A 57,671-nucleotide genomic window follows, 5' to 3' on the forward strand; every position below is an offset into this window, starting at 1 on the left:
ATACACCATAAAGCCCAGACTGCGGTAAAAATGTGCCGCCACCTCTTCCTCAGTTTCCGCGATGACATACCGGGGCTGGCGGTCGGCCAGCAGCTCCAGAATCATGCCGCGGGCGTAGCCTTTTCCGCGATTTTCCGGAAGCACGGCGATATGGCGGATGTCGATCGAACCGTCCTCGGTCTCTTCAAAGCCGATCAGGCCGACCAGCAGCTCCTCTTCCTCCCAGCCGTAAAGCTTAAGGGGAGCTTCCTCCTTATATTCCGCGCGGACTCTTTCAAGTTCGCCGGGATCGGAGATAACCGCATAAGACAGCAATTCCTCAACATCGTGAGAATCGATTTTGGATTTAATATCAGTAAGCATTGTATCACAATCTCCTTATTCTCGTTATGCCGTACAGCCGCAGCAGCCCGAAGCCGGTCCACACTCCCAGCAGGTTGAGCAGAATGTCGTCGACATCAAAGCTCCCGACTCGCAGCACCATTTGCAGGATCTCAAGCGCCGCAATGCACGGGATAAACAGGACCGCCAGTCGAATCGGCGACAGCAGGCGGCCGGTTGCCAAAGGCACCAACATGCCGAAAGGAACAAAGACGGCCACGTTGCCCAGCAAGTTGACCAGCCTCGCGGCCAAAGACGGCCCGCCGCCCGCCGAAAGATAATACCACACCGTTCGAAGCGGAACAAGATTATATCTCATCGGGAGGTCATGCCGGACGGTCCGTCCGAAGCCGAGAAACATCCAATAGAGCAGACAGCCCGAATATGCTAAGAGACAAAAGATTGCCGCTCTCCTTATCCAAATCTTGCGGCGAGCGTCCCGTGTCAAGCTTTCGCTTTACTATGGATCACTTCAAGGCTGCCGTCGCTTTTTCCCACGATCGCCATATCCGCTATCCCAATAAACAGTCCGTGTTCAACAACACCCGGAATGGAATGGAGAGCCAGCGCCAACTTGGGCGCAGATTCAATGATTTCAAACCGGCAGTCCGCTATGTAATTTCCGTTGTCGCTTTTATATAAGTCTCCCCCGGCGCGCCGAAGCTCCGGAACGCAGCCGAGTTTGGCCAGATCCGCCAATGTCCATTCCCAGGCAAACGGGACGATTTCCACAGGCAGCGGAAATTTGCCGAGCGTCCGGACCGCCTTGCTCTCATCGGCGATTACGATCATCCGGTCGCTGCCTTTTGCGACAATCTTCTCACGCAGAAGGGCTCCGCCTCCGCCTTTGATGAGCTGAAGCTCTCCGTCCAGCTCGTCCGCTCCGTCGATCGTCAGGTCAAGACGGTCGATCTCCCCGAAAGATACGAGCGGAATTCCAAGCTCTCTCGCCTGCTGTTCTGAAGCTCTTGAGGTCGCGACTGCCGTAATGTTCAGGCCTTCGGCGACCCGCTCTCCCAGCTTGCGGATGGCCCAGTAGGCCGTGGACCCCGTCCCGAGACCGACCTTCATTCCTTCTTTTACATAATCAACCGCCGCTTCCGCTGCCAACTGCTTCGCGTTCATTTGGTTACACCCCTATTTGCCGTTATAATAGTCTAGTATTCAGTATTTCCCAATTTCATTTCTTTCAGGAGGACTTTCGGATGAGAACCGAAAATCAGATCAAATCCAAAATCAACGAGATGACTCTCCAGCGCAGGTCTTTGGAAACGCGCCTCGCCCCATTACCGGAAGACGATCCGGGCCGCCCGGCTCTTGCGTCGCAGCTTGCCCGGTTGGACGACATGATCATCATACTGGAATGGGTGCTGAACGAGCCGGTCGGCAAATATCACGCCTGACGGCCATCATCAGTCCAGGCTTTTGCCATAGCAGAGACATTGCGGATTATCCGTATAAATGCCGAAACGTTCAATCGGCCGGTAGCCATGCTTCATATAGAGCGCTATCGCTTCCGGCTGCTCTCCGCCCGTCTCCAGCCTCATCTCGCGGAATCCGCGCCCGCGCGCCTGGTCTTCCAGGTACTTCAGCATGCCTGAAGCAATACCCATCTTGCGGCTCCCTCGGTCCACGAAGAACCGCTTCAGTTCAGCCGTTGGCTGCTCGGCGCCGTTCTCCGTTAAGGGACGGATTCCTCCGCAGCCGAGCGCATCCCCCCGGTGACGGGCGATTACAAAGATGATCTTGCGCACGTCGGGATGATCGAAATCGACTCCGTAAATCCGCTCCTGCGGATACCGTTCCAGAAGCTCTTCATCAAGCTTGGCGATCAGGCGCCGCAGGTCGGAATTCCCGGAATCCACAACCACATATTCCACATTGGAATTGCTCACTTTCCTATTCCTTTCCTCAAGGGGTCTTGATCGTAATTCGCTAACGGATTTGCCCATATTTGTCAGCGCTTCTTGGTACAACCTTGCGTTATCGTCTTCATAGCAAATAAAATCGATTCTTTCCGGGAAGCCGTCTTCCTGCTCCAGCCGACTGACGTATTCCGCAACCGCATTCAAAGCGACGCTGCAAGCCAGCGGCTTCGGAAATCCGTAGATGCCCGTCGAGATGTTCGGAAAAGCGACGCTGCGCGCGCTTATGGCAGCAGCCAACGCCAGGCTGTTAATATAGCATTTCGCCAGTATATCGGCTTCGCCCGCCGTGCCGCCTTTCCAAATCGGTCCCACCGTATGAATGACGGCCCGAAACGGCAGATTGCCTGCACCCGTGGCGACCGCTTCACCCGGAAGACAGCCGCCCTGCCTGCTGCGAATCAAAGCGCATTCTTCGGCAATCTTGGGCCCTCCGGCGCGGTGAATCGCCCCGTCTACTCCTCCACCGCCAAACAGTCCGGTATTGGCGGCGTTTACGATGCAATCGCCGCTCCAAGATGTAATGTCTCCCTGCTCCGCCGATATCACGGTCTGATTTAGTGTAACCTTCATGCCCTCGCTCCTTCCTCTGCTGACTGTTCCAGCTCCAGAATCGCCGTCCTTTCGTCTTCATGAACCGTATTCTCTACGTACGATTTGTACAGCAAGCTGCCTCCGGCGGCCAAATCCGCCATTCTCCGCAGCATCCAGTCTATCGCATGCTCCAATGTCATTTCGCCTTTGCCTACGGCCGTTCTGACCAAAGAGTGCATCTCCCCTGCTTCGTTACCAGTTCCGCCTTCAACCGCAGTTTCATAACCGGACCAAATCCGAAACAAAGGAACAGGCTCAGTTAAATTGTCTGGACAAACGGAAGCGCCGACTACCGAATAAGCCACGGCACCCGGCTTCGCGGCCGGGTGCCGTTCGCGTCCGCGAAGCAGTCTGCTGTTTGCCGAGGCGATAATACCTGCCAATATCATCAGAAAGAGCGCCAATGCCAGAACCGCGTAGATCATCCTCTTCCCCGCCTTGTCACGGAAATCGACATGCCGAGTTTATCTTATCACGGGCAGGCCCGGGCGAAAATGCCCTTTGTGCAATCTGCCGATATTTTCTGCCGAAGGAAGTTCTATTTGCCGGGACGCATCGTCGTAAGCTGGCGCAGAAAGACATCAAGGCCGGGCATTCCTTCCTGCTCCGCTTTCTTTCGCGCTATAGCGGCCGCCTCTTCGATGTTGTAAGGCACCCGTATAAATTGAATGGACAAAGGCGCGGGGTTCTTTCCCTGCCATACCCCCTCCATAATGCAGAAGCATGCCGTCGGTTCATCCCTAGGCGTTCCCACGCTGCCCGCGTTGAACAGCATGCGGCGGTGCAGATACTGGAGATAAGCGTGATGTATGTCTCCATAGCCTACTATGTCCGGCTTGCCGGAAGCGCCCGAGCCAGCGGTCGCCTCCGTATTGAGGAACAGGCCGAGCCTTTCCTTCTCCGAAGCCCACGGCTGCACGCGCACGTACACGCTTTCGGGAGAAGCATGGAAGAGCCTTACCTTCCTGCCGCTCATCTCCCACTCCAGCCCAAAGGGCAGGCTGCGGATATAATTCAGCCGGGCGCCGCCAAGCCGGTCCCGGTGCCAGCGTGCGGCCGGATCCCCTTCGACGTTCTCTTCGTCGATCACCATCGATTCCCAATTGCCTATGACAACCGATTCGCACGACTCGCGGACAAGATCAAGCGCTTCCGCGGGTTCCGGACCTTTGCCTACCATATCGCCCAAACACTGAATTCTGGTAATCCCCCTCCCCGCAATGTCCTTAAGAACCGCCCTTAACGCGGGCATATTGCCATGGATGTCGGAAATAATCGCAATTCTCTCCATTTCAATCACCTGCCCGTCGTATTTACTTATTAATTCATACCCGGACAAGGAAGCCGCCAATCCGCAATAAGGGAGAAACAAAATGAAAGCGATGCACATAATATAATAGTTATTTTGAGATAATCAAAATAACAGTTGAATCTTTTCTCACAATGACCCATAATGTAGTTATCACTATAGCTTTATAATCTATCTGGAAACCAGAGGAGGATACAGGAATGAAATTTTTCTTGGATACCGGAAATATTGAAGAAATAAAGCGGATTACACGCCTTGGATTGGTAGATGGCGTGACGACGAATCCATCGCTGATCGCCAAAGAAGGTAGACTTTTTAAAGATGTTATCAAAGAGATTGTTGAAATCGTTCCCGGGCCTGTCAGCGCCGAAGTGATCGGTCTGAAAGCCGCGGAAATGCTTGAAGAGGCTTACGAAATCGCTGAATGGGGTTCCAATGTCGTAATCAAGCTGCCTATGACGGAAGACGGCCTGGAAGCCTGCTATGAACTGACGAAAAAAGGCATCAAAACGAACGTCACCCTGATCTTCTCCGCCGCCCAGGGCCTCATGGCCGCCAAGGCCGGCGCGACCTATATCAGCCCGTTCGTCGGCCGTCTCGATGACATCGGGGTGGACGGCATGAAGCTGATCAAAGACCTGAAGACGATTCTTACCAACTATGGTCTTTCCTCCGAAATCATTGCCGCCAGCATTCGGAATATCGCCCACGTTGAGCAGGCCGCCATCGCCGGATCGCACATTGCGACGATTCCGGGTTCTCTGCTGCCGTCGCTGTGGAAGCATCCGCTGACCGACAACGGGATTGAACGCTTCCTCAAAGACTGGGCGACGGTTCCTCAGGTTGCCAAGCAGCCGCAATAATCCTGAGCCATTGCAAAAAGCTCTTGCCCGGCAGACGGGCAAGAGCTTTTTTATCGGCTTGCTTGTATTCCCAAAATAATTGTCATACCATGTAAATGTACAAACGAATACGTAAAGGAGAACAACGATGACCCTGCCCAATCTGCAGCACTCTCCAGGCTTTCTGCTCGGTTCCGCATACCGGCGGATCTCCATTATTTTCTCCCGTGCCCTGAAACCCTTTGATATTACTCCGGAACAGTGGACAGTCCTTTATACAATAGCAAGCCATGACAACGTCAACCAGAAGGCGGTTGCCGCTTCCGTTGACAAAGACCAGCCCACCACCGCCCGTATCGTCGAGCTGCTGGGTAAGAAAGGCCTTATCACAAAGACGGTCTCCGATATCGACCGCAGAGCCTATCTTTTGAACGCTACCGCAGAAGGGAAAGCGCTGATCGACTCTACCCGGGCCCTTGAGCAGCAAAACCTTGATTCCGCCTTTGCCGGCCTGTCTCCGTCACAGATCGAGGAGCTTCGCCTTATTCTGAAAACAATCTGCCGCAATACCGGCAATATATACGAAGATTAGACCGGCGACCTGCCCCTGCGCCCGAATGTCCCGTCCGGTCCGGTTTGTTCCGGCTTGTAACGGGAGATGTTTTCTACTCCCTTCTTTCCCCCTTTTTCCCCTTCGCTCGGTTTGATGGCAAGCAGGGTCAGCAGTCCTCCGACAGCCCCAACCGCCGCCATAGTGCCAAACAACGCCCAGTGGCCGGCATTCATCAGCAAGGATACGGCCGGCGGACCCAGCGACACTCCGATAAACCGCATACTGCTGTACAAGGAGGTGATCGTACCGCGGTTTTCTTTTTCAATCCCTTCCGTGATCAAGGCGTCCAGACAGGGCAGCGAGGCGCCGATCCCGATTCCGCCAAGTCCCAGAAAGCCCACCATAAAATAGATTCCGCTGTAAAAACCGGTAATAACCATGGATGCCGTGAGCAGCGCCATTCCGCCGAACCCGATCCATTTCATCCGCTTTTTATTTTGGCCTATTATTTTTCCGGCTCCGTACGAGGACAGGCAGAGCAGCGCGAGCGGTATGGCAAGCACAAGGCCTTTCATCGAACCGTGCAGGTTGTAAGCAGATTCCAGCGTTTCCGACAGATAGAACAGTACGCCGAACGTAACGAACATACAGATGCAGCCGACGGCGAATATGGCATACAGCCAGCGTCCCTTTTCATGCAGCACATCACGAATACCCGAAAGAAACTGCCTCACAGTCGATGATTCGCGCTCTTTCTTCTTCGGACTCTTGACCAGGAACATAACCAGCAAAAATGAAACCAGACACAAAGCCGGAATAGCGATAAATGGAAGATACCACAGCAGCGTTCCCAGATAAGCGCCGAGAATCGGACTGAGCACTTTGCCGAAGGTGTTGGAGGTCTCGATCAGGCCAAGACTTCTGCTGACCTCCTTTTCATCCCGGAACATATCGCCGACAAAAGGCAGAACGATGGGAAAAGCGCCCGCCGCCCCGATTCCCTGCAAAAAACGCCCGCCCAGAATCACCCAGTAAGCGGACGTTCCTGCCATTAACCATGCCGCGGCCGCGGACACGCCCCCGCCGAGAGCCGCGATGATAAGGCTTGGAAGAATGACAACTTTACGTCCGAACCGGTCGGAAAAATATCCGGCAATGGGAATCATTACAATCGCGACAACACCGTATACCGTTATGATCATACTTACCTGAAAGGAGCTGATCGCCAGCTTTCGGGAAATTTGAGGCAGCACCGGCAGCAGCATGGAATTTCCAAGCGTCATGATAAAAGGGATGGACGCCAATGCCAGCAAATCCCACTTTTTATCTTTCATGTACGGACCACCTTTGTTCTTCGTTCACAACACCTTTTATTGTGGTTTGTTCTGCGCCGATTATTCATTCACGACAAAAAGTCGTCCCCGAATGGTCACAGGAACGGCCTTTTGCAATTATGGATTTATTGGACGCGGCTGCCGGTGTCCACCGATTGGACGGGAATGAACCGGCTCGGTTCACCGAGGCAAAAAATATGCAGCACATGCATGGCCCTCGTGCAGGCCGTGTAGAACAGCTTCCGTTCGCTTTCTCTCCCGTAGCTTTTCGCGGAACCGTCATAGATGATTACCGCGTCGAATTCGACCCCTTTGGCCAAATAAGCGGGTAGAACGAGCGTCCCCTTCTGGAAATTCGTCGTCTCCTTAGTCACGAGCTGAACCGCTAGCTTATCTTTGAGACCGGCATAAACCCCTGAGCTCTCCCCGGCTGTCTTGCAGATGACCGCGACATAGTGATAGCCCCGAGCATGCAGGCTCAGGATATCTTCTTCCACCTTGGACAAAAGCTCCTCGCTTCCTGAGACCTCACGGATCACCGGTTCTTCCCCTCTGCGGTTAAAAGGAACGATCCTTTCTCCGCCGGGAATCATCGACCGCGTAAACTCGACAATCTCGTACGTGGAACGGTAACTTCGGGTGAGCGATACGACTTCCGTGTTCTCTTTCCCATAGATGCTCTCCAGTCCCGCCAATTCACCAAGCGCCTCTCCCTGGGCATAAATGGCCTGGTTGAGATCGCCCAATACGGTCATTTTGGCCCTGGGGAACAGACGGCGCAGAAACTCGAGTTGGAACGGCGAGTAATCCTGCACCTCGTCCACGAAAACATAACGAATGCCAGTGTTGGTATGAAAGCCCTGGCTGAGCTCCTTCAAATAAAGGAACGGCGTGGCATCTTCATATGCAAGCTCACCAGCCGCAAGCGCATCCAGCGTCTGAAGGCTGACGCTGTCCCAACTCGCTGGCAGCGCGGCGCCTTCGCTCAGGATCTCCAGCAGCTCCCTGTCCTGGAACAGCCTGGAATAGAGCCCATTCGCGTCTACAAAGCGGCTGCGTTTGACCCACCCCCGCAGCGGCTTGAGACGCTGGCTGACCACATAGCGGGCGAGCATCTCCTTCTCCGTGTCGTAATCGTCGAACGTTTCCTCCTTGCCCCGCTTCTTGCGCCGCATCATCTGGTAGGCGCGGTGGTACTCACCGGAGTCCAGCAGCTCGATCTGGTCCTCCACCCAGTCCGCGCTCCTCTCCTCATGGCTGAATACGGCGATTTTCTTCAGCAGCCAGCCTGTCATGAGGTCGATCCGGTTCGCCAGCCTGATGGATGGATCATATCCGTAAAATTTACGCTCCATTTCTTCTTTGCACACAATTGCCCGACCCTGAAACATAAGAGGCTTAAAGAGCATTCCTTCACGCTCCAGCCTGGTTGCATAGCGGCGGATGGCATCGAGGAACGCGACCGACGACTTGTAGGCAATTCCGTCTCTCCTGGCATCCGTCTCAGGGCCGTCGGGACTGTTCAGCAGCGTTTCCGTCTGGCTGAATACATCCTCGAGCTGAAATTCCTGGCCCAGGCGGTGCTCCAAATACATCTGGAAGGTCGTCTGCTGCATGTTATCTTCACCCAGCTCTGGAAGCACGGTAGATACATAGCTGTTGAACAGCGGATTGGGGGAGAACAGGAGAACCTGGTCGGCCTGGAGACTGTCGCGGTACTTGTAGAGCAAGTAGGCCACGCGCTGGAGCGCCGCGGATGTCTTGCCGCTTCCGGCCGCCCCCTGAACGACGAGCATCCGGCTGCGGTCGTTGCGGATGATTGCGTTCTGCTCTTTTTGAATGGTAGCCACGATGCTCTTCATCCGGTCGTCGGCACTGTGGCTAAGCACCTGTTGAAGCAGTTCATCGCCGATTGTAACGCCGGTGTCGAACATTACCTCGATTGTTCCATTGTCGATAACAAACTGCCGTTTCAGGCTCATTTCTCCGCTCACCGTGCCTGCGGGAGTTTCAAAGGATGTTGGCCCCGGCGCTCCGTCATAATACAGACTGGAAATGGGAGCCCGCCAGTCATAAATCAGAAAAGTGCCGTCGTCCTCCATCAGCGAGCCGATGCCGAGATAGATGCGCTCGGATTCTCCATCCGGCGTTTCTGTGAAATCAATGCGTCCGAAGTAAGGGGACACCACAAGCTTTTTATATTTTTTCAGCGCTTTGCTGGATTGAAGATGATGGCGTTCCCGCTCAGACAATACCTGGGCCTGCTGCCGCAGACTGGTTGAGGTTTCGCCGAGATCGTCGGGACTGCTGAAATTCACGGTTACCTCTTCCCAAAAATCTTTGCGCAGCTCCACCACATCGCTGCGATGCAGCCCAAGCTCTTCGGAAAGGGCCCGAATACGGCTTTTCAGAAGACCGGTTATGCGGTCTACTCGGACCTGCTCATCTTTCCATTCATTTTCATTGATGGACACTGCCATTCATCCCCTTTTATAGGTTGACATCACACTTAAAGCATGCTATAATTGAATAGAATAGCTGTGTTTACTTAACCTATTATCGTTGTGTCATTTTTTCATTTTAACAATTTTCACCTGTGTTATCAAGCCGTAACCTCGAAATCAACACTCTTACATAATAAACCAAGACATCCGGTTCCCCAAGGGAGCCGGATTTTTTTTAAATATAAGACTTTATAAGCTTCGCCCCTATCGTTTGGTCTTATATTTCTACGAGAAACGGATGCCCTCCTCCTGCGAGGACGGCGCAGCCGTTTCTTCTTGTGAAAATATATTCCTTGGCTGTTTCCTTTGCTGCGTTGTTTCCTTCCTACCCGCTAGTCCATATCTTCCGATGCCCGGTTAATCTGGTCGGCGACTCTGTCGAGACGTTCCAGCTGATAACCATAATCGTAGATCGCTCCGGCGACGACGGCAAGTCTAAGGCGGTTCGTGTTTCCTTGTCTATAGCCTTGAACCACCGACTCCAGGAAGCCGTCATTGTCATCGCCAAGGGGCTCCGTCTCCGATATCCCCGGTTTAATCTTATCCTGAAACTTCAGCAAAATATGCTCATGATATTTGATCAGCAGCTCCAGATGGCGGTCGAACACTACGTCGGTCTCCTCGCTCCTCATGGCCTGAAAATAATGCCGGTCTACCGCATCCAGCACTTCATAGCCTTTTTGCAGAGAGGAAAGCAAATTTTTATACACCACCATCTGTCTGGTCTGGCTGTATTTCGGTTTCCGAAGCTGCTTCTGTTCCTCTTCGAACAAGGCGTATTTGTCCGCCAGCGAGCGTATCGAACCTTCGAGCGCGTTCTTCTCGTCCCGGAACACACTTTCTTTCATTTCATGCGAGACGGCGGTGCGCATCAGCAGAGAAAGGCTGTTAAAGACACGCTCGATCTGGTTGATATACTGCTTCCTTGGTTTCGGCGGAAAAACAAAAATGTTAATGACAAAAGCCGAGACGATCCCCGTCATCAGCACCAGAAACCGGGTAAGCGCAAACTGCCACTCTCCCGATCCCTCCATCACGGATATGACCGTAACGAGCGTCAGGCCGATCGTATCCGAGCGGTTCATCTTCATGCTGAGCATAATGACCAGGATGCAGACAATGCCTACGGCGATGGGCTGGTTGGACAGCAGCATGCCGCCAAGCAGCGCAATGACCGCTCCGGCCGTACTGGTCTGAATCTGGTCCAGAAAGTGCCGCCAGGACCGGTAGATGGACGGCTGCATTGCAAATATGGCCGCAATTCCCGCGCCTGTGGGCGAAGAGAACTTCAGCAGCGTGGCGAGATATAGGGCAAGCGTTACCGCCAGTCCCGTCTTAAGTACGCGGGCGCCAAAATTCACGGTCCATCCCTCCTCTTGTTTCTTCTGTCAGTTTGTTCGAACATAATTTTATTATTATTACCCATGAGGCGGAGCAGCGAAATTTAACGGGATTTAAGTCTTTTTTCAGCGTTCTTTCAGGTTTCTGGAAATACTGGATACTGCAGTTCATTTTCAAGGAAAAGAGGTGAAACTATTGAGCGCGTATATCAAAAGAACGCTGGCGCTGGCCGCAGCCCTTCTGATCGGTCTGTCTTACGGCGTTTCGGCAAGCGGCACCGCTGGAGCCGAAGGCGTCTCCGACAACGGCCGGACCGCCGTTTCCCCTTCCAACCCGGACTCCGGGTCGAACGGAGAACATAAAGCCAAGCGCCACGGCAGAGGACATTTCATCTTTATGGAAAGCGCGAAGCTGTTCGGCATGGACTGCTCCGCTCTATCTGAAAGCCTGAAATCCGGCAAAAGTCTGGCCGATATTGCCAGGGAGGAAAAAGGCTGGACGGAAGAGCAATATGTGCAAAAGCTCGCGGACGCAGCCGGCAGCCGTATAGACAAGGGCGTCGCCGAGGGGCGCTTCACGCAGGAGCAGGCCAAACAGCTTAAGTCGGGACTGCCCGCCATGCTGAAAGCCCGGGTCAGCGAAAAGGAACCGTTCTCGGGACGGCATCATTACCCGTACCGGAAACCGGTCGATCACAACGAATAGCCGTTCCCGCTCATTCACACCGCCGGACACCCTTAAGGGGCGTCCGGTTTTTTTCATGCGATGCGCCGTTATCCCTTTCGCTTCTTCAGGAAGGAGCGGAGAGCTTCGAACAGGACGATGGAGAGCATAAGCCAGGCGCAGCTGGCAGCATACCCGCCGATCACATCGCTCGGATAATGCACGCCGAGATAGATCCGGCTCCAGCCAATTGCAGCTGTAAGGATGAAGCAGATGACGACCAGCAGGACCCGTGCGCTTCCGGAGCGCAAATGGCGCCACAGCAAAAAGGTCAGCACGCCGTATACCGAAAAGGCGGCCATCGAATGGCCGCTTGGAAAACTGAAGCCGGGTTCTTCGATAATCCGGTGGATGTTCGGCCGCTCCCTGTGAAACCAATTCTTGAGAATCGAATTCAGGATATTTGACGTAACGCCCACCCATAGAAACAGCAGCAGCTCCAAGCGGTGCTTTAGAAACAGAAACAGGGCAGCCATAATTACAAGCGACAGGCTGATGACGATTTTGGATGATCCGACAAGCGATAGAGATTTGGCCGCAGAGGTAAGCGCCGGCGATTCGGGAGACTGTACGAGATGAATAATCCGATCGTCAAACCATGCCGTGTGGTTGTAAGTGACCAGGACGGAAATAAGCCCGAAAATCACCGCAAACAGAAGAAAAAGCTTGAAACCTCTGGACCAATGCCTAGCAGTCAATATCTTTTCCTCCTTATGAACATCCGACGGATAGAGTTTGTTTCCAGAGGATACCTTTTCCATGCTATACTTGGTTAAGTAATCAATCATAAAAAGATGGAGTGCTGCCAAAGTGGAAATTCAAAAGCTTCAGGAACGCATGCTGAGCCAGTTTGTTCAGACAAAGGTTCCGCTGACGATCTTTACGACCAATGGAGTGAAAATCCAGGGCATTATGACTTCGTATGACGCCTACACGATAACTTTGCAGGGTCAAAGCGACGGCAGGCAAAGCGTATTGTTCAAATCCGCCGTATCCACAATTGTGCCGTTAAGGCCAGTCTCTCTCCGATAATTTAAAAGCAGTTCATGCAGGAAACGCCGGTCTTTGCAGTCCGGCGTTTTTGGCGTTTCGTTGATTGATGCCGCCCTTTCCGATCTCCGTCTCTATAAGAATACCGGCTTGACGCAGACGGGCTTCGCTACCTGCGCTTCACTCCCTGTAAAGGTCAGCTGTCCGCTTGCGCCATCCCTTGCAAAGACCACCAGGTTGTTGGAGTCCCGGTTGGCGACGATTAGATAATCTCCGTCCGGCGTCAGCGCAAAATGGCGCGGGTGGCCGCCGCGGGTGGACACATGCTCTACAAAAGTCAGTTCGGCCGTCGCCGGATCGACCGCATAGATGACGATGCTGTCATGTCCGCGGTTTGACCCGTAGAGATAACGTCCGTCAGGGGACACCGCGATTTCCGCGCAGGTATTTTCCCCGGCGTAGTCTTCCGGAAGCGTGGGAACGGTAACAACCGTTTCAAGCACGCCCGCCTCAGCCTCATATGTAAAGGAAGTAATAGTGGAATCCACTTCGTTAATGACATAAGCGGAACGTCCGTCCGGATGAAAAGTGAAATGACGCGGACCCGCCCCCGGATGAAGCGGAGTGTCTCCGTGCAGCTCCAGCGTTTCTTTTTCCCCATTAATCCGGTATGACCTGATCACATCAATTCCCAAATCGCAGACAAACAGAAAACGTTCATCCGGACTAAACGAAGCCGAATGCGGATGAGGACGGTCCTGGCGATCAGGGTGGGCTCCATGCCCCGTATGTGCTGCGGAATCGGTCAGACGCACCGTCTTGCCTTCACTGTCAAGGGAGACGAGTCCGATCTTGCCGCCGTGATAGCTTGAGACTACGACGAATCGGCTGTCCGAGTCTCTGGAAATATGACAGGTACTCATCGCCGTTGCGCCTTCGGCGGGCATCGTGTCCGTCCGGCTGATCTCCGTTAAAGTTCCGGCTTCCGGTTCAATGGAGTACGCAACCACTTCTCCTTCCTTGACGCCTTCCGCATTCGTCTTATCGCCGATGGAATACAAGCGGTGTCCCTGCGCGTCCACATTGACGAAAGTCGGATTCGCAATCCCCTTCACTCCGCCGAGCAAGGTTAGAGCGCCTCCCCGTTCCGGTTCAAACCGGAACACATGAATGCCGTTCGCATCGGCTCCCGAATAAGAACCTACATATACTAGAAGTGTGGACGTTTGATTCATTATGATAATTCCTCCTTTATAATCGCATTGCTTTTTATAATTTACATTTTTTCTCCGCCTATGACAAATCGCAAGTAATACGGACTTAATTATTTTAAAAATAAGCTTTCCAAGGATAAATGAGCATGTTATAATGGAAGCGCTAACATTCAAGAATATGAATAAGGGGGAACAGGAATGAACAGCATTCTACTGGAGGCCAGAAATGTATACGAGGACTTCGAGGTGGAAACGGACGTTCTGTTCTTTAAGGTCGGAGACCATGATCTGGTCATCTTTCACGGCAGAAACTATAATATTAAAAAAAGAATGTCTGCCGAGCAATTGAATCGTCTGCTTAAATCGTCAAGCTATTTTCATGTTCAGGGCGGCGTTTATGTTAATCTGAACAAAATTGGTTCCATCGAGGATGACTGCATCTATTTCGGTGAAAAAGGCGGTTACGCAAAGCGGATACGCATTCCGAGAAGGAAGCAGGAGCATATCCGCCAGCTGCTCCGCAGCCGGATATCCTAAGGAAGCCAGCACATAGCCGTCAAGAAGCCGGAGAACAACGGGCGACCGTGTTTTCCGGCTTTTTCCGTATATTAATGCATTCTTAAAAAGAAAATCCGTTTTTTTATGCTTTCTTAAGGTTTGAACCTTTGTATTCTGGTAAAGTTGGTAGAGAGAAAAGCAACACCTATTAACGAAGGGAGTCATTGCTACAATGGATGAAAAGAATTTGGACCAGAACGAACACCAGGATAACACCACGGCTGCGGAAAAAGCCGCCGTCGACAACACGAATCCGGAAATCCCGGTTATGGACAAGATTGGCGAACCGCCTGCAGGCGTTCCCTCTTCCTCCAAGGGGGGCAAAGGCTGGATGATCGCCTCGATCATACTGGCGGCTGCGCTTATTATTGTATTGATTAGACCGCCGTTCCAGAAGGCCGACGGACAATCCGCCGTCGCAACCGTAAACGGCAACGATATTACCAAGAACGAGCTATATGATAAATTGGTGCAAGCCGGCGGTGAATCTACGCTTCAATCCATGATCACCCAGGAGCTTGTCGATCAGGAAGCCAAGAAAGCGAACATCACGGTCACCGATGCCGATATCAACACAGAGATCGAAGATCTCAAGAAGCAGTTCGGCGGCGAAGAGGGACTGAACTCCGCTCTTTCCCAAAGCGGCATGACCCTGGACGATCTGAAGAAGCAAATGCCGCTTCAAGTCGAAATCCGCAAGCTGCTGGAGCCTAAAGTTACGGTTACCGACGACGACATCAAAAAGTATTTTGATGAAAATAAAGCAACTCTCGGCTCGGAAGAAGAAGTCCGCGCTTCCCATATCCTCGTGAAGACGAAAGAGGAAGCCGATGCGATTGTCAAGCAGCTTAAATCCGGCGCAGACTTCGCGGCTTTGGCCAAAGAGAAATCGGGAGATACCGGCTCCAAGGACAAAGGCGGCGATCTTGGATTCTTCAAGCGCGGCGACATGGTTGCCGCATTCTCCGACGCAGCCTTCAAGATGAAGGTCGGCGAAACAAGCGATCCGGTCAAGAGCGAGTATGGCTACCATATTATCAAAGTAACGGAACACAAAGATGCCGTTACTCCAACGCTGGAGAACTCGAAGGAAGAAATCCGCAAGACGCTGGTTTCACAAAAAGTTTCCGAGATGTCCTCCACTTGGCTGCAAACTTTGACTTCCGGAGCGAAGATTACGAACACGCTGACCGATGCCAAGAAGGCGGAAGCCTCTGCAGCGCCGGGAGCCTCCGCAGCGCCCGAAGCAAGTCCAAGCGCCGCTGCCAAATAAGCAAGCCTATTACACAAAAAGGACAAGCGACTCTGTAGCTTGTTCTTTTTTGCGTAATAAACAGTGTAAAAAACAACTCGTGGGAGCGCTTTAATCAATGTTTCTCTTTCCGGATCTTCTTGTCGTGGTTCTCTCCCCACTCCTTGGCCTGCGCGGTGGCGATTGAAATCGCCCGCCCTTCTTCCTTCACAAGGGCTTTACAACTTCTTAGCCATTCCGGAAGAGATGAAACAGCCTTATTTAAATACTTTTACGCGCTTGTCGATCGGTTCGAATTCTTTCTCGCCAGGAGCGGTCACGATGCCGCCGAACGGCATTTGAGCGATCAGTTTCCACTCGGCAGGCAGTCCCCAAGTCGACTTCACTTCTTCGTCGATCAGCGGGTTGTAGTGCTGAAGGGAAGCCCCTACGCCGGCTTCTGCCAGAGCAGTCCACACTACGTGCTGTAGCATACCGGAAGATTGGTTGGACCAGATCGGGAAATTATCCGCATACAATGCGAAATTCTCCTGCAGGTGCTTGACGACGGCTTGATCTTCAAAAAAGAGAACCGTACCCGCGCCGGCTTTAAAGGCTGCCATCTTTTGGGCGGTGCCTTCGAACTGATCGGCAGCCACGATTTTACGAAGCGTTTCAGATGTCAGATCCCACAGTTTATCATGCTGTTCTCCGAACAGAACAACGGCTCTGGAGCTTTGGGAGTTAAAAGAAGTCGGGCTGTGCAGAACAGCCTGCTCCACGATTTCCTGTACTTGACCCTGCGGCACCGGCAGCTCTTTGCTAATTGCGTATACCGAGCGTCTTTTTTTCACTGCATCAAAGTAATCATTGGACATATTATTATTACCTCCTATTTATTTAGTTTCTTACTTTTTTATATCTTAATACATTTTTTCGGAATTTTCAACTCTTCCATTAAATTTTTATCCATAGAAAAAGCCCAGCCGCTTCAACGCATTTGCGTTAAATAAGCGGCTGGGCTTGACTGCAGCGGTAAAGGTTAATCGCGGGTAATGTAAATCAGGCCTTCATCGTCCACCTTCACTTCGGCGTGAAGAGCCTCGGCTACAATACGCAGTGGCACATAGCCTCTGCCGTATTTGTCAAAGATGACCGGCTCAGGCAGCTTAACCTTCGTACCGTCGATAACGGCATTCGCGGAACCCGCCTTCAGTACAATCGTGGTTCCGTAGACATCATCGATAACGGTAATCTTCTTGGATGCCGCGTCCCATTTCACCTGGGCATCCAACAGGCCGGCCAAGTAACGGAGGGGAATCATCGTCGTTTTCCCTTTGACTACGGTATCGTACAATTTAGGATCGATGACAGCCGATTTTTTTGTAATGCCGAGATCGTCCTTGAGCACACGGTAAACCGTTGAACTGGCGTCAAAATTGCTCAATATGGAGCCGGGTGTAAACCGCATCTCCGTGATGTTAAGAGCGCCGTCCACAGCAATCGGGTCGGCTTTGACCGGTCCGTTGATGTTCCAAATCTGTGACTCTGATTTAAAGGATATACTCCGGATCGGAATGCTTCCGTCATTCGGCAGGGCCACGTTGAGACTCACGTTCTGTTTGCGGACATGCAGCGCGCTGTCCACGAACAAATCGACTTGAAGCTTCGTATCCTTACTCAGAACGGTTTTGATTTCCGGGGTCGATTGGTACAGCTTATCCAGCTGTTTGTCATACACCAGAAGAGCCGCATCGACTGCCAGTTTGGCCGCATCATGCAGAACAGGTACGACATCTTCTTTGTTATCCAGCGGAATATCGGAAAGGCCATACTGTTCCAGCAAAGCCGACGTCGATTCCTGCTTCAGCACCGGCAGCAAGTAATCGTACAAACCGTCGATCAATTGGGTAAAGCCCTCGGTATCCTTGGAGATCGACTTTAGAAAGGCTTTGAGCAGCGACGGAAGCTCATCCCCTGTCACTTCGGCATGCAGCTTCATCAGGTTCAACTGCTCCCCATAAACAGCTTCATTAACAGGAGTCACACTGATTGCCGACGGGTTCGGAAGGTTCTTGACGACAAACTGGCTCACCAGCTTGCCGACGCTTTCGGCCTTGTCCTTATCGAGCCCAACCGCGGACAGCTCTTGATCGTAACCCTGCAGCGGGAAGTAGAACGGCTTCTTGGCGCCTTCGACATTCAAGGCCAGCACCGTCTTGTTCATGTAGAAGGCGAACGGTATGCTTGCCTGCTTGAAGCCCAGCGTCCCTTCTGCTGAAATGTCTCCGTTGTCCTGAAGCTTCAGATGGCTTACATTCAAGGTTAAAGAATTGATAAGATCGATGGTTTTCTGATCCTCGGCGCTGATTCCCGAAGCGGGAACGGCATTCAGAGAGAAAGACACGCTTTCCTCAGCCGATTTCACGTCAAGATTGCCTAGCAGCGCCTTGTTCACATCATAACCGCTTACCGCCTGACAACCCGCAAGCACCAGCAGCAGCGCCAAGATAGGAAGCAGCCATCTCGCTCTTTTTTTCACATGTTCCATTGAATCCCTCTTCTCTATTGTATTGGCATTCAACGCTATTATCTCAGGAAAGGGATATTCTGTAAACCGAGAGAGACCTTTAACCATTCTTCCGGGGGCTTATTCACAAAGAGAGCCTGTTTAACCACTCGATCTCCGGCAAATATCCAAAATGCTGTATTCGTATTACGGCAAGAAGCGCCAGATGTCCCGGATAAAAAGACCACCAGACCCATCTCGGAACCCGACGTTTCCGCAGTTGCTCCCATACCGAGGGTCCGTAAGCGATCATCAGAGTCGGCAGCAGACTCAGCATTTGGACGATCCAGCCGTAATAGAACATATATATAATATTTAGCGTCAAATGAGCAATGACAAGCCCGTACGAACGGATATAGCGGAAGATCAGCACCAGAAGCAGCCCGTACGCATTATAATCAAGGGGAAAATAGTCCATCACCCATATGGCCGGAACGACAACCGCTATGCCCAGCCATGGCTTGGGCAGCCTGTCCACCGCAATCAGCACAAGTTCGGAAAGCAGCAGAGTGAAGACGACATTCAGCCCTCCCGGGTCGAGCGCCAGATTGTAAGGAATTTGCGCTATCACGGCGATTGCCAGCAGACGCAGCAAATATCGGGGCTTTGAAGAGGTTTGGAGATGGCCCTGGACAAGCGCATAACAATAAATAGGGAACGCAATCCTCCCAATATACCTCCATTCCAAGTCCTGAGGAAAAAAGATATATCCGATGTGATCGATCAACATGGTAAGCATGGCAATAAACTGCATTTGAGTCCTCCTGTAGGTCTATGTAAAGAATCGGGATATTGCCTCTTATTATCCATGGCTTTTCCGGCCCTGTCCACCGTTCAGCAATCCGGTACCGCTCATATAAGCAAAAAGCGATCCGAATATCCGTCTTCGGGACACTCGAACCGCTCTCTTGTATGGCATTCTATTATTCCTTTATATAAAATCTCGCCGTTTCTTCCCAATACTCACCCGGCTTTAAACTGAACAGGCCTATTTCGTCGCCAGGCAGGTCCACATTCGGCGCATTTACCAGATTGACCTGAGGTTCGGGGCAGAAAAAGCCTTCCTTCGCTCCGTTGTTCCAAATCATCCACTGCTTGTAAGATGTGCCCACATCATAGACCAGCGTCACGCCGAGATTCATATCGGTAAGCTCCATCCGGTTTCTTCCGTTTTGAGGAACAGCCGTATAATGATTGTCCATCGGAGCGAAGAACGGATTCACTCCCTCCTCTCGCAGTTCGATCTCTTCGGGCTGGAGAGGCTGATAATTTCCCGTCGGCAGCATCCGTTCATTGAGTTCCCAGCGCTCGCCTATCGTTACCTTTACCCGGTAATCACTTGCAGCGCTCTCCTGAGCGAACGGGGCGTTAACCGCCGTATGGAAAGCCAATAGACAGGGCATGACTTCATCCCCGTCGTTATGGATCAGCAGCTGCTGGGACAGTCCCGCTTCCGACAGACCATAGCGCAGCTTCACGATATATTTATGGGGAAAATATTCATAGGAAGGATGATTCTCGTCCACTTTGATGGCCACGGTAACATAGCTCTCGTTCTTGCTGCTCCCGAAGTCTTCCACCTGCCAGACCGCCGTATGCAAAAAACCATGAATATGATTCCCGGTCGCCTCTTCGTTAATCGGCAATTGATAAACTTGCCCGTTCCAGGGAAATTTGCCGTCAGCGTACCGGTTAGGAGGGAACAGCACAGGAATACCATATACTCCGGGGCTTTGCTTAAAAGCCTCTATTCCGTCTTCTCCCGGTTCCCGCAGGAAGCGGTAGCCGTTCTCCGTATCGCGAAACGCGATCAAATTGCCGCCGGTTCCCGGCAGTACGGCCGCCTCAAAGCGTCCGGCTTTCAGCCATACCGCAGGTTCGCCCTCAAATTGTTCTTCGTATGCTTTGATATCCATGGTTTCTGCCTCTCCTCCCATTCATGTAACTGCTTTCACAAAGGATAGAGTATCATAAATCCGTATTTTCTTCTATAACTGTTCCACTTCGACGTTCATAATGTTTTCAATCCCCTTGAGATCATAATAAATTTCCGTGGCAAAATCGCGGTGGGGAGCGGACAGCACCATATCGATCATTTGTCTTCCGTCTTCCAGGTCCTTGATTTTTATCCGCCGGATAATGCGCTCGCGGAATTTTCGCTTGTGCTGGCCTTTTGCGTTGCCTGTCCGATTCTCGATTTTACAGATAACTTCCGGCATGCCGTCAATGTCTTCCATGACAATCTTGACGGATACGTCATGATTGTTAAGCTTCTGCGGACCTATCGCCCGAATAAGCCAAGGAACCGCGTTGACCGCAAAAATAAGCAGCACAACGGCGATAGCCGCTTCAATATAGAATCCGGCCCCCACCGCGATGCCGATGCCCGATGCCGTCCAGATCAGCGCCGCCGAAGTCAGGCCGGAGATTGCGTCGCCGCCTCTTCGCAGGATGACGCCCGCACCCAGGAAACCGATGCCGCTTACGATTTGCGCCGCAAGCCGCATCGGGTCCATATTGGGATGATCGGCACCGGAGAATTCATCAAAGGCCCGGATTGATACGATAGTCACGAGGCAGCTGGCTATACTGATAACCATACTGGTCCGAATTCCCAACGGTTTCTGCTTTAACTGGCGGTCTATACCGATGAACAGCCCGAACAGCATGGCTACAAGCAGTTTGATCATGGCTTCGATATGCAAATGCATCGTCTTCTCTCCTTTCAAGGGAATAAAGATAAATTATATCCTGATGCTTATTCATTCTTATACTAATGCAAAAAGCCCCACTGGCGTGGAGCCTTCAAATCACTTGCAGCGCAGCATCCCGCTTTAAACTATATGCCTTCCCGTTCCCGCTGAGACCGGTTACCATTATTTCCTTAACTTATACCCTCACTGCTAAAAATGAATCGACGGCGGAATATTCAACTATCCCGTAAAAAAGGCCGACAATTCCGTCCGGTGTTCGGACCTCATATCGGGCCTCTACTGTTCTTCCTTCAACGTAAACGATGAATACCGGCTAGCCCAGCACGATCCGGTCATCGGCAAGCTTATGGCCGCTGATGCTCTCAAATTCTCCGAGAAGCCGTTCCACCGTCAGATCCTTTTTACGAGTCTCATCGATATCGAGGATAATCCGTCCCTTGTCCATCATAATCAGGCGGTTGCCAAGCCGGATGGCCTGCTCCATGTTATGGGTTACCATCAAGGTGGTCAGCTTCATTTCGCGAACGATGGATTCGGTCAAGCGTGTAATCAGCTCCGCTCTTGCAGGATCGAGCGCTGCCGTATGTTCATCCAGAAGCAGAATTTGCGGCTTCGTAAACGTGGCCATTAGCAGACTGAGAGCCTGTCTTTCTCCGCCGGACAAGAGCCCGACCTTCGCCCTCAGGCGGTTCTCCAGGCCGATGCCAAGCCGCTCCAGCTCCTCACGGAACATTGCCCGTTTCGCGGATGAAACGCCGATGGACAGCCCTCTGCTTTTGCCGCGCTTGTAAGCCATCGCCAGATTCTCTTCAATCGTCATACGCGGCGATGTGCCGGCCATCGGGTCCTGAAAGACCCGGCCGATCCAATGGCTGCGCTGATGCTCGGCCAAATGGCTGATCGGGCTTGCTTCGATGAGGACTTCGCCGAGATCCGGCTTCATAACGCCGGAAATAATATTCATCAGCGTCGACTTTCCGGCCCCGTTGCTGCCGATGATTGTAACGAAATCTCCCGGATTCAGTTCCAGATCAATACCGAGCAAGGCAATCTTCTCGTCCGGCGTGCCCGGGTTAAACAGCTTGGACACGTTATCGAGCTTTAACATCGGCCGCGCCTCCTTTCTTGTCTTTCAAGGCTAGCTCGGCCAGCTCAGCAGTACGCTTGCGGGCGCTGTTCTTTTGCTTGAGGTAGCGCTGCACCGATGGGAACACGAGGGCGATAATAACAATAATCGCCGTAATTAATTTCAGGTCGGAGGCGTCGAGCCATTCCACCCTCAATGCCAGCGCGACAACGATCCGGTACACAATTGAGCCCAGAACAACCGCGAGCGTAGCGCGGAATACGCTGCCCGAGCCAAAAATCGCTTCCCCGATGATGACGGAAGCCAGACCGATAACGATCATCCCGATGCCCATCGAGGAATCGGCAAACGTCGAGTATTGAGTGATGAGCGCTCCCGAGAGCGCCACCAGTCCGTTCGACAGACTGATTCCGAGCATCGTCGTACTGTCCGTATTCACGCCGAAACTGCGGATCATCCGCGAATTGTCTCCGGTCGCCCGCAGGGCGAGCCCCAGGTCGGTTCGCAGGAACACATCCATGAGCAGCTTCACCGCTATAACCGCGATTGGCATTACATAGAGCGGATCAATTGAAGAAAAGAGCGTCTCATCGCCCATGAGCGACACATTGGGCTTGCCCATAATCCGCAAGTTGATCGAATAGAGCGCGATCATCATCAATATCCCCGACAGCAGCCCGTTGATCTTTCCTTTGGTGTGGAGCAGACCGGTGCACAGCCCGGCAATCATTCCCCCGGCAAGCGCACCGATCGTAGCCAGCCACGGCGCATAGCCGTGAGTGATCATAACGGCGGCAATGGCGCCGCCCGTCGTAAAGCTGCCGTCCACGGTTAAATCCGGAAAATCCAAAATCCGGAACGTTATATATACACCCAAGGCCATAAAAGCATAAAGCAATCCGAGCTCAATCGCCCCGTTCATTGATTCCAACATGATGTCTTACTTCTCCCTTCAAACGGCAAGGGGCGTCACTATGGATCGCCCCTGGACAAATCTTATTGAATAATGTCGTTAGTCTGATCGGCCACTTCTTTCTTCATGGCGTCCGTTACTTCAATGCCTTGAGCGGCGGCAGCCTTCAGATTCAGGATAACGTCCAGTTTCTGCTGCACGGTAACTGGTAGATCCCCGATCTTCTTACCGTTCTTCAGCACGTCAACCGCCATTTGCCCGACTTGATAGCCGTGGTCATAATATTTGAAGCCTACGGTAGCGAAAGCGCCTTTCTCAACTGTATCACGGTCACTTGAGAAGAACGGAAGCTTGTTCTCGTTGGCTACCTGGATAATGGAGTCAACGCCGCTGACAACCGAGTTGTCGAGAGTGATGTACAGCGCGTCGGCCCGTCCAACCAGGGACTCGGCGGCTTGTTTGACTTCGGAAGTGTTCGTAATCGGCGCTTTGATCAGCTCAATGCCATGCTTGTCCAGCGCAGCTTGGGCTTTGTCCGCCATTACGACAGCGTTCGGCTCGCCCTCGTTGATAATAAGGCCCAGCTTCTTCACATTTGGAAATTGAGCGGCGATGAAATCCATCAGTCTGGTAATCGCCTCGGGATTCGTATCGGATGCCCCCGATACATTTCCGCCCGGATGATCCAGATTGGATACCACCTTGGCGTCAAGCGGGTCCGTTACGGCCGCAAACAAGATCGGCGTATCGTTCTTGATGGCCTGCACAAGCGCCTGAGCGGGAGGCGTTGCGATTCCGATGACCAGATCATTGTCTTCGGACGCAATTTTTTGGGCTATGGATAGATTGTTCGCCTGATCCGCCTGCGCGTTCTCAAAATCGACGGTAAGGTTCTGTCCTTCGACAATCCCCGCATCCTTCAGTGCGGCTATAATGCCGTCGTAAGTGGCATCCAGCGACGGATGCTCAACATACTGCGATACGGCGATCTTGTAAGTTTTGGTGTCCGTGCTTCCCGCTCCCGCAGTGCTCTGTGCGGTGCTGCCGGGTACGGCTGTCGCACCGTTGCTTGCCGTTGTATTGTTGTTGCCGCAGCCTGCCGCCACGAGCATGAGACATAAACTGAGCCCCAGCCAGATTTTCTTTCTCTTCATGTAAAAATCCCCTCTTCTCGTAATATTATCAGCGCGTGCATCGAAACGTGCGCCGCAGCACTGTCGCTTCTATAGATCAAAGCGATAAAGTAAATGCTAGCGGCAACCCGCGTCCATACCGGCATTCTATGAAACTATATTATATGTGGGTTCCTATTTTCGTCAATCTGAAATAATAACCGAATGTTCTACATTATCCGCGCAAACCGGTTCTTCAAACCATTCATCCGGATCATTCCTTACAACCATTTCCTTTTGCCCGAGCTACATAAAAAAAAGAGCGCTGAGCATACTGAGTCTACAATTTTGAATATGGAGCGTGTGATATGAACGCAACCCCAAAAAAACTGCTGCTCCTGAGCTCAGTGCTGTCTGCCGCCGTACTTGCAACAGCCTGCGGAAACACCAATAACACCGGTCAGCCCCGTACCAATGCCGTCAATCCTTCCGTCCAGCCGCAAGGTTACATCGAGAAGCAGTCAGATACCGACTCTTCGGGCAAAACGTGGATTCCCCTTGAACCTGCAGCTAAATCATTAGGCTATCGGGTAGAAGAGGAACCCGGAGGAGGCGGTTATGCCAAGATCGGTTACAGCGACGTGATGTACAAAGTGCGACCGGGCTCCGCAGAGGCCTTCTCCCTCGGTAAAACCTGCACTCTGCCAGAAGCGCCTATCCGGCGAGACGGAAAAATCTATATAACGACGGGTTCGCTGTCGAAATTATTTCAATCGAAGGTCAGCTTGAACCCCGGCAGCAGCGAAATCTCCATTGACACCCCGAGAGAACGTATCGCCGACGATAAGCAAAATGCGGCTGCACCAGGCAAGCCTTTCCGCATTCAAAGTATGTCTTCGGATCAAGCCGGCGAGCTGATTTCCTATGCCAAAAAATATCTGGGCGTTCCTTATGATTTCGGGGCGGCGCCTTACGAGGAATCGAAAAAATTCGACTGTTCTTCCTTTACCCGCCATGTCTTTAAGAAGTTTGGCGTGGATTTGCCGCGGCTCGCCAAAGATCAGGACAATCTCGGCAGATCCGTCAGCCGTCAGCAGCTTCAGCCCGGAGATCTTATTTTCTTCACTGTCCCCGGACGGTTCGATAGAGACACCATTCCCGGCCATGTCGGCATTTATATCGGAGGCGGAGAATTTATACACACCTGGGGCTCCCCCGGAGTTCAGATCAGTAATCTGGACAGCGGGTATTGGAACAACGTCATTCTGCATATGCGGCGCGTCCTGTAGGGCGCGTTGCTTTTTTTCCGATAATCTTCAGTTCTTGCCCCCAGCTTATCCCTCAGCATTCCCTGCTGCCCGATCGACTGCCCGGTTAAAGCCTTTGAATCTCGTACCTTGATAAGTCAGCTCTCCCCGGTCTCCTTCCACTACCAGTCCGTACATATTGTCAGGCACTTCGAGTTCAATCCTGGCACCATTCTGAAACTCATAGGTTACATACTGTTTAATTCCTTTGAATAAGGCGTAGAAAATTGCGGAAAGAATGCCAACGGCGACAACTGCGAAAATAATCATGAAAATTCGGAAGAAAGTCGGCGTATCCTGCCAAAACAATTCAAATCCGCTTGGCGGCTCTGTCGGGAATTGCCCGCTCCATAGTTTCATTTATTACTCCCCCGTTCTGTTGGCTCCGCCTTGCTATTTGGCTCCAAGGTGAAGGCTATGTTATGATTTTTACACTAGATCGGCCAAGGAGGTGCCCTTTTGACTCAATATATAGATCGAAATGCGCGGAATGGACTAATCCGGCTCGCTTTGGCAATTCTCCTTGCGCTGGTCCTTCCAGCATTCGCTGTCGTCGATTGGAACAGCCCATCGGCTCAGGACAACGCGGCAAAAGGTATCGAAAAGCAGGCTCACCATTTTGCGGTGACTTCGGCCCGCCAGCATCCGCAGCCGCATTTTCCAGGCGCCTTATCCCGTCTTCCTATTGAACAGAGCTATCCTGCCGAGTTGAAGCCCTACGCATTGCCTTTGCTATTCGGGTTATTTTATCCGCTTATCTATAATCTGTTGAAGCGCCTGCTTCTGTATCCGCTTAAATACACCTCGAATTATGTGGCTTACTCCCGTGCGGCTGAAGTCATAGGTGGACGATACTGCAAATATACGACTTTTACTTATTGGAGGCTGGTTTGATTATGAATTTTAGAGAATGCGATTTGCCCGGAATCGGGAAAAAATTTGTTCTAAATACCCGCAGCGGCGATAAGCTCGCTATCATTGTACATGATGACGGACGGCGGGAGCTGTATCATTTTGAATATGATGATCCGGATCAAAGTATTTCCATGGTTACACTCGACGATGACGAAGCCAGATATATTTCAGCTATCATTGGTGGCGTCACTTACAAGCCCCGGTCGCTGGAATCCATCGAGGTGGCGCTGGACGACCTGATTATTGAATGGTACCGTCTGGAGCCGGGGTTCGGCTGTATCGGCCATACGATTGGCGAACTCGATATCCGCGCCCGTTCCGGTGTTACCGTAATAGCGGTCATCGAAAAAAATCACACTAAGCATATCAGCCCCGGACCCGAACTGGAACTGACGCCGGACTGCATCGTCGTTGCCGCGGGGGAGAGAGAACAGCATAAACAATTCAGGCATATTTTGCGGAATGGATGTGGTTGATTGATGAACCATATCGTATTTGAAATCGGATTGGCCATAGCGCTTGTGGCGCTGTCCGGATTATTAGCAGCGAAATTCCGATTCTCCGTCATCCCTTTTTATATTTTGGTTGGAATGGCGGTCGGACCGCATGCTTTTCATATTTGGCATCTGGACTTCCGGTTTATCGAAAGCGCCGCTCTGATTGAATTTATGGGCCGGATCGGCGTTCTGTTCCTGTTGTTCTATCTGGGGCTGGAGTTCTCCGTAGGCAGGCTGGTCAAAGCGGGAAAATCGATTGCTGCTGGCGGAACCATCTACATTCTGATCAACTTCTCCCTCGGTCTGCTGCTCGGCTGGGGACTTGGATTCCCGCTCGAGGAAGTGCTGGTGGTCGCCGGAATTACAACGATTTCCTCCAGTGCCATCGTCGCCAAGGTTCTGGTCGATCTGAAGCGCACCGCCAATCCGGAGACCGAAATGATTCTCGGCATCATCATGTTCGAGGACGTATTTCTGGCCGTCTACATTTCGACTCTTTCAGGTCTGGTGCTCAGCGGTTCCTCCTCTCTTGGCGGAGTGCTGCTGTCGGCGCTCATTGCCCTCGTTTACATGGTGGGACTGCTTGTCGTCGGCCGCAAACTGGTCCCCCTGCTTAACAAGGCGCTTAATATCCGCTCCGGCGAATTGTTCGCCCTGGTCATTTTCGCCATTCTATTCCTCGTGGCGGGCTTTTCCGAGACCATTCATGTCGCGGAAGCGATCGGAGCGCTGCTCGTCGGCCTCGTTCTCGCGGAAACGGAGCATGTCAAACGGATCGAGAAGCTGATCATTCCGTTCCGCGATTTTTTCGGAGCCATCTTCTTCTTCAGCTTCGGTCTCACAATCGATCCGCTCTCCCTTGGCGGAGAAGCCTTATGGTATTCACTGGCGGCAGTGGCCGTCACGCTGCTCGGCAATTTCGCCGCCGGCTTGCTTGCCGGGCGCAGCGCGGGTTTAAGCCCGCGCGCTTCGTCCAACATCGGCCTGACCATCGTATCGCGCGGCGAATTCTCCATCATCATGGCCAATCTCGGCAAAGCGGGCGGACTGCTCGCCATTTTGCAGCCGTTCGCAGCCATGTATGTACTGATTCTGGCGATTCTCGGCCCACTGCTGACCAAAGAATCCAAAGTGATCTACAAGGCTTTGGATAAGCTGTTCAAGTGGGAAAGCAGACATATCAAGCGGAAGGCGCAGACGCAGAAGCGCACTCCCGCCTCCGAGGAAAGATAACCGGGAGAGCGACGCTTGCGTTTTCTTCCTTACAACATAAAAAAGCGTTCCCGGCCCTTAAAGCCGGAACGCTTTTTTATTTCCTCCGCTGTACATCAGCCGCTTGCTTACACGGCCCGTCGTCCTTGACTAACGGAACATTCCCCATAAACGAATCAAATGGAACGTATTGTTCGGATCGATTTTCTGGGCGATAACGAATCTCACTATGCTGTCCTCCTGGACGGAGGTGAGTCTTTCCCCCAGAATCCCCGAAGCATTGTGCACCAGTCTGCGCACCACGCCGGGGTCCTGCAGTTGCTGCTTGCTTACACCATTTATTAGATTTTTAATCCGATCCTTGACCGCCGGGTTTTTCATCTTCAACTTGATCCGCTCCACCAGCTGCGGGCTGATTCCATATTGTTGATAACTCATCTTGCCCCACCTCCCGTCATATCCAATCTTTCTCAGTATATGACGGGACGTGTCTTCAATTGACTCAATCGATCAGATCGCCCTGAAAAATGTGTTCCTTCTGGAGAAAGCTTCGCAGCGGAGCATATTCGGCGGATGTCCAAAAGGTGCCGTCCCGCAGCAATTCGGCGGCATCGCCGCGAGCCTGCTCAAGGACGGCAAAATCGGCCGTCATATCCGCGAGGCGGAATTCCGGCAGACCGCTCTGCTTCGTGCCGAAGAAATCCCCGGGCCCCCGAAGCTCGAGATCACGCCGAGAGACTTCGAATCCGTCGTCCGTTTCGGTCATCGCGGCCATCCGCTCGCGTCCGACCTCCGATTTCGGATCAGCCACCAGTACGCAGAAGGAAGCGTGCTCTCCCCGCCCGACCCGTCCGCGAAGCTGATGGAGCTGGGACAGTCCAAACCGGTCGGCGTCCATAATAATCATCAGCGTGGCATTCGGCACATCGACGCCGACCTCTACGACAGTCGTGGAGACGAGCACCTGTACTTCATTATCGTAAAAAGCGCGCATGACTTCATCCTTCTCGCCGGGAGTCATACGGCCATGCAGCAGACCTACCCGGTAATCAGGAAAAGCCTGCGACAGCTGAATATGCAGATCAATGGCGTTCTGCACATCCAACTTGTCCGATTCCTCGATTAACGGACAGATCAAGTACGCCTGACGGCCCTGAACTACCTCTCGGCGGATCAGATTCAACACCCTGTCCATTTTGTCCGGCTTCACCCAGTAGGTCGAAATCGGGATGCGGCCCTTCGGACGTTCGGACAAAGTGGAGACATCCATGTCCCCGAAGACTGTAATCGCCAGCGTCCGCGGAATCGGTGTCGCGGTCATCGTAAGCACATCCGGGTTATAACCTTTGCGCCGTAAAACGCTGCGCTGGTTCACACCGAACCGGTGCTGCTCATCCGTTACAACAAGGCCGAGTTCCCTGAAGAACACGTCTTCCTGAATCAAGGCATGGGTTCCGACAACAATATCTATGAGGCCCATTTGCAGCGAGGCGAGCAGATCCTTTCGCTTTCGGCCGTTCACACTGCCTGTCAGCAGAGCTACCGTGATACCGAAAGGCTCAAACATCGCCTGAAGCGACCGGCTGTGCTGTTCGGCCAAAATTTCCGTCGGCACCATCAGCGCTCCCTGAAAGCCCGAGCGGACCGTCGCGAACAGTGCGATTGCCGCGAGCGCCGTTTTGCCGGAACCCACATCGCCCTGAAGCAGACGGTTCATGCAATAAGAGGATCGCATATCCTGCAAAATTTCAAGCTCCGCTGTCTTTTGGGCATTGGTCAGCTCGAACGGAAGGCTGCGCACGAACTGGCGGACGGTCGCATTATCGACCGTATGAACCATGCCGTCCATTCTTCCCCGGTTCAGCGTGCGGAAGGCTTGAACCTTAAGCTGAAACAGAAACAGCTCTTCGTATACCATCCGCCTGCGTCCCTGCTGCCCTTCCCGTGAATCCTCTGGCTGATGGATCGTGGTAATCGCCCGCTTGCGGGGCATGAACTCATATTTACGCATAATCGGCTGAGGTAAAATCTCGGGAATCAAATCCCCGAATTGCAGCAGCGCCTGGGAAATCGTCTTGCGAAGCCAGCTCTGCGTAATTTTGCCGCTGACGGAATACACCGGCTGCAGTGTCCCGGTCTTCCCTTCCCCACGGTCCGGAAATTCATAATCGGTCACCGTAATTTGCGACCGTTTCTGATCCCATTTTCCGCTGATAACAACCTGACGGCCCGCGGTCAGCTGCTCGCGGACATAGTGCCGGTTAAACCAAGTCGCCGTAAACATCCACGGCTCCGCCATCATTTTGCAGCTGAGACGGGACTTTCCTCCAAAACGCTGAAGCACCGGAATACCAATCACCTTGGCCTCAACCGTCACTTTGTCCCCGTGCTTCACCTCGCTGAGCGATTTCGGACGGTAATCCTCATAACGGAAAGGATAATACTCCAGCAAATCCTTTACCGTAAATATGCCAAGGGCGTGAAGCTCAGCCTGCTTTTGAGCGCTCACGCCACTAATTTGCTTAACTTCGATTGTATCCAAAGACAGAGTCATATTCATCCCTCACCTACGCGGGCCAAATAAATACGGCAAGCGTGCCGTTGCCGACATGACTGCCTACAACAGGCCCTACGTTTGTCAGCACTTGTTCCTCTAAGGTGAAATGCTGAGAAAGTTCCCGTATAAATTCTTCACCGGCCTCAGGCTGAGCCGTATGCCCGACGGCCACGTTGATTTTGTCGATCCCTTGCAGATCGGCTTTGAACAGCTCGATCATCCGGGCCACCGCTTTTTTTCGTCCTCTGACTTTCTCTACCGCATAAATGATGCCTTCCTGATCGATGGACAGAATCGGCTTGATATTGAGCAATGTGCCGAGCACAGCCGACGCTTTGCCGATCCGTCCTCCCTTTTGCAGATATTCAAGCGTGTCCACCAGAAAATACAGCTTACGCGAGCGGCGCAGTCGTTCGACCGAATCCAAAATCTCCTCCGGGCCTTTCCCTTCCGCGGATAATCTGGCCGCATGGACCACCAGCAAGCCGAATCCGTAAGAAGCCGACAGGGAATCGAATACAGTTATCCGCTCGCCTTCTTCCTCCAGCATCGACTTGGCGAGCAGAGCGGACTGATAGGTTCCGCTTAGTCCGGAAGAGATATGGAAAGACAATATCGGACTCTCCGGATAACGCTCCATAATATTTCGGTATACGTTCAAATATTCAACCGGCGACGGCTGGGACGTGGTTGGCAGCTGCGACGATCGGGGAAGGCGCTCATAGAACTGTTCCGGCGTCATATCGATTCCGTCGCGGTAAGATTCCTCGCCGAACATGAGTGTAAGCGGCACGACTTCGATGCCATACGCTTCCGCCAGGGACGGTGGAATATCGGATGTGCTGTCGGTAACGATAACGGTTTTATTCATGGTAAACCTCCCCTTGACTAGTGAAAAAGGCTTAAGCTTCTACCGAGAGTAAATAATAATAGATGGGCTGACCGCCTTCATGGACCTCGACTTCGGCATCTGGATAATTAGCTTGAAGCCAGCTCTCCAAGGCAGCCGTCGTCTCCGGATCGGCATCTTGTCCTGTCAGGATGGTCACGATTTCGTCCCCGCTCTCCAGCATGCCTGCCAGCAGGGCCTGGCTCGCACCCAGCAGATTCTCGGCGGCAGTGACTATCTTTGAATTGGAGATCCCGATGTACTGGCCCGATTTAATGTCCATTCCCTCGTATTTCGTATCCCTCACCGCATGCGTGACCTGCCCGGATGTAACCCGACTCAGAGCCTCCAGCATACCGGAAGTGTTAGTTTCCACGGATTCTTCCTCCTGGAAGGCAAAAGCCGCCGCAATGCCCTGCGGAATACTCTTGGTCGGAATTACCGTAATCTCACGCTCGCCTTCGAGCAGTTCCTTCGCTTGCTGAGCGGCGAGGACAATATTCGAGTTATTAGGCAGGAGGTAGACATGCTTCGCCGAGATAGACGATATCGCGTTAACGAAATCTTCCGTGCTCGGATTCATCGTCTGACCGCCCGCCAGCACAACATCGATGCCCAGGCTCTTGAAGATCTCGGCGATTCCGTCGCCTGACGACACGGCGATGAATCCGTATGGCGCCAGATCATCCGCCGGAGGAACGGCAGGCGACTCGACACTGCTCTTCTCCTCCGGAATATCCGCAAATACATCGGGACTTGGAGCGATATCCATTCCCGCTGTCAGCAGCTCGCGATGCTGCTCACGCATATTCAAAATATGAATCTGTGTAATCTCCCCGTAAAGCAGCGCAAGATTCAAAACTTCGCCCGGTGCCTTGGAGTGAACGTGCACCTTGATCGTCTCGTCGTCAGAAATTACAATGATGGAATCTCCATTCACCGATAACGCTTTCCGAAATTGATCCTCATCGAAATCAGCCGCTTGGGTGCCGCCCAGCTGACGGTTGATAAAGAATTCCATATCGTAAAAGAACTCGATATCCTCTGTCGAAAGCTGCGACTGGGCCGAAGAATGGATGGGCGTCGGCTTCGTTTCCGGCTTGGCGAGCGCAATTGCGGGAGCGGCTGTGCTGGCGGCTTGTCCCTTTACGGATTCCGCCGACTGTCCGTTCAATAGATACTCAAAAAAACCTTCATATATATAGACCAAACCTTGACCGCCCGAGTCCACGACACCCACTTGTTTGAGTACCGGCAGAAGCTCCGGCGTTCCCGCAAGTGCTTCTTTGGCCTTGACCAGCACTTCAGTCATCAGTTCATTAATATCGGTAGTCCGTCTTGCCAAATAAACAGCATGTCTGGCAGCTTCCTTGGCAACGGTCAATATGGTTCCTTCCACTGGCTTGACCACCGCTTTGTATGCGGTATCCACTCCGGTTTGAAGCGCTGCCGCGAACTGCTGCGAATTCAGCTCTTCGTATTGCGCGGCATAGCGGCTGAATCCACGGAACAACTGGGATAAAATAACGCCGGAATTCCCCCGCGCACCCATCAACAGGCCTTTGGACAGCACACCTGCGCATTGCCCGATGGAAGCGGAATTATTTTTCCGCAGTTCACCTGCGCCTGCCGTCATCGTTAGATTCATATTGGTCCCCGTATCTCCGTCCGGAACCGGAAAAACATTCAGGGAATTGACGTGCTCCGCATGCTGCTGCAGCTTCTCCGCGCCGGCTAGTACCATCGCGGTAAAATCAATTCCATTAATAGAACGCTTACTCAATGAGAATTCCCCTTCCTAGCCTTTCATGCCTCTTCATACCTGACATCAAATAGACATAATGCACTAATCTATATTGTACTATAAGCGAACTAAGAAATAAATGTTTTTGAATCGGTTGACGAAGCAATTTTTACTGTGATATTATATTTAAGTATTGTTTTAATGCAGGTGATCGCAACAAGGAGGTGTAATGATGTCCCGTAAATGTGCTGTAACTGGCAAAAAGCCGAGCAGCGGCAACCACGTATCCCATGCCAACAACCGTAACCGCCGCTCCTGGGGAGTTAACGTTCAGAAGGTTCGCATTCTGGTGAACGGTAAACCGAAGCGTGTATACGTTAGCACCCGCGCCCTGAAATCCGGTAAAGTCGAGCGCGTCTAGTTTTTAAAATAAACCGCTCACAATAATTGATACTTAGAAGAAATGGCAGCGCCGTCCTATACGGATGGCAACCGTTTCTCGAAAATATAAGACAAATTATAAGCTCACAGCTTATAATGCTTATATTTCAAGCAAAAAGCACCCTTTACATATGTAAGGTGCTTTTTTTCATGTACCTCTATTCCGTTGACGGCCCTCAGCTCTTCTGAAATGTATTCAAAATCGCCTTCACAAATCCTCCCAAAAACTTCGGCAGCTTAAATGTATAAAATTTCATGTTTCACCCTCCGATCGGTCCTGCAGCCCAGTTAAGACACAAAAAAGGCTACATGAGATTTCTGCTCATGTAACCATATTTATGCGAAAGGAACTTGGCCTATACCTTGGCCTTTAGCCCAACTTAACGGCCCGCGGCCGCGGCCCGGATCGCCGAGATGGCCGCTGCCCGGTCGCTCCGGCCGAAGACGGCATTGCCGGCGACCAGGACATCCGCCCCGGCTTCACAGACGATAGGCGCCGTCGCTTCAGTGATACCTCCGTCCACTTCGATGCGTAGATCATGGCCGATCTCGCTGGCCCACTCCCGAATTTCCCTGATTTTATGCACGGTCCCAGGGATGAATGCCTGTCCGCCGAAGCCGGGGTTCACGGTCATGACCAACACCAAATCGAGATCCGCTAATATTTCTCTCACAGCGGAAGCGGGCGTCGCCGGATTGATGGCCACACCGGCAAGCAGCCCCAGTTCCTTGATCTGATGAACGACCCGATGCAGATGCACACACGCTTCGGCATGCACGGTAATAACGGCGGCTCCGGCCGCCGCAAAATCGGCAATGTAGCGCTCCGGACTCTCGATCATGAGATGAACATCCAGCGGAAGGGAGGTATGGGTGGATACCGCCTTGACGATCGGAGGACCGAGTGTAATATTGGGCACGAATCGCCCGTCCATCACGTCTACATGAATCCAGTCCGCTCCGGATCTTTCAGCTTCGGCAACCTCGGCGCCGAGTGCGGCGAAATCCGCCGAGAGCAGGGATGGTGCAATTTTGATCATAGGTCAATACCTCCGCTTCTTGTCTTTCATTTCATTAAAAAACAGCTTGTAGTGGTCGTAGCGGCTGTCAGCGATCACTCCGGCTTCCCAGGCTTCGATTACGCGGCAGCCCGGTTCATGCAGATGGCTGCATCCACGGAATTTACATTCCGCCGCATAGGGGGTAAACTCGCGGAAACAGGATGACAACTCCTCCACGCCAAGCTCCAGAAAATCCAGTTGGCTGAAGCCCGGCGTATCCGCCACATAGCCCCCCTCCCCGATATCCATCAGCTCGACATGCCGCGTTGTATGGCGTCCGCGTCCCAGCCGCATGCTGATCTCGCTGGTTTCCAGGGAAAGGCCGGGAACGATCCGGTTAAGCAGCGACGATTTGCCGACACCGGACTGGCCGGCGAACACGCTGATTATGCCAGCCAGCCGCTTCCGCACCTCTTCACTGCCTGAACCCGTCCGCGAGCTTGTTACTATCACTTCGTAACCGATATGCTCGTACAATTGTTTCACATGAGCAATACCTTCTCCGTCCCCTTCAGCCAGATCCCGTTTGGTCAGCACGATGATCGTATCCAATCCGGCATGCTCGATATGTACAAGGAACTTGTCGAGCAGCTGTAAATTTAGATCCGGTTCACGTACGGAGAACAGCAGAACGGCAAGCGACACATTGGCGACAGGCGGCCGGATCAGCTCAGAATCCCGGGGATTGATTTCATCAACCATCCCCTCTCCGTTCTCGGTCAAGGAATAAATGACATTGTCTCCGACAAGCGGAGATAAACCTTTTTTCTTAAAGATACCGCGGGCTCTGCACTGAATGATTTCATCCTCAGGGGAGATTTTCCCTTCCCGGAGCGGTTTTACATAATAATAACCGCTTAAAGCCTTGACGATTATTCCTTCAGGCATACTATAAAGCCTTCCTCTCTTGGATTTGGCTTACATCCTGGTGAATCTCTAGCTCTGTTTGCTGCAAGAGCGGCTGATAACGGCCGCTCTTGTTCATGGACTTATCCTGCGATATTTAGTTGTTTTTATCTTTTCCTTTGCCTTTTTTATCCTTGGCTACTATCTGAGAAGCGCTGACATTGCTTCCCGTCTGGTCGACTGTGGAGCCATCCCCTGTATCAGGCGGGTTGCTCTCCGTACCGGGTGCTACGGCCGGATCGGCTGACGGCTCCACGCTCGCAGGCGTCTCGGTAGGAGATGGCGACGGCTCTACGGGCGAAGCCTCTGGAATCTGTACCGTACCGTTCTTCGCATCCATGTACGAAACGGGATACGTATCGAAGAACTCCCCGTCCCGGTACAAGATGACAGCCCCATCCTTGTTCGGTGCTAGAACAAGATTCACCGACAGCACTTGGGTTCTGCTGATCGTGCGGGTTCCCCAATCCTGGTTCTCGCCATTGTTGCGCGCATCAGCGTACTCGATCCGGATCTTTGTCTTCTTGCCTTCCTGTACCGGTGAAACCGGCAGGTTGAACGTGTATTCCAGCGCCTCCGGCGGATAGCCGTTGCTGATGTAAATGGTGATTTTCTCGCCCGGCGGCGCCGAGGCGCCTCTTTCATAAGGCCACTGTTTGGTTACTTTGCCCTTTTCAACGGAAAAGCTGGATTCCGTCTTCACATCGCCGAGAACGAGGCCCGCCTCTTCCAGCTTGGCTTTCGCGTCCCCTTCGGTAAGACCTGCCAGGTCCGGTGTCGTGACGCTCTCTTGCCCCTTGCTGACTATAATAGAGACGGTCGCCGTATCCGGATCGTATTCACTGCCAGAGATCGGGTTCTGCCGGAGAACCTGGCCTTCCGGGACCTCCGTACTGAATTCGCTGTCCTGGGTAATTCTGCTCTGATCCATTCCCTGAGCCAACAGAGCGCTCACCGCTTCGTCATAAGTTATTCCGGATAAATCCGGCATTACCGAGAGCGGTTTGGCGATGCTTACCTTAAGCGCGATAGTCGTTCCTTCTTTAACCGTTGTATCCGGCTCCTTGCTCTGCTCGAAGACGATGCCTTCGGCAAAGTTAGGGTTGTACTGAGTCGTAACCGGCTCTTCCAGAACGAGTCCGACTTCGGACAGCTTGGCTTTGGCATCGTCCAGTGAAAGATTGACCAGCTTCGGGACCGTAACTTCCGGTACGACCAGTTTGGCGTTTACATACCATACCACCCCAAGCATCGCGAGCAGCAGTAAAAGCGTCAGCCCGATCCAAAGTACGGGTTTCCCCCAGCCTTTTCTCTTCTTGGGAGAAGGAGCATCTTCATCACGGATCATTCGGTCTTCGGCATGCCCTCGCGTACCGATGCCCTTGGGAATCGGCTTGATGGCGGGCATGACTCTGGTCCTGTCCTCATCGTCATCGACGAAGGACACCTTCGGCTCGCTTCGGCGCTCCGGCAGCAGGCAGGTTTCCAGATCCTGAAGCATCTCCTTCGCCGATTGGTAACGCTCTTCGGGGTTTTTGCGCATCGATTTAAGGATAATGTTCTCCACGCTCTGGGGAATCATCGGATTCAGCTTGCGAGGCTCCTCGAACTCCTCCTGAAGATGCTTCAGTGCTACGCTGATCGGACTCTCGCCCAGAAAGGGCAGACTGCCGGTCAGCATCTGATAGATCACAATGCCCAGCGAGTACAGGTCCGATTTTTCGCCGGTGGTTACGCCCTTAGCATGCTCCGGGGAAAAATAATGCACCGAACCGACAACCGATCCGGTCTGGGTAATGGTTGTCGACGTCACCGCGCGGGCGATGCCGAAATCCGTCACCTTGACCCGGCCGTTTCGGCCGATAAGGATGTTATGTGGTTTGATATCCCGGTGGATAATCTGGTTCTGATGGGCATGATCCAGTGCGTCGCAGATTTGGGTAGCGATTCTTACCGCTTCATCCACCTGCAGCGGAGCCCTTTCCTTGATGATTTCGTTCAGATTATAGCCTTCAACGTATTCCATGACTATATAATGAATTTCATCTTCCTGCCCCACGTCATAGATGCTGACCACATTGGGATGAGAGAGCGAAGCGGCGGATTGCGCCTCCCGCCGGAACCGGCGAATAAATTCCTCATCATGTACAAATTGGTTGCGCAACACTTTAATAGCGACATTTCGGTTGAGCAGAATATCGTGTGCCCTGTATACAAGGGCCATTCCGCCTCCACCGATTCGCTCGATGACTTGGTAACGGCCTCCCAACTCGTGACCGATCATCTATCCCACTCCTTTGATTCGGGCACAGCGGCCTCCTCTTGATGTTCTAACATAGCGACGCTTATGTTGTCGCCGCCGCCGGCAAGCAGTGCCAGCTGAAGCAATCGGTCCGCTCTTTCCTTAAGCGATATTTCCTGCAGGCCGGCAACCTTCCCCAGATGCTCGGCGCTGACAAAATTGCTTAAACCGTCGCTGCACAGCAGCAGCACTTCACCCGGTTCAAGCGTTATTGGAAGCAGATCCGTCTTGATTTCCTCATCCGTACCAAGAGCACGTATAAGGACGTTGCGGCGCGGATGGGTATCCAGCTCTTCAAGACTGATCTGGCCGTTTTTGAACAGCTCGTTTACCAGCGTATGATCCTCGGTCAATTGCTTCGCGTTACCGTCCCGGATTATGTAAGCTCTGCTGTCGCCGATGTGGCCGATGTACCCTGAACGTCCGGCAAGCAGCACGGAAACGACGGTCGTCCCCATATTATGGTAACGTTCGTCGCTTGCCGCCTGCTTGAAGACGGTGTCATTGGCCTCTATTATCGCGTTCGACAGGGCGGTGCTTATAGCTTCTCCCGTAAGACCTGGGGCGAGGCCGTCCAGTTTGTCGCGGATGGACTCCAGCGCTAGACGGCTTGCGGTGTCTCCCGCCAAATGTCCGCCCATTCCGTCGGCGATAATGCCAAGCGTATACCCATGGCCCGTCACACCGGTCCAAACCGAATCTTCATTGACGGAGCGCACCCGTCCAATATCGCTGGCATGAACTGTTCTGATCAAAAGATCTCACCTCAACTCCATATGTTTGGCGCGCAGCTGTCCGCATGCGGCCGCGATATCATGGCCCTGTTCACGGCGTATCGTCACATTGACGCCCTGATCGGCCAGAATCCGCTGAAATTGAAAAATATCGTTGCGGGAAGTGCGGACATATTTGCGTTCCGGCACATAGTTGACCGGAATCAGATTGACATGGCACAGCATGTGCTTCAGCACTCCGGCAAGCTCCTCCGCATGCTCCGGCTGGTCGTTGACACCGCCGATCAGCGCATATTCAAAGCTGATGCGCCGTCCCGTCTTGGCCTGGTAATAGCGGAGCGATTCCATCACTTCATTGAAAGGATAACGGCGATTGACAGGCATCAGCTTTGAGCGAAGACTGTCGTTCGGGGCATGGATGGAGATTGCCAGATTGATCTGGGTATCCTCCTCGGCGAATTTGTAAATGCTGGGGACAATTCCGCTGGTTGATACCGTTATATGCCGCTGACCGATATTCAATCCCTTTTCATGGATCATCAGGCGTAAAAATCTCATCGTGGCGTCGTAGTTCTCAAACGGTTCTCCCGTTCCCATAATGACAATACTGCTGACGCGTTCGCCCCGGGCATCCAAAATCTGCTGGGAACGCACAACCTGGGCTACAATTTCTCCTGCCGTCAAATCCCGCTTCAGCCCGCCGAGCGTGGAAGCGCAAAAGGTACAGCCGATTCTGCAGCCCACTTGAGTCGTTACGCATACGCTGTTGCCGTAGTTATGCTTCATGATAACAGTCTCAATCGCATGGTCGTCATGCAGGCCGAACAGAAATTTCACCGTTCCGTCCTTCGACTCCAGCCTGGTGATTTCTGAAAGCGCGTCAATAGAGAACTGCTCATTCAGTTTAGTCCGCAGCGCCTTCGACAGATTACTCATCGACTCGAAGTCGCTTACACGCTTCACGTACAGCCAATCAAAAATCTGTCCTCCGCGAAAAGCCGGTTCTCCATTGTCTTTGGCCCACTGCGCCAACTCTTCAAGAGTAAAATCATATATTAAAGGTTTCATTATCGTTATCGCACCTGTACTTTCTTCTGGATAGTCATACTGCTTTCTCATCCTGCCTATTTTAACATAAATCTCACAAAGGGTAAAAGAAAACGCATGGACAGCGCATATCAAGAAGAAATTGGGCCTGCTGCGGCAGTTATCTCTCCCCCGTTCCGCCCGATCAAGCGTGAGGTCATCTTTACACCCCGTCAAAGAGTTCTTCCCGGATTTAAATTAGTGGAAATCCCTCTAAACGCAAAAAAATCCTGCGCGGCGGGAGTGGCCCAAGCGCAGGATTTAAGAAGATCAAGACAACCGTTGCAGAGCAGCGATATAAAATCCGTCGCTGCCGAAATAGTGGGGAAGAATTTGCATACCGGCAGCATCGGGTGAAAGAAGATTGCCAAGGCGCTCGCCAAGTGGAGTACCACGGTCAGCGGCTGCAAACTGCGGATTCCGCCGCAGAAAATCGTTGACCGTCTCCTCATTCTCGAAGCTCTCCATCGTGCAGGTGCTGTAAACCAGGACGCCGCCCGGTTTCAGAAGCCCTGACACGGATTGGAGAAGTTCTCTTTGCAAAGCGCCAATGCTTGCCACATCCTCAGGCGTCTTGCTCCATTTCAGATCGGGCTTTCTCCGGATCACGCCGAGTCCCGAGCAAGGCGCGTCCAGCAAGATCCGGTCAAAGGTCATCGGAGAATAACGCTCCGCCAGAAGCAGGGCGTCCGTGGCTATGGCTTCGACGGATTCCAGACCAAGCCTTCGAGCCTGTTCCTGCACAAGCGAGACTTTGTGCTCATGCAGATCGCTCGCGATTATCGTGCCCCGGTCCTTCATCAGCTCGGCCATATGCGAAGTCTTTCCGCCCGGCGCCGAACAGCAGTCCAGTACTGTCATCCCCGGCTCAGGCGCCACTGCTTCGGCGACGAGCATCGAGCTCTCGTCTTGAATGGACAGGATGCCATCGCGGTACCAGGATGACAAGGCAAGGTTTCCGCCGCCCTTGACAACAATCCCGTAGGGACTCAGCTGAGAAGGAGCCGCGTCCAGCCCCTGGCTCAGCATCTCCTCAAGCAGCTTGTCCCGTGTCGTCATCGTGGTGTTAACACGCACGCTGACGGACGGGGGCTCATTATTGGCCCGGCAAATGTCTTCAGCTGTCGCCTGCCCATAACGCCGAATCCAATCCTTGACCATCCACAGGGGATGCGAATGCTCCAGGGCGATGCGCTCCGCATCACCGAGACCGTCCGGCAGCGCCGGAAGCTCTCCGGCCCGCAGCGCGCTGCGGAGGACCCCGTTGACCATGCCCGAAATGCCCTGATGTCCCCGTTTCTTGGCCAGATTCACCGCCTCGTTTACAGCGGCATGGGGCGGAATCCGGTCAAGGTAAACAATCTGATATAGACTCATGCGAAGCAGACAGCGGACCCATGGCTGCAGCTTGTTCGTTCCTTTGCTCACGAAACCGTCCAGCATGAAGTCCAGCGTGTTCAGCCGGGAAATCGTACCGTATACCAGCTCCGTCGCAAGTCCCGCGTCTTCACGGGACAGCCCCGCCTTTTGCAGGCTGGTATTAAGCAGGAGGTTGCTGTATGCCGCTTCCTGCTCGACACGCACCAGGACATCAAGAGCAGTTTCCCTGGCCGTAGCGGGGCGGGAACTGCGGGCCGGCCCTCCGCCTTGGCCGTTGCCGCCTCGGCGGTTTCCGGGCGGCCTCATTCCAGCACCGTGCCGGGCTTCATAGTTCCGCCCCGCGCGAAATCAGCCGCGCTCATCGCCTTCTTGCCGGCTGGCTGAACGGTAAGCAGCAGCAGACTTCCGTCTCCGGTCTTCACCTCGACGCCGGCAGTGCTGGCAGCCAGCACCGTTCCGGGCACGGTCTCGGCTTCGCCGGACCCTTCTTCCTGGATAACGGCTCCGGACAGGGCTCCCTTGTCGGGATTGGCCGCCGCCCACACTTTGAACGTCTCTCCGTTCCAAAGGGTAAATGCGCCCGAGAAAGGCACCAGGCCGCGGATTCGGTTATAGATTTCGTGCGATCCCGCGCTCCAGTCGATCCGCTCATCCTCACGTGTCAAATTAGGCGCATAGGTTGCCTGGCTGTCATCCTGAGCTTCTGCCGGGAGAGGTCCCGCGAGCAGACGCGGCATCTGCGCTTTCAGCAAATCCCGGCCGGCGAGACTCAGCTTCTCAAACAGCGTTCCCGATGTATCTTCATCCTCTATCGGGACTTCGACCTTTGCGATCATGTCTCCCGTGTCCAGTCCTTCCGCCATGTACATCAGCGTCACGCCCGTAACGCTTTCGCCGTTGATAATGCTTCGCTGGATCGGCGCTCCTCCCCGGTACTTGGGCAAAAGCGACCCGTGGACATTTACACAGCCCCGGGCTGGCAAATCCAGCACGGCCTTGGGCAGAATCTGCCCGTAAGCGGCCGTAACGATCAGTTCTGGCTCGTAGACGGCAAGCTCCGCCACCGCCTCAGGACGCCGCATTCGTTCAGGCTGAAGAACCGGCAGGCCCATCGCCTCCGCAGCCGCTTTGACCGGCGAGGGCGTCAGCGTCTTCTTTCTCCCCTGGGGCCGGTCGGGCTGGGTAACGACGGCTGCGACCTCATAGCCCTCATCCACCAGCATTTGAAGGCATGGCACCGCAAAAGCGGGTGTGCCCATGAACACAATTTTCATTTCCTTCACTCCTCGGTCCGGCTGTGTTCCGTATTACTATCGTATACCTTCTCCGCGACATCTGTGAACAGCACGCCGTTCAGGTGATCGACTTCATGCTGGAACGCCCGGGCCAGCAGTCCACTTCCTGTAATGGTAATCTCATTGCCTTCGCGGTCAAGTCCCCGGACGGTTACTGTTTCCGCCCGGCGGACGTCTCCGTTGAGACCCGGAATGCTAAGGCAGCCTTCAGGACCGAGCTGCTCGCCCTCGGATTTGATGATTTCCGGATTGATCATCTTGATCAAACCATGCTCTTCGTCGGCATCCACCACAATCAGCCGCTTGAGAATGCCCACCTGCGGTGCGGCAAGACCAACGCCCTCGGCGTCGTACATTGTATCCGCCATATCGTCCAAAAGCTTTTGAACGTTGGGCGTAATTTTCGTTACCGGTTTTGCTGTCTTGTGCAGCACTTCGTCAGGCTCTTTCACGATTAAACGTATCGCCATTTCGCTAACACCTTCCTGTTTTTGAATATATTATGCCAAAACGGCGCTACATCAGCATTTGGGGGTCGACATCAATACTAATCTGAAGCACCGGGTCCCGCAGCGAATCCTCCAATTCCTCCGCCACCTCGCGGGCAAGTCCAATGGCGTCTATGGCTCCCCGCCACTTGACCATGCACTGGAACCGGTATCTTCCCTTAAGCCGGGGCAGCGGGGAAGCTACGGGACCCAATAGATCGAGCCCGTCCGCCGTCAGCTTGTCCAGACTGCCGAACCACCGGCGCTGCCTTGCCTTGCCCTGAATATTCATCGCGTAGTTCTCCGCCATGCGCAGCGCCACCGGCATCTGTTCATGCGACAGCGTCACCAGAATCAGTCTGCAGTAAGGCGGGTAGTGAAGCGCTTTGCGATGCTTCAGTTCTTCCTTTATGAATGAAGCGTAGTCATGCCGGCTGGCATGAATGATGGAATAATGGTCGGGCGTATAGGACTGGACCAGCACCTCTCCCGGAAGCTTATGCCGTCCCGCCCGTCCGGCGACCTGTGTGAGAAGCTGGAATGTCTTCTCGGCGGCCCGGAAATCCGGAAGGTTCAGCGCCGAATCCGCGGTGATGACGCCAACCAGCGTCACATCGGGAAAATCGAGCCCTTTGGCTACCATTTGCGTGCCCAGCAGCACGTCGGCCTTCTTGTCCCTGAACTGTCCCAGCAGTTTCTCGTGCGAGCCTTTCTCGGTCGTCGTGTCGACATCCATCCGGATGACCCGGATTCCCGGAAACAGCTTGCCCAGTTCCTCTTCCACCCGCTGCGTTCCCGTTCCGAAAAAGCGGATATGCTCGCTGCCGCATTCCGGACAGGTCTCAGGAGCCGGCTCCGCATGACCGCAGTAATGACAGCGCAGATTATTGCTGCGGCTGTGATACGTCAGCGAAATATCGCATTCGGGACAGCCGGCAACGTAGCCGCAGCTGCGGCACATCACAAAGGTCGAGAAGCCTCTTCGGTTCAGCAGAAGCACGGTCTGCTCTCCCCGCTCAAGCCTGCTCTGAATCGCCGAGTGAAGCCCCCGGCTGAACATGGAGCGGTTGCCTTCTTTAAGCTCCTCGCGCATGTCCACAATTTGGACCGTAGGAAGCTGATTTCCCAGCGCCCGGCTCGGCATCTCCAGCAGGACCGGAGAGAAGTTCTCGTCGCTTTGCGACCGTGCGGCATAATAGCTCTCCAGCGAAGGCGTCGCCGACCCGAGGATGACAGCTGCATCGCCGAGCATCGCCCGGCGGACCGCCACATCGCGCGCATGGTATCTCGGATTCTCTTCCTGCTTGTATGAGGTTTCATGCTCTTCGTCCATAATGATCAGGCCCAGATTGCTAAAAGGGGCGAATACCGCCGAGCGGGCGCCGACCGCGACCGATGCTTTGCCTTCGCGGATCTTGCGCCATTCATCATACCGCTCTCCGGTGGACAAGCGGCTGTGCATGACCGCAACCCCGCTGCCGAATCTGCCTTTGAAACGTTCCACCATCTGCGGAGTCAGCGAGATTTCGGGAACGAGAACAACGGCCTGACGGCCCTGGTCAACACATCGCTGAATGCACTGCAGGTAAATTTCCGTCTTTCCGCTGCCCGTAACGCCGTGCAGCAGAAAGACTTCATGCCGCTGACGGTCGACGGCGCCGACAATCCGACCAAAAACCGTTTGCTGCTCGGAGGTCAACGGGAGCGGATCGCTCGGCTTGAAGTCTCTCCCGCGGTATGGATCGCGGTAGACCTCCACCTCGGTAATCTCAATCAGCCCTTTGTCTTCCAGTCCCTTTACGGTGCCGGCCGTCACCTGAAGCGCGGACAGCACATCCTTGAGCGGCATCGGGAGCACCGCCTCCATATCGATCAGAAACGACAGCACTTCCTTTTGGCGGGCGGATCTGGCGGGAAGCTTGCTTAGCGCTTCACGCGCGGATTCCGGCTCCATTGTCAGATCAACCGCTTTGAGCTTCTTTTTGCCCATTTTATCCTTGATCGACTGGCTTTCCCTCAGCACGCCCCGCCGCAGCATGAATTTGATCGTCTCCGCCCCGTCCGGAAAGGCACGGGTCAATTGCTTCATCGACACCTCGCCTCCGCGGCGCACGAAGTCGGCAATCTCTCTTTCCTCCCTGCCGGTATCGGGAAAGCCCGGAAACCATTCTTCATCGGGGAACAGCGTGCCCTCTTCATTCGCCGGTTCCGGCTCGGTGTCTCCAAGCGAAATAAGCCGTTCGGCTTTGCCCTTAAGCGCCGTCGGCAGCATCGCCTGCAGCGCCGAAATTCGGCGGCAGGCATAACGCTCGCTCATCCAGTCGGCCAGCTCCACAAGTTCAGGCGAGAGCGGCGGAACGAGATCTAGCACCTCCTGTATCGGCTTGATTCCCTTAATCGCCCGTATATCGCCGTATTCCAGAGATACGACAAAGCCCTGCACCGTTCGGTGCCCGAATGGAACAGCCACCCGGCTGCCTACCTCGATCCATACTTTAAAAGACTCGGGAATCGAATAATCAAAGGTTCGGTCGGTGCTGCGAACGGGAACATCGACGATAACCTTGGCGATATCCATTACAGGCCTTCTTCCGGCAGCCGATCCGCTGCGACAGCGAGCAGCCGGCGGGCCACCTCGTCCTTCGAAAGCAGCGGCAGTTCCTCCACAAGACCTTTTCGATCATAAATCGAGACAATGTTCGTATCGACTCCGAACCCCGCTCCCGGTACGCCCACATCGTTGGCGACGATCAGATCGAGGTTTTTGCGGGCCAGCTTATCCTTAGCGTACATTTCCGCATTTCCGGTCTCAGCTGCAAAACCGATCAAAAGCTGATGACTTTTTCGATGCCCCAGCGTTTCCAGAATATCGACGGTTTTCACCAGCTCCAGCGTCATTGTGTCGCCGGACTTCTTGATCTTCGTATCCGCTCTTTCTTTCGGACGGTAGTCCGAGACGGCGGCAGCCTTGATAAGGATATCGCAATCCTCCCAGACAGCCGATACGGCGCCGTACATCTCGTCGGCGGACTGAACGCGCACAACGTTAATATCCTGCGGCGGCCGTTCATCCGTCCGCGCGGCGACAAGCGTAACCTCAGCCCCCATATCCCTGGCTGCGCGAGCCAGCGCAAAGCCCATTTTGCCGGAAGAATCATTGGAGATATAGCGGACGGGGTCAATCCGTTCCACCGTGCCGCCGGCGGTAATCACGACCTTTTTGCCGGTCAGCTTGCGGTTCTCGGACTTCGGGTTCTGCTCAAAAAAAGCCTCGACGCAGCTTACAATCGTCTCCGGTTCCTCCATGCGACCTTTGCCGACGTAGCCGCAGGCCAGCAGTCCCTCTCCAGGTTCAATGAACCGGATTCCGCGTTCCGCAAGAATGTTGAGATTGTTCAGCACGGCGGGATGTTGATACATATGCACGTTCATGGCCGGAGCGACCATTACGGGCGCAGTCGCCGCCAGAAGTACGGTCGAGAGCATATCGTCGGCAAGGCCGTGGGCCATTTTGGCGATAATATTTGCGGTGGCCGGCGCTATCAGCACAAGATCGGCCGAATCAGCCAAATCGATATGCGAGATGGAAGACGGGTCCCGCTCCTGAAAGGTATCGCTGTATACTCTCTGTTTGGACAATGACTGCAAGGTCAGCTCCGTAATGAACTGTTTGGCCGAAGCTGTCATAACCACATGCACCTCGGCCCCCTTTTGTACAAGCTTGCTGCACAGGGAAGCCGCTTTATACGCCGCGATCCCCCCCGTTATGCCAAGCAATATCGTCTTGCCTTTCAACATACTCTTCCCCCCTGCTCCCCGTGTCAACGGAAAGAATCCGTTCCGGAAGATAACAGCTGCTTCTTTCAGGAGCAGCCATTTCCCGCGGACATTTAAGACTTCCTAAACGCATAAATTATTAAAAAAATAACAACCTTCCGGTTGTCAGGAACAGCCCCATCCGGGCTATGAAAGAAATGCGGATTGTTCAGCACGAAGGCGCCACAATCGGCGCCCGCAGTCCTCTCTATAAAAGGCTGCAGGCGCCAACTGTCATTAAAAGCACCCTAATGCTTGATCATTTATTCGGAGGTTTTGTCATCCACCCGGGTTACCGTGATGTAATCCTTGTATATTTCTTCAAGCGCAACCCCGACTTGCTTATGGGCTCTCGGAGACTTCAGTTCGGAGTGGCTTCCTTCACGAAGCTGTCTTGCCCGGCGGGCAGCAGCGACAACAAGCGAGTATTTGCTGTCGACTTTGTTCATCATTTCATCGATCGATGGATATAGCACAGGTACACCTCTTCAATTAAATTTATACAATAAGAAACAGTGGTGCCGTCCAAACTATCTTATTTTACAATGTTCGGCAATAATAATGCTTTCTATTCGTTTGCACGCAAGATCGATTTCATCGTTAACCACTGCGTAATCGTAATGGCGCATCAGGCTGATTTCGTCTTCCGCGACCGTCATCCGGTGATTGATAATGTCATCATGCTCCGTTCCGCGTCCGCGAATACGGTCTTTCAGCTCATCCATCGACGGCGGCAGCAGAAAAACAAAGATTCCTTCAGGAAACTTCTCCTTAACTTTAAGCGCGCCCTGCACTTCGATTTCAAGGATGATGTCCCTGCCGCTATCCAGCGTCCGTTCCACAAAATCGCGCGGAGTTCCGTAATAATTCCCCACGTATTCCGCGTATTCCAGCAGCTCATCGGCCTCAATCATCTGAAGAAACTGCTCCCGGGATTTGAAAAAATAATTGACTCCGTCCTGTTCGCCCTCGCGGGGACTCCGCGTCGTCGCCGATACGGAATAGATGAGCTCCGGTATTTTCGGCCTCAGTGCGGTGCATACCGTTCCTTTACCGACTCCGGAAGGTCCGGACAATACGATCAGCAATCCTTTTGACATAGTACACTCCATTAATCGTTATTCGTCGTTATCGTCATCTTTACTGGACAGTCTATGCGCCACGGTCTCCGGTTGAACCGCCGACAGTATGACATGATCGCTGTCCGTAATGATAACGGCACGGGTACGTCTTCCATAGGTCGCGTCGATCAGCATATGCCGGTCTCTCGCTTCCTGGATAATCCGCTTAATCGGAGCCGACTCCGGGCTGACTATGGAAATGATTCGATTGGCCGATACTATATTTCCAAAGCCGATGTTGATGAGTTTGATTGCCATGTTCCGGTTGTTCCCCCCATAAGTTACATCTTCGCTTGCCCTGTCGCTACTCCAAATTGGCAGCCTGCTCGCGAATCTTCTCCAGTTCCGCCTTCATCTCCAGAACGCAGTTGCCAATTCCCAAATGGTTGCACTTGGAGCCGATTGTATTCGTTTCCCGGTTCATCTCCTGAATGAGAAAATCCAGTTTCCGGCCAATCGGCTCGCCGCCGCCCAAAAGAATCCTGCACTGCTCAAAGTGGCTTCGCAAACGGGTCAGCTCTTCTTCAATGCTGGAGCGGTCGGCGAAAATAGCCACTTCCATTCCGAATTTCTGTTCGTCAAAAGGAAAAGTTCCGTCTTGAAGATCTTCCAGGCGCTGACGAAGCTTGTCTCTGTATTCCATCACGACAACCGGTGCCAGCCCGCTCATTTCGTTATGCAGCTCTTCAAGTCTGCCCACGCGCTCCGCGATGTCGGCCGCCAGAAAACGCCCTTCGCGGGCACGCATTTCAACCAAAGCCCTAACGCTCTCCTCCAGCCCGTTTACAAGCAGCTCCAGAAAAGAATCGCCGTTCTCCGGTAATGCCGGCTGACTGTCGCTCTCCATTACTCCCGGCAGGTTCAGCATGCCCAGCAGGTCAAGCTCTCCGTTCACGCCGAATTCCTTCTTCAGCGCTTCCGCCGCGGCCAGATAAGATTTCACAGCCGTGCGGTTCAGAACCGGACCGCCAGCGTTCTCTTCGTGCTCCCTGTTAATAAAGACGTCAATCCGGCCGCGTCTGACGTATTGCTGAACCTTTCTTCGCAGCGCATCTTCAAACCCGTTCCACTCCCGAGGCATCCTGAGCACAATCTCGCAGAAACGGTGATTCACCGATTTGACTTCGAAAACGATCTTGCTGCCGCCAAAATGCCTGGACGATTGACCGTATCCGGTCATGCTAAATGACATCGGCATCACATCCGTTACACTATTGTAATTGATTCTCTCTAGCGAAACAAGGGGGATAATTGGCGTCCCGATTTCGCCCATACATGGTTCAGAAGCTGAACGCTCATGTCGTAGAACATGAACGGAGTCATCAAATAAATTCCGTTAAAGCGTTCCGTGGCCGCATCAAGCAGTTCCTTCGCAATAGCGACCCCCTCTGCCCGTCCCGCTTCGCCTTGCAGCCCTTTCATCCGTCCCAGGACCTCTTCCGAGAGCTGAATGCCTGGCACTTCATTATGAAGATACTCGGCGTTGCGTCCGCTCGCAAGGGGCATAATGCCGATAAATATAGGGATGTTCAGGTGAGCCGTCGCATCGGCGATCTTATGAATCAGTTCCCTGTCGTATACCGGCTGGGTCATAATATAGTCGGCTCCGAAAGCGATCTTTTTCTCCAGACGCTCAACCGCCTTGCCCAAATGCTTGACATTCGGATTGAACGCCGCTCCGATGATAAACTTGGCTTTCTGCTTAAGCGGCTTGCCGGAGAAGGCAATGCCGTCATTCAGCTGCTTGATCATCCGTATTATCTCGAATGACGTCAGATCGTAAACCGAGCTTGAACCCGGGAGATCGCCGAACCGGGCCGGATCGCCCGTCACGGCCAGCACATGGTCGATATCAAGCGCATCGAGACCCATCAGGTGTGACTGTGTCCCGATCAGGTTGCGGTCCCTGCAGGCAATATGCACGAGCGGACGCAGGCCCGTCCTCTGTTGAACCAGAGAACCGAGCGCCATATTGCTCATGCGGCATACGGCCAGCGAGTTGTCGGCGAGCGTCAGCGCGTCCGCTCCTGCGCGGCGCAGCGCCTCAGCTCCGGCCATAAACTTCGAGATATCAAGATCCCGGGGCGGATCCAGCTCAACGATTACCGCATGGCGTTCCTTGACGATATCAATAAGGTTCGGTTCTCTGCCGTCTGCCGCCGAATCGTCTGCAAGGCTCTCCTGCAAGCGGACGCTAATCTTCTCTTTAGGCGCCGGCCCCGGCAGCGGAAGAGGCTCATAACCTTTCAGCGCCGCCGAGATTTCGGCTATATGATGAGGCGTCGTTCCGCAGCAGCCGCCGATGATCCGGCTTCCCATGTCGGCAAAGTCTCTAGCCATCTGGCCGAAATATTCAGGCGAAGCGCCGTACTTGTAATGGCCGTCCACATAATCGGCCAGGCCCGCATTCGGATATACCGACACCGGCAGCGTCAGGCTGCCTTGGAGGGTACCGAGCGCTCTTTTGATGCCGATAGGACCGGTACGGCAGTTAAAGCCGATAATATCCGCGCCATCCTCTTCCAGAATGCGGAAGGCCTCCGGAAGCGTCAGCCCGTCCATCGTCATCGCCGTTTCGTCGACGGCGAACTGGCAGATGACGGGCAAATTGCTTAGCTTGCGCGCGGTTCTGAGTGCCAAATGCAGTTCCTCAAGGTCGTAGAACGTTTCCAGCATAATGCCGTCCACATCTTCTTCAAGCATTGCGCCGATCTGTTGACCGAAATATTTTTTGAGCTCTGAGGCCGACAGGCTGGCGCGCTTGCCGGCACGGATCGAGCCAACGGCGCCAACGACATAACCGCCGCTGCCGGCGGCTTGTCTGGCAATCCGAATACCCGCTCGGTTAATCTCCTCGACTTTGGATTCCAGGCCGAACTTGGACAGCTTATCGTAATTGGCCGAATACGTATTGCTCTCCAGCACTTCCGCACCCGCCTCAATATAACTGCGGTGCACCTCATCAATAACCTCGGGCGAGGTTAGATTCAATTCTTCATATGAAATGCCGACAGGAAACCCTTTCTGATATAAAAAAGTTCCCATCGCCCCATCGCCGACCAGTACCTTGCTCGCCCAGGCAGACCGCAAATCCGGCTTCACAGAGCAGCCCCTCCCCTGACATTAGTTTCATACTAATGTAACATAAATCGTGAGGAAAGATAAGCTTTCTGTCCAAAAGCATCTGCAAGATTCGACACAAAACGCATGGCAGGCGGCTTCTGGCCACATACTAACGTATAAGGCAAAGGAGCTGAAACCCGTGAAAAAACGAATTAGAAAGATGCTGCTGAAAAAATACGCCGTAGTAGTTATGTTTGGCACGCTCACCATTCTGCTATTGTATTTTGCGGACTGGATGTTCGGATACGGCATTACCAATGTGAACACCCTGTTTCCCTTCACTATTACTACTACAGCCGAGAAAATACTGATACTTACCCTGGCCGCAAGCCTGCTTGTCCCGGATCTTGCCCATTGGATTTCCGGACGTCAGCCCGGCCGGGAACGTGAACGGTAATTCCTGAAGGCGGCGACAATAATCAGGACGACCGGAATGACAATAGTAAAGACGGGATATACGAAGGTAAGCATCTCCGCGCCTTCCTCCAGATGCTCCACAAAACTTCGCGAATCCAGCATGCCGGAGAATAAAATGATAATCGCTGAGGGAATAATCAACGTCCGGTATGGAAGATTGAACAGGTCCGAGATGGCGATCACCGCCGCACCGTAGTAAACGGCTACTTTGAAAAAAACACCGATAATCAGCAGCATTACCACCAAAACGTCCAATCGCTGGATAAAATCGGACAACGCCGCTTTACTCACGGTAGCTAGCAGAGGAAACGGAGAACGCTCCACCATGTCGCTGCCCAGCACCGTAATATTGACGAGCGCCGTGAAGCTGATAATTAATCCGGCTGCCAGAATTGCGGAAGGCACAACCCAAACCGCTCTTTTTTTGTCGCCGAAATAAGGCATCAGCATCGTGAAACAGAAGACTTCGCCGAACGGAAACATATAATTCGATCGGATCACCGAAAGGGCCACCGGTTTGATTCCATCCCCCAGCAACGGCTGCAGGCGCGACCATTCCATTTCCCCCGAAAAAAACATTAGCAGCGTAATAATCCCGCCGATCAGCAGCACACCGACCATAATAATAAACGAGGTCCGGGCCAGCACCTCCAATCCTTTATGCAACACGTATCCGCAAGACAAAATCATCATCGCGGCAACGATCAGGATCGGCGTTCGGTTCAGGGCAGCCATGACCAGCAGAGCGCTTCCATCCCGCATATCTCGGCCGGCTCCATTCAAGAAGATAACCGCATAAAGAATGACCACGACCGCTCCAAGCGGTTTGCCGAGAATCGCCCGGGTATAGCCGGATAACGGCAGGTCAGGATACAGCTTGAACAGATAATTGTAACCGGTATAAACGAGCATGCCCACCAAACATCCTAAGAAGATGGCTATCCAGGCGTCTCTGCCGGCTTCCATTCCAACATTGACCACCAGAGCCGTCCCCAGCTCAAACATGAGAACCAGGGAAAAAAAATGTACGGATCCTATTCTGATCTCCCGCATGAAATCCCTCCATTCCTATTCCACTCCCTCTCCCGATGATTTCAAGGAACGGGTCCTCATTTCGGTATGACGGATAAGGGTGTTTACCTTGATGTGCACTTCGCACTGGGTAAAGATGGTATCCCAGCGGCCCTTGACCCGTTTCCAGCCTTTCGGATTAACCCGGTTCACGGTCTCATTGAACCGGATATAATCGCTGTTAAGACGCATGGCCGCTTTGACGGCGGCATCGATTTCCTTCTTTGTTTCTTCACTCAAAAGCTTTTCCCAGTTTCTTAGTACAGAAGACTTGGAAATATCCAGAGAACCGTTGTATTCTTTCAAAGCGGCTTGCTGTTGGGTGCTGATGTAGATAACCGGATGCTCCGGATCTTTCGCATTGGCCGTGACGGAGGTATGCACCTTGAACATACTAAAGGTTGCGGATTCATTTTTCCCAAGCTCAAGGAGTAACGGATATTCTTTCTGCTTGTTATGGATCAGGCTCAGGCCCATTCCCTCAGTGCCATCCTGAAATGCCATCAGCTTATCCTGCTTGAATACGGCAAGACCCGCGTTTTTCAAGATAGCCTTCGGCTTTATGCCCTCCAAATTTGACTTCGTTCCCCCCGCTTCCAGATCGCCCTTGACAATTACGCCGTTAATAATCGCCCCTCCCTCTTTAGCCAGAATCCCGCGGATCACATCATCCACCTCAATCCGGAAATTGTAACCGAAGGAGCGGTTTCCCGTTTCCAGCTTTTGTACAAGGTCGTTGGCCGGGATTTTGCCGAATATCGTCATTACGGAAAGAATGTCTTCCGCCCGCTGTCCTCTGGAAACAAAGACCAGTGTGCTGAGCCGCATATCGGATTCCCGTTCAAAAATATCCATGAGATCCCTGATCCCTTCACGAGCGAGGTCTTCGGATATAATGATCACCTTCGAATGGCCCAGAGAGAGAATACGCGCGGATTGACGGGAAGCGTTGCCGAAGGCCTCATAAATGGAACGGCCGCTTCCTTTATATAAAGCTACAGGGGCGTTCCCCCTGCTGTTTTTCCCGGTTATTTCATCCGCCACGATGACTTGGAAGGACACGCTATATCTCTTGTCCTCCGTCAGCCCCTTATCGATAGACACACCGGAAACGATAGCCCTCCTGTTCAGTTCAACGCTGTCCCAACAGCCGGTCTGCAAAAGAAGAAGTCCTGAAATCGCCAGCAGCTTCCATAATTTAAGCACCTGTCCGTCCATCCTTCCCTGAATCGGATGTCCCCTGATCATTACCTGACTTATTGTCGTTGTTCATATTGCCCAGCTTTTCCGGGCTGAGATCGATTGTAAACATGGGCAGCCTCGCCAATGTATCCTTTTGCCCTCTAATGGAAAACGGGCTGAGCGGGGCTAGATAGGGTGTACCGAAAGATTCCAGGCTGTTTATATGGGCAATCAATACAATCAGTCCCAGAGTAATCCCATAGAATCCAAACATTGACGCGGCCACCAAAAATCCAAAACGGATAATTCGGCCCGCGACCGCGAGGTTGTAAGAGGGAATGGCAAAGCTTGCAATACCGGTGAGGGCAACCACAATAACCATGACCGGCGTAATAATACCCGCTTCCACTACGGCCGTGCCCAGAATCAAGGCGCCGACAATCGATACGGTCTGTCCTACCGCTCTCGGCATCCGGGTTCCGGCCTCCCTCAGGATTTCAAACGCGGCCTCCATGATCATCGCTTCGATCGCAGCCGGAAAAGGAACGTTCTCCCGCTGGGCCAGCAGGCTGATCAGCATGGGCGTCGGTACCATTTCGTAATGGAAGGTGGTCAGTGCAATATAAACCGATGGGCCCAGAAGCAGAATGATCAAGCTCATATAACGCACCAATCGCATGAGTGTGGCACTATCAAATCTCTGGGTATAATCGTCGGTCGATTGAAGGAATTGAGCTAAAACCGTCGGAACTACAAGCACAAAAGGCGTACCGTCAACAATCAGAACAACTCTTCCTTCCAGTAAATTGGCCGCCGCCACATCCGGACGCTCTGTATTGTAGACCGTTGGAAACGGGGTAAACAATTTATCCTGAATGAGCTGCTCGATATAACTGGATTCCAATACCGCTTCAATGTTGATCTTTTTCAGGCGCATTCTTACCAGGTCAACGACTTTGTCTTCCGCCCTGCCTTTCATATACAAAAGGGCAACGTCCGTATTCGTCACTGTGCCGATTTTCATAAATTCAGTCCATAGTGTCGGCGATTTGATCCGTCTTCGGATCAGCGCAATATTCGTAATTATCGACTCGACAAAGGAGTCTTTCGGTCCCCGTATGACAATTTGTGAGGAGGGCTCGGCGACGGTCCGCCATTCCCCCCCTTTCGTTCCTCCCTCAATGGCCTTGCTGCAGCCATCCAGCAAAATAATGGTGTTACCCGACAGGAGGGAGAGCATCATGTCGTTCCAATCGTCCTTAACTGCGATTTCGCCAAGCTCCAGCGCCCTGTCCAGAATGAGCTGAAGCCTTTCCTGCGGCTCGCGCGGCATTTCTTCCGCAGCATCGGCGGAATTATCGAACAATGCTCCCATCACGAATTCATCAACGGCTACGGCATTGATCAATCCGTCCATAAAAACGGCGGCCACCCATACCGGTTCAGCCGAACCGATCTGAAACTTCCGGATTTTCAGATCGGGACTGGAACCGAGTTCGCGCTTGATGTTACCAAGCGTCTGCTCAAGATTATTCGAAATATTAAGGACAGCTTGGTTTTCGGCTCTAGTTGCTGTATTTCCCGAACCCCCGGCAGGTGCGCCCTGATTGCTTTGTCCTTTTTTTTTCATCCGCCCTCGCCTCAATTCGAACTTCTTTTTTCCATTATTTACGACTTCCGCGTTTGTTATTCGCTGTATCGGAGGCATGCATTAGTGAAACAGGCGTTTTAAACGAAAAAAGGCCAACCAGCATTCGCTGGTTGACCTAAAACAATAAACTTTTTGGCGGAATATAGCTTATATGGATACGGACCCTTTAAATACCGCTTCGGCCGGTCCTGTCATATATACATGATTATCCTCTTCGTTCCATTCAATATACAGGTCTCCGCCCTTCAGGCTTACCCACGCCGCCCGGTCGCTCACTCCGTTAAGGACGGAGGAGACGAGCGTGGCACAAGCGCCGGTTCCGCAAGCGAGCGTCGGTCCGGCTCCCCGTTCCCATACCCGCATGTCGATGCGTCCGCGGTCTTTCACGGTGGCGAATTCGACATTCACCTTACGCGGGAACAAAGGATGAACTTCAAGCTTTGGTCCCCAGGTCGCCAGATCGAAGGAAACGGCGTCGTCCACATAAATGACGCAGTGCGGGTTGCCCATCGAAACGGCGGTAAATGTAAATTCCTTTCCATCCGTCTCAATCGGTCGGCCGAGCACCGGCTCGGCCTCGATGTTCACAGGAATTTGAGGTCCCGACAGAATGGGCTCGCCCATATCGACCGTTACTGTCTCCACCTGCCCGTCCTTCACCTGCAGCTTCACTTTCTGTTCGCCCGCGCCGATCGTTTCAATGACGATTTGCTCCGACTGCACATGCCCGTGATCGTATACGTATTTCGCTACACAGCGAATAGCGTTGCCGCACTGCTCCGCTTCGGAACCGTCGGAATTCATAATCCGCATCATGTAATCGCCGCGCTCCGAGGGCAGAATATATACGAGTCCGTCGGCTCCGATGCCGAAGAACCGATTGCATAATTTGACGGCCAGTTCCGCCGCGTTCCCTGGCAGCGACTTCTCGCCGAATACGACGATGAAGTCGTTGCCGAGTCCGTGCATTTTGGTAAATTCCATAGCTTCGTCCACTCCTTCGGTTAATTGCAACAAGCATACCGCAAGAGGTCAGGCAAAGCTATTGATTTTATGCCGAAATTTTTGTACTTTTTGGCATGCTCCGTCCGCCGCCGGCCCCCCCTGCACGGAGACGCTTCCGGCTCTGTTTCCCGCCCCAGACGCTGGCCGCGCCCATCAGGAAGGTTGGAATACCGGAGGCGACGAGGCAAAGCGACCAGTCTCTAAAGCCAAGTGGCACTGTCTTGAAAACTGGCTGCAGCGCGGGGATGTACATGACCGCCAGCATCAGCAGCACGGACGAGAGCACCGCGAGCACCAGATATTTGTTCTGGAACGGATTCCGGTGAAACACGGATCGGGAGCTCCGGCAGTCGAACACATGAAAGAGCTGGGCCATAACGAGGGTGGCGAACGCCACCGACTGCGCTTGGATAAGCCGGGCCGGATCTTCCGGGGCGACGCGCAGCGTCAGCCAGAAGGCGGCGAGCGTGCAAAGGCCGATCAAAATGCCGCGGCTGACAATCTTCCAGCCGAGCCTGCGGGCGAAAATATTCTCTTTGGCGCCGCGCGGCTTGTGTTCCATCAAATCTTTCTCGGGCTGGTCGACGCCCAGCGCCATCGCCGGAAGACCGTCCGTAACCAGATTGACCCACAATATTTGAATGGGCACGAGCGGAAGCGGCAGACCGAGCATCATGGCAAAGAACATCGTCAGAATCTCGCCGACATTCGATGCGAGCAAATACCGGATGAATTTACGGATATTCTCATAGATGCTCCGGCCCTCTTCGATCGCCGCCACAATCGTGGAGAAATTGTCGTCACCCAGGATGAGCGCCGACGCTTCCTTGGTCACGTCGGTGCCCGTAATGCCCATGGCGATGCCGATGTCCGCCGCCTTGATCGCCGGGGCGTCGTTGACCCCGTCGCCCGTCATGGCGACGACATGGCCCCGCCGCTGCAGCGACTTCACGATGCGCAGCTTGTGCTCGGGCGAGACGCGGGCGTAGACGTACACGCCGTCCGACATTTTGTCGAGCGCGTCGTCGTCCATCCGCGACAGCTGGCTGCCCGTCAGCACCTTGCCGCCGCGCTGAAGGATACCGAGTTGATGGGCGATCGCTTCTGCGGTTGTGCCGTGGTCGCCGGTAATCATCACCGTCTTGATGCCCGCCCGGCGTGTGACGCTGATCGCGTCCCGCACCTCCCGGCGCGGCGGGTCGATCATGCCGGCGAGCCCGGCGAAGATCAGCTGGCCCTCGGCCTCCTTCTCGGAATTGGCGTGTTCGTTCGGCCGCAGCTCACGGTAAGCCAGACCGAGGACGCGGAGCGCGTCCGACGCCATTGCTTCGTTCGCTTCAAGCGCTTTTTGCCGAAGGGTCGGCGTACACGGGACTACCTGCCCTTCCCAAAACATATAGGAGCAGCGGCTCAGGAGCACATCGGGCGCCCCCTTCGTACACACCATGCGGCCTCCGGGATGGCTCACGATAACCGACATCAGCTTGCGTTCGGAATCGAAAGGAAACTCCTTCTCTCTGGAGAAGGTTACGGCTAGCGCCGAGGCGGTCAGCCCCATCTTCGCGGACAGCGCCACA

Annotated in this window: 58 protein-coding genes and 1 pseudogene (2 of these 59 cut by a window edge); 13 read left to right on the top strand and 46 right to left on the bottom strand. The window is 53.3% G+C overall.

The window, feature by feature from the left end; genetic code table 11:
• The 3 genes in view from EH198_RS05110 to rpiA are tightly spaced (at most 4 nt apart) and all read right to left on the bottom strand, a layout consistent with a single transcriptional unit that may run on beyond the window.
• Positions 1-363: the 5' portion of a GNAT family N-acetyltransferase gene (locus EH198_RS05110; RefSeq protein ID WP_124694418.1), read on the bottom strand. It extends 78 nt beyond the left edge of the window; the window shows 363 of its 441 coding nt (coding positions 1-363); the start codon lies at positions 361-363; its stop codon lies off the left edge, out of view.
• A gap of 4 nt (positions 364-367) precedes the next feature.
• A complete protein-coding gene (locus EH198_RS05115) occupies positions 368-829 on the bottom strand; it encodes a VanZ family protein (protein WP_148091484.1) in 462 nt (153 codons plus the stop codon).
• The gene (rpiA, locus tag EH198_RS05120) at positions 826-1,506 is read right to left on the bottom strand and encodes a ribose-5-phosphate isomerase RpiA (protein WP_124694420.1); all 681 of its coding nucleotides are present in this window, start codon (positions 1,504-1,506) and stop codon (positions 826-828) included. Before rpiA ends, EH198_RS05115 begins: the two co-directional genes overlap by 4 nt.
• An 80-nt stretch (positions 1,507-1,586) precedes the next feature.
• Here rpiA and EH198_RS05125 point away from each other — a divergent pair, with 80 nt between their 5' ends.
• A complete protein-coding gene (locus EH198_RS05125; protein ID WP_124694421.1) occupies positions 1,587-1,784 on the top strand; it encodes a hypothetical protein in 198 nt (65 codons plus the stop codon).
• A gap of 9 nt (positions 1,785-1,793) precedes the next feature.
• On the opposite strand, the gene EH198_RS24845 is transcribed toward EH198_RS05125, so the two are convergent.
• The 4 genes and pseudogenes from EH198_RS24845 to EH198_RS05140 all read right to left on the bottom strand — a co-directional run bounded on the left by EH198_RS24845 (position 1,794) and on the right by EH198_RS05140 (position 4,191).
• Positions 1,794-2,333 carry a GNAT family N-acetyltransferase gene (locus tag EH198_RS24845; protein WP_221621485.1) on the bottom strand — a complete coding sequence of 180 codons (540 nt, stop codon included), beginning with the start codon at positions 2,331-2,333 and terminating at the stop codon, positions 1,794-1,796.
• 6 nt (positions 2,334-2,339) lie between these two features.
• Positions 2,340-2,879 (bottom strand): annotated as a pseudogene (locus EH198_RS24850) (macro domain-containing protein); the annotation flags it as partial.
• On the bottom strand, positions 2,876-3,325 hold the full coding sequence (locus tag EH198_RS05135) for a hypothetical protein (protein WP_124694423.1): 450 nt from the start codon (positions 3,323-3,325) through the stop codon (positions 2,876-2,878). The pseudogene EH198_RS24850 and the gene EH198_RS05135, both read right to left, overlap by 4 nt.
• Before the next feature lie 113 nt (positions 3,326-3,438).
• Positions 3,439-4,191: a metallophosphoesterase family protein gene (locus EH198_RS05140; RefSeq protein WP_124694424.1), complete on the bottom strand. Its 753-nt coding sequence runs from the start codon at positions 4,189-4,191 to the stop codon at positions 3,439-3,441.
• 218 nt (positions 4,192-4,409) lie between these two features.
• Here EH198_RS05140 and fsa point away from each other — a divergent pair, with 218 nt between their 5' ends.
• Complete coding sequence (fsa, locus tag EH198_RS05145; protein ID WP_124694425.1) at positions 4,410-5,072, top strand: fructose-6-phosphate aldolase; 663 nt, start codon at positions 4,410-4,412, stop codon at positions 5,070-5,072.
• Between the two features lie 127 nt (positions 5,073-5,199).
• Positions 5,200-5,643, top strand: a complete 444-nt coding sequence (locus EH198_RS05150) for a MarR family winged helix-turn-helix transcriptional regulator (RefSeq protein ID WP_124694426.1) — start codon at positions 5,200-5,202, stop codon at positions 5,641-5,643.
• On the opposite strand, the gene bcbE is transcribed toward EH198_RS05150, so the two are convergent.
• The 3 genes from bcbE to EH198_RS05165 form a co-directional block, all read right to left on the bottom strand.
• Positions 5,640-6,938, bottom strand: coding sequence for a bacillibactin exporter BcbE (bcbE, locus tag EH198_RS05155; protein ID WP_124694427.1), 1,299 nt, complete (start codon positions 6,936-6,938; stop codon positions 5,640-5,642). The genes EH198_RS05150 and bcbE overlap by 4 nt on opposite strands.
• Before the next feature lie 125 nt (positions 6,939-7,063).
• Positions 7,064-9,412, bottom strand: coding sequence for an RNA polymerase recycling motor HelD (gene helD / locus EH198_RS05160; protein WP_124694428.1), 2,349 nt, complete (start codon positions 9,410-9,412; stop codon positions 7,064-7,066).
• A gap of 362 nt (positions 9,413-9,774) precedes the next feature.
• Positions 9,775-10,803, bottom strand: coding sequence for an FUSC family protein (locus EH198_RS05165; RefSeq protein ID WP_124694429.1), 1,029 nt, complete (start codon positions 10,801-10,803; stop codon positions 9,775-9,777).
• A 175-nt stretch (positions 10,804-10,978) separates the two neighbouring features.
• Here EH198_RS05165 and EH198_RS05170 point away from each other — a divergent pair, with 175 nt between their 5' ends.
• On the top strand, positions 10,979-11,488 hold the full coding sequence (locus EH198_RS05170; protein ID WP_124694430.1) for a hypothetical protein: 510 nt from the start codon (positions 10,979-10,981) through the stop codon (positions 11,486-11,488).
• Positions 11,489-11,556: 68 nt separating this feature from the next.
• Here EH198_RS05170 and EH198_RS05175 read toward each other — a convergent pair whose 3' ends face one another.
• On the bottom strand, positions 11,557-12,204 hold the full coding sequence (locus EH198_RS05175; protein WP_246014099.1) for a phosphatase PAP2 family protein: 648 nt from the start codon (positions 12,202-12,204) through the stop codon (positions 11,557-11,559).
• Positions 12,205-12,316: 112 nt separating this feature from the next.
• Here EH198_RS05175 and EH198_RS05180 point away from each other — a divergent pair, with 112 nt between their 5' ends.
• Positions 12,317-12,538 carry an RNA chaperone Hfq gene (locus EH198_RS05180; RefSeq protein ID WP_124694431.1) on the top strand — a complete coding sequence of 74 codons (222 nt, stop codon included), beginning with the start codon at positions 12,317-12,319 and terminating at the stop codon, positions 12,536-12,538.
• 92 nt (positions 12,539-12,630) lie between these two features.
• Here the strand turns inward: EH198_RS05180 and EH198_RS05185 are convergent, their stop codons facing one another.
• Positions 12,631-13,731 carry a lactonase family protein gene (locus EH198_RS05185; RefSeq protein WP_124694432.1) on the bottom strand — a complete coding sequence of 367 codons (1,101 nt, stop codon included), beginning with the start codon at positions 13,729-13,731 and terminating at the stop codon, positions 12,631-12,633.
• Between the two features lie 177 nt (positions 13,732-13,908).
• Between EH198_RS05185 and EH198_RS05190 the strand changes: the two genes are divergently transcribed.
• Positions 13,909-14,247: a hypothetical protein gene (locus EH198_RS05190; RefSeq protein WP_124694433.1), complete on the top strand. Its 339-nt coding sequence runs from the start codon at positions 13,909-13,911 to the stop codon at positions 14,245-14,247.
• Positions 14,248-14,440: 193 nt separating this feature from the next.
• Positions 14,441-15,541, top strand: a complete 1,101-nt coding sequence (locus tag EH198_RS05195) for a peptidylprolyl isomerase (RefSeq protein WP_124694434.1) — start codon at positions 14,441-14,443, stop codon at positions 15,539-15,541.
• A gap of 236 nt (positions 15,542-15,777) precedes the next feature.
• Here the strand turns inward: EH198_RS05195 and EH198_RS05205 are convergent, their stop codons facing one another.
• The 8 genes from EH198_RS05205 to EH198_RS05240 form a co-directional block, all read right to left on the bottom strand.
• The gene (locus EH198_RS05205; protein WP_124694435.1) at positions 15,778-16,377 is read right to left on the bottom strand and encodes a nitroreductase family protein; all 600 of its coding nucleotides are present in this window, start codon (positions 16,375-16,377) and stop codon (positions 15,778-15,780) included.
• Positions 16,378-16,541: 164 nt separating this feature from the next.
• The gene (locus tag EH198_RS05210) at positions 16,542-18,050 is read right to left on the bottom strand and encodes a copper amine oxidase N-terminal domain-containing protein (RefSeq protein ID WP_185702752.1); all 1,509 of its coding nucleotides are present in this window, start codon (positions 18,048-18,050) and stop codon (positions 16,542-16,544) included.
• Between the two features lie 103 nt (positions 18,051-18,153).
• Entirely contained in the window at positions 18,154-18,822 is a 669-nt protein-coding gene (locus EH198_RS05215) for a TraX family protein (RefSeq protein ID WP_124694437.1), read from the bottom strand.
• Between the two features lie 169 nt (positions 18,823-18,991).
• Positions 18,992-19,984 carry an aldose 1-epimerase gene (locus tag EH198_RS05220; protein ID WP_124694438.1) on the bottom strand — a complete coding sequence of 331 codons (993 nt, stop codon included), beginning with the start codon at positions 19,982-19,984 and terminating at the stop codon, positions 18,992-18,994.
• 72 nt (positions 19,985-20,056) lie between these two features.
• The gene (locus EH198_RS05225; protein ID WP_124694439.1) at positions 20,057-20,779 is read right to left on the bottom strand and encodes an MgtC/SapB family protein; all 723 of its coding nucleotides are present in this window, start codon (positions 20,777-20,779) and stop codon (positions 20,057-20,059) included.
• Positions 20,780-21,095: 316 nt separating this feature from the next.
• Positions 21,096-21,890: an ABC transporter ATP-binding protein gene (locus tag EH198_RS05230; RefSeq protein WP_124694440.1), complete on the bottom strand. Its 795-nt coding sequence runs from the start codon at positions 21,888-21,890 to the stop codon at positions 21,096-21,098.
• Complete coding sequence (locus tag EH198_RS05235) at positions 21,874-22,803, bottom strand: ABC transporter permease (RefSeq protein WP_124694441.1); 930 nt, start codon at positions 22,801-22,803, stop codon at positions 21,874-21,876. Before EH198_RS05235 ends, EH198_RS05230 begins: the two co-directional genes overlap by 17 nt.
• 62 nt (positions 22,804-22,865) lie before the next feature.
• Positions 22,866-23,936, bottom strand: coding sequence for an ABC transporter substrate-binding protein (locus tag EH198_RS05240; protein WP_124694442.1), 1,071 nt, complete (start codon positions 23,934-23,936; stop codon positions 22,866-22,868).
• Between the two features lie 326 nt (positions 23,937-24,262).
• Here EH198_RS05240 and EH198_RS05245 point away from each other — a divergent pair, with 326 nt between their 5' ends.
• On the top strand, positions 24,263-25,183 hold the full coding sequence (locus tag EH198_RS05245) for a C40 family peptidase (protein WP_124694443.1): 921 nt from the start codon (positions 24,263-24,265) through the stop codon (positions 25,181-25,183).
• A 45-nt stretch (positions 25,184-25,228) separates the two neighbouring features.
• Here the strand turns inward: EH198_RS05245 and EH198_RS05250 are convergent, their stop codons facing one another.
• The gene (locus EH198_RS05250) at positions 25,229-25,561 is read right to left on the bottom strand and encodes a DUF2500 domain-containing protein (protein WP_124694444.1); all 333 of its coding nucleotides are present in this window, start codon (positions 25,559-25,561) and stop codon (positions 25,229-25,231) included.
• 99 nt (positions 25,562-25,660) lie between these two features.
• Here EH198_RS05250 and EH198_RS05255 point away from each other — a divergent pair, with 99 nt between their 5' ends.
• Genes EH198_RS05255 through EH198_RS05265 form a run of 3 tightly spaced genes read left to right on the top strand, consistent with a single transcriptional unit; the run spans position 25,661 to position 27,846 of the window.
• Complete coding sequence (locus EH198_RS05255; protein ID WP_124694445.1) at positions 25,661-26,095, top strand: hypothetical protein; 435 nt, start codon at positions 25,661-25,663, stop codon at positions 26,093-26,095.
• A gap of 2 nt (positions 26,096-26,097) precedes the next feature.
• Positions 26,098-26,592: a cation:proton antiporter regulatory subunit gene (locus tag EH198_RS05260; protein ID WP_124694446.1), complete on the top strand. Its 495-nt coding sequence runs from the start codon at positions 26,098-26,100 to the stop codon at positions 26,590-26,592.
• A 3-nt stretch (positions 26,593-26,595) separates the two neighbouring features.
• Positions 26,596-27,846: a cation:proton antiporter gene (locus tag EH198_RS05265; protein ID WP_124694447.1), complete on the top strand. Its 1,251-nt coding sequence runs from the start codon at positions 26,596-26,598 to the stop codon at positions 27,844-27,846.
• Positions 27,847-27,975: 129 nt separating this feature from the next.
• Here EH198_RS05265 and EH198_RS05270 read toward each other — a convergent pair whose 3' ends face one another.
• From EH198_RS05270 to EH198_RS05285, 4 genes are all read right to left on the bottom strand, one after another.
• Complete coding sequence (locus EH198_RS05270) at positions 27,976-28,263, bottom strand: stage VI sporulation protein F (RefSeq protein ID WP_124694448.1); 288 nt, start codon at positions 28,261-28,263, stop codon at positions 27,976-27,978.
• A 64-nt stretch (positions 28,264-28,327) separates the two neighbouring features.
• The gene (gene recG / locus EH198_RS05275; protein WP_124694449.1) at positions 28,328-30,379 is read right to left on the bottom strand and encodes an ATP-dependent DNA helicase RecG; all 2,052 of its coding nucleotides are present in this window, start codon (positions 30,377-30,379) and stop codon (positions 28,328-28,330) included.
• Between the two features lie 13 nt (positions 30,380-30,392).
• Positions 30,393-31,253 carry a DegV family protein gene (locus EH198_RS05280; protein ID WP_124694450.1) on the bottom strand — a complete coding sequence of 287 codons (861 nt, stop codon included), beginning with the start codon at positions 31,251-31,253 and terminating at the stop codon, positions 30,393-30,395.
• A 31-nt stretch (positions 31,254-31,284) separates the two neighbouring features.
• Positions 31,285-33,054, bottom strand: a complete 1,770-nt coding sequence (locus tag EH198_RS05285) for a DAK2 domain-containing protein (RefSeq protein WP_124694451.1) — start codon at positions 33,052-33,054, stop codon at positions 31,285-31,287.
• 193 nt (positions 33,055-33,247) lie between these two features.
• On the opposite strand from EH198_RS05285, the gene rpmB reads away from it, so the two are divergent.
• On the top strand, positions 33,248-33,436 hold the full coding sequence (gene rpmB, locus EH198_RS05290) for a 50S ribosomal protein L28 (RefSeq protein WP_025334690.1): 189 nt from the start codon (positions 33,248-33,250) through the stop codon (positions 33,434-33,436).
• 196 nt (positions 33,437-33,632) lie between these two features.
• On the opposite strand, the gene spoVM is transcribed toward rpmB, so the two are convergent.
• From spoVM to EH198_RS05370, 16 genes are all read right to left on the bottom strand, one after another.
• Entirely contained in the window at positions 33,633-33,713 is an 81-nt protein-coding gene (spoVM, locus tag EH198_RS05295) for a stage V sporulation protein SpoVM (RefSeq protein WP_006675261.1), read from the bottom strand.
• A 123-nt stretch (positions 33,714-33,836) separates the two neighbouring features.
• A complete protein-coding gene (rpe, locus tag EH198_RS05300) occupies positions 33,837-34,496 on the bottom strand; it encodes a ribulose-phosphate 3-epimerase (protein WP_124694452.1) in 660 nt (219 codons plus the stop codon).
• 3 nt (positions 34,497-34,499) lie between these two features.
• Entirely contained in the window at positions 34,500-35,405 is a 906-nt protein-coding gene (gene rsgA / locus EH198_RS05305) for a ribosome small subunit-dependent GTPase A (protein WP_124694453.1), read from the bottom strand.
• Positions 35,406-35,520: 115 nt separating this feature from the next.
• Positions 35,521-37,707 carry a Stk1 family PASTA domain-containing Ser/Thr kinase gene (gene pknB / locus EH198_RS05310; RefSeq protein ID WP_124694454.1) on the bottom strand — a complete coding sequence of 729 codons (2,187 nt, stop codon included), beginning with the start codon at positions 37,705-37,707 and terminating at the stop codon, positions 35,521-35,523.
• On the bottom strand, positions 37,704-38,480 hold the full coding sequence (locus EH198_RS05315) for a Stp1/IreP family PP2C-type Ser/Thr phosphatase (RefSeq protein ID WP_124694455.1): 777 nt from the start codon (positions 38,478-38,480) through the stop codon (positions 37,704-37,706). The genes pknB and EH198_RS05315 overlap by 4 nt, the downstream gene beginning before the upstream one ends.
• A 6-nt stretch (positions 38,481-38,486) precedes the next feature.
• Entirely contained in the window at positions 38,487-39,527 is a 1,041-nt protein-coding gene (gene rlmN / locus EH198_RS05320; protein ID WP_124694456.1) for a dual-specificity RNA methyltransferase RlmN, read from the bottom strand.
• 288 nt (positions 39,528-39,815) lie between these two features.
• The gene (rsmB, locus tag EH198_RS05325) at positions 39,816-41,231 is read right to left on the bottom strand and encodes a 16S rRNA (cytosine(967)-C(5))-methyltransferase RsmB (protein WP_124694457.1); all 1,416 of its coding nucleotides are present in this window, start codon (positions 41,229-41,231) and stop codon (positions 39,816-39,818) included.
• On the bottom strand, positions 41,228-42,199 hold the full coding sequence (gene fmt / locus EH198_RS05330) for a methionyl-tRNA formyltransferase (protein WP_124694458.1): 972 nt from the start codon (positions 42,197-42,199) through the stop codon (positions 41,228-41,230). The genes rsmB and fmt overlap by 4 nt, the downstream gene beginning before the upstream one ends.
• A gap of 5 nt (positions 42,200-42,204) precedes the next feature.
• Positions 42,205-42,690 (bottom strand): peptide deformylase, encoded by a 486-nt coding sequence (def, locus tag EH198_RS05335; protein ID WP_124694459.1) that lies wholly within the window; start codon positions 42,688-42,690, stop codon positions 42,205-42,207.
• Between the two features lie 46 nt (positions 42,691-42,736).
• Positions 42,737-45,286, bottom strand: a complete 2,550-nt coding sequence (priA, locus tag EH198_RS05340) for a primosomal protein N' (RefSeq protein WP_124694460.1) — start codon at positions 45,284-45,286, stop codon at positions 42,737-42,739.
• Complete coding sequence (gene coaBC, locus EH198_RS05345; protein ID WP_124694461.1) at positions 45,286-46,506, bottom strand: bifunctional phosphopantothenoylcysteine decarboxylase/phosphopantothenate--cysteine ligase CoaBC; 1,221 nt, start codon at positions 46,504-46,506, stop codon at positions 45,286-45,288. The genes priA and coaBC overlap by 1 nt, the downstream gene beginning before the upstream one ends.
• A 281-nt stretch (positions 46,507-46,787) precedes the next feature.
• Complete coding sequence (rpoZ, locus tag EH198_RS05350) at positions 46,788-47,000, bottom strand: DNA-directed RNA polymerase subunit omega (protein WP_124694462.1); 213 nt, start codon at positions 46,998-47,000, stop codon at positions 46,788-46,790.
• A 54-nt stretch (positions 47,001-47,054) separates the two neighbouring features.
• Entirely contained in the window at positions 47,055-47,624 is a 570-nt protein-coding gene (gene gmk / locus EH198_RS05355) for a guanylate kinase (RefSeq protein ID WP_124694463.1), read from the bottom strand.
• A gap of 18 nt (positions 47,625-47,642) precedes the next feature.
• Complete coding sequence (gene remA / locus EH198_RS05360) at positions 47,643-47,903, bottom strand: extracellular matrix/biofilm regulator RemA (protein WP_006209218.1); 261 nt, start codon at positions 47,901-47,903, stop codon at positions 47,643-47,645.
• 46 nt (positions 47,904-47,949) lie between these two features.
• A complete protein-coding gene (locus EH198_RS05365; RefSeq protein ID WP_124694464.1) occupies positions 47,950-48,837 on the bottom strand; it encodes a YicC/YloC family endoribonuclease in 888 nt (295 codons plus the stop codon).
• A gap of 38 nt (positions 48,838-48,875) precedes the next feature.
• A complete protein-coding gene (locus EH198_RS05370) occupies positions 48,876-50,747 on the bottom strand; it encodes a bifunctional homocysteine S-methyltransferase/methylenetetrahydrofolate reductase (RefSeq protein ID WP_124694465.1) in 1,872 nt (623 codons plus the stop codon).
• A 160-nt stretch (positions 50,748-50,907) separates the two neighbouring features.
• Between EH198_RS05370 and EH198_RS05375 the strand changes: the two genes are divergently transcribed.
• A complete protein-coding gene (locus EH198_RS05375) occupies positions 50,908-51,165 on the top strand; it encodes a YczF family membrane protein (RefSeq protein ID WP_124694466.1) in 258 nt (85 codons plus the stop codon).
• Here the strand turns inward: EH198_RS05375 and EH198_RS05380 are convergent.
• From EH198_RS05380 to EH198_RS05400, 5 genes are all read right to left on the bottom strand, one after another.
• Positions 51,138-52,238, bottom strand: a complete 1,101-nt coding sequence (locus EH198_RS05380) for a GerAB/ArcD/ProY family transporter (RefSeq protein WP_124694467.1) — start codon at positions 52,236-52,238, stop codon at positions 51,138-51,140. The two genes, EH198_RS05375 and EH198_RS05380, sit on opposite strands and share 28 nt — an antisense overlap.
• A 15-nt stretch (positions 52,239-52,253) precedes the next feature.
• Complete coding sequence (locus EH198_RS05385; protein ID WP_185702753.1) at positions 52,254-53,462, bottom strand: Ger(x)C family spore germination protein; 1,209 nt, start codon at positions 53,460-53,462, stop codon at positions 52,254-52,256.
• On the bottom strand, positions 53,455-55,068 hold the full coding sequence (locus EH198_RS05390) for a spore germination protein (RefSeq protein ID WP_124694469.1): 1,614 nt from the start codon (positions 55,066-55,068) through the stop codon (positions 53,455-53,457). Before EH198_RS05390 ends, EH198_RS05385 begins: the two co-directional genes overlap by 8 nt.
• A 168-nt stretch (positions 55,069-55,236) precedes the next feature.
• Entirely contained in the window at positions 55,237-56,073 is an 837-nt protein-coding gene (gene dapF, locus EH198_RS05395) for a diaminopimelate epimerase (protein WP_124694470.1), read from the bottom strand.
• 67 nt (positions 56,074-56,140) lie between these two features.
• On the bottom strand, positions 56,141-57,671 hold the 3' portion of the coding sequence (locus tag EH198_RS05400) for a calcium-translocating P-type ATPase, SERCA-type (protein WP_124694471.1). 1,316 nt of this gene lie beyond the right edge of the window; the window shows 1,531 of its 2,847 coding nt (coding positions 1,317-2,847); its start codon lies beyond the right edge, outside the window — the gene reads right to left on this strand; it ends in the stop codon at positions 56,141-56,143.

Source organism: Paenibacillus rhizophilus, from assembly GCF_003854965.1.
GTDB lineage: Bacteria > Bacillota > Bacilli > Paenibacillales > Paenibacillaceae > Paenibacillus_AQ > Paenibacillus_AQ rhizophilus.

Bases quoted from the DNA above. Each gene is read 5' to 3' on its own strand.
- rpiA (WP_124694420.1), bottom strand. From the start codon at position 1,506: ATGAACGCGAAGCAGTTGGCAGCGGAAGCGGCGGTTGATTATGTAAAA.
- EH198_RS05125 (WP_124694421.1), top strand. From the start codon at position 1,587: ATGAGAACCGAAAATCAGATCAAATCCAAAATCAACGAGATGACTCTC.
- EH198_RS24845 (WP_221621485.1), bottom strand. From the start codon at position 2,333: ATGGGCAAATCCGTTAGCGAATTACGATCAAGACCCCTTGAGGAAAGG.
- EH198_RS05135 (WP_124694423.1), bottom strand. From the start codon at position 3,325: ATGATCTACGCGGTTCTGGCATTGGCGCTCTTTCTGATGATATTGGCA.
- EH198_RS05140 (WP_124694424.1), bottom strand. From the start codon at position 4,191: ATGGAGAGAATTGCGATTATTTCCGACATCCATGGCAATATGCCCGCG.
- fsa (WP_124694425.1), top strand. From the start codon at position 4,410: ATGAAATTTTTCTTGGATACCGGAAATATTGAAGAAATAAAGCGGATT.
- EH198_RS05150 (WP_124694426.1), top strand. From the start codon at position 5,200: ATGACCCTGCCCAATCTGCAGCACTCTCCAGGCTTTCTGCTCGGTTCC.
- bcbE (WP_124694427.1), bottom strand. From the start codon at position 6,938: ATGAAAGATAAAAAGTGGGATTTGCTGGCATTGGCGTCCATCCCTTTT.
- EH198_RS05185 (WP_124694432.1), bottom strand. From the start codon at position 13,731: ATGAATCAAACGTCCACACTTCTAGTATATGTAGGTTCTTATTCGGGA.
- EH198_RS05190 (WP_124694433.1), top strand. From the start codon at position 13,909: ATGAACAGCATTCTACTGGAGGCCAGAAATGTATACGAGGACTTCGAG.
- EH198_RS05195 (WP_124694434.1), top strand. From the start codon at position 14,441: ATGGATGAAAAGAATTTGGACCAGAACGAACACCAGGATAACACCACG.
- EH198_RS05205 (WP_124694435.1), bottom strand. From the start codon at position 16,377: ATGTCCAATGATTACTTTGATGCAGTGAAAAAAAGACGCTCGGTATAC.
- EH198_RS05210 (WP_185702752.1), bottom strand. From the start codon at position 18,050: ATGGAACATGTGAAAAAAAGAGCGAGATGGCTGCTTCCTATCTTGGCG.
- EH198_RS05215 (WP_124694437.1), bottom strand. From the start codon at position 18,822: ATGCAGTTTATTGCCATGCTTACCATGTTGATCGATCACATCGGATAT.
- EH198_RS05220 (WP_124694438.1), bottom strand. From the start codon at position 19,984: ATGGATATCAAAGCATACGAAGAACAATTTGAGGGCGAACCTGCGGTA.
- EH198_RS05225 (WP_124694439.1), bottom strand. From the start codon at position 20,779: ATGCATTTGCATATCGAAGCCATGATCAAACTGCTTGTAGCCATGCTG.
- EH198_RS05230 (WP_124694440.1), bottom strand. From the start codon at position 21,890: ATGTTAAAGCTCGATAACGTGTCCAAGCTGTTTAACCCGGGCACGCCG.
- EH198_RS05235 (WP_124694441.1), bottom strand. From the start codon at position 22,803: ATGTTGGAATCAATGAACGGGGCGATTGAGCTCGGATTGCTTTATGCT.
- EH198_RS05240 (WP_124694442.1), bottom strand. From the start codon at position 23,936: ATGAAGAGAAAGAAAATCTGGCTGGGGCTCAGTTTATGTCTCATGCTC.
- EH198_RS05245 (WP_124694443.1), top strand. From the start codon at position 24,263: ATGAACGCAACCCCAAAAAAACTGCTGCTCCTGAGCTCAGTGCTGTCT.
- EH198_RS05250 (WP_124694444.1), bottom strand. From the start codon at position 25,561: ATGAAACTATGGAGCGGGCAATTCCCGACAGAGCCGCCAAGCGGATTT.
- EH198_RS05260 (WP_124694446.1), top strand. From the start codon at position 26,098: ATGAATTTTAGAGAATGCGATTTGCCCGGAATCGGGAAAAAATTTGTT.
- EH198_RS05265 (WP_124694447.1), top strand. From the start codon at position 26,596: ATGAACCATATCGTATTTGAAATCGGATTGGCCATAGCGCTTGTGGCG.
- EH198_RS05270 (WP_124694448.1), bottom strand. From the start codon at position 28,263: ATGAGTTATCAACAATATGGAATCAGCCCGCAGCTGGTGGAGCGGATC.
- recG (WP_124694449.1), bottom strand. From the start codon at position 30,379: ATGACTCTGTCTTTGGATACAATCGAAGTTAAGCAAATTAGTGGCGTG.
- EH198_RS05280 (WP_124694450.1), bottom strand. From the start codon at position 31,253: ATGAATAAAACCGTTATCGTTACCGACAGCACATCCGATATTCCACCG.
- rpmB (WP_025334690.1), top strand. From the start codon at position 33,248: ATGTCCCGTAAATGTGCTGTAACTGGCAAAAAGCCGAGCAGCGGCAAC.
- spoVM (WP_006675261.1), bottom strand. From the start codon at position 33,713: ATGAAATTTTATACATTTAAGCTGCCGAAGTTTTTGGGAGGATTTGTG.
- rpe (WP_124694452.1), bottom strand. From the start codon at position 34,496: ATGATCAAAATTGCACCATCCCTGCTCTCGGCGGATTTCGCCGCACTC.
- rsgA (WP_124694453.1), bottom strand. From the start codon at position 35,405: ATGCCTGAAGGAATAATCGTCAAGGCTTTAAGCGGTTATTATTATGTA.
- pknB (WP_124694454.1), bottom strand. From the start codon at position 37,707: ATGATCGGTCACGAGTTGGGAGGCCGTTACCAAGTCATCGAGCGAATC.
- rlmN (WP_124694456.1), bottom strand. From the start codon at position 39,527: ATGAAACCTTTAATATATGATTTTACTCTTGAAGAGTTGGCGCAGTGG.
- rsmB (WP_124694457.1), bottom strand. From the start codon at position 41,231: ATGAGGCCGCCCGGAAACCGCCGAGGCGGCAACGGCCAAGGCGGAGGG.
- fmt (WP_124694458.1), bottom strand. From the start codon at position 42,199: ATGAAAATTGTGTTCATGGGCACACCCGCTTTTGCGGTGCCATGCCTT.
- def (WP_124694459.1), bottom strand. From the start codon at position 42,690: ATGGCGATACGTTTAATCGTGAAAGAGCCTGACGAAGTGCTGCACAAG.
- priA (WP_124694460.1), bottom strand. From the start codon at position 45,286: ATGGATATCGCCAAGGTTATCGTCGATGTTCCCGTTCGCAGCACCGAC.
- coaBC (WP_124694461.1), bottom strand. From the start codon at position 46,506: ATGTTGAAAGGCAAGACGATATTGCTTGGCATAACGGGGGGGATCGCG.
- gmk (WP_124694463.1), bottom strand. From the start codon at position 47,624: ATGTCAAAAGGATTGCTGATCGTATTGTCCGGACCTTCCGGAGTCGGT.
- remA (WP_006209218.1), bottom strand. From the start codon at position 47,903: ATGGCAATCAAACTCATCAACATCGGCTTTGGAAATATAGTATCGGCC.
- EH198_RS05365 (WP_124694464.1), bottom strand. From the start codon at position 48,837: ATGTCATTTAGCATGACCGGATACGGTCAATCGTCCAGGCATTTTGGC.
- EH198_RS05380 (WP_124694467.1), bottom strand. From the start codon at position 52,238: ATGCGGGAGATCAGAATAGGATCCGTACATTTTTTTTCCCTGGTTCTC.
- EH198_RS05390 (WP_124694469.1), bottom strand. From the start codon at position 55,068: ATGAAAAAAAAAGGACAAAGCAATCAGGGCGCACCTGCCGGGGGTTCG.
- dapF (WP_124694470.1), bottom strand. From the start codon at position 56,073: ATGGAATTTACCAAAATGCACGGACTCGGCAACGACTTCATCGTCGTA.